At 58.4% G+C, this 53,361-nt stretch carries 55 protein-coding genes (1 of these 55 cut by a window edge); 27 read left to right on the top strand and 28 right to left on the bottom strand.

Annotation, left to right across the window (positions count from 1 at the left end; translation table 11 throughout):
- Together GOX63_RS18615 and GOX63_RS18610 are read right to left on the bottom strand one after the other, a co-directional pair.
- Positions 1–85, bottom strand: an 85-nt coding sequence (locus GOX63_RS18615; RefSeq protein ID WP_170329172.1) for a sugar phosphate nucleotidyltransferase, incomplete at its 3' end; no start/stop codon positions are given.
- A gap of 295 nt (positions 86–380) precedes the next feature.
- A complete protein-coding gene (locus tag GOX63_RS18610) occupies positions 381–1,040 on the bottom strand; it encodes a TetR family transcriptional regulator (RefSeq protein ID WP_170327593.1) in 660 nt (219 codons plus the stop codon).
- Positions 1,041–1,292: 252 nt separating this feature from the next.
- On the opposite strand from GOX63_RS18610, the gene GOX63_RS18605 reads away from it, so the two are divergent.
- The 8 genes from GOX63_RS18605 to GOX63_RS18570 all read left to right on the top strand — a co-directional run bounded on the left by GOX63_RS18605 (position 1,293) and on the right by GOX63_RS18570 (position 10,669).
- Positions 1,293–2,396, top strand: a complete 1,104-nt coding sequence (locus GOX63_RS18605; protein WP_170327594.1) for a sugar ABC transporter substrate-binding protein — start codon at positions 1,293–1,295, stop codon at positions 2,394–2,396.
- Between the two features lie 93 nt (positions 2,397–2,489).
- Positions 2,490–3,455, top strand: a complete 966-nt coding sequence (locus GOX63_RS18600) for an ABC transporter permease (RefSeq protein ID WP_170327595.1) — start codon at positions 2,490–2,492, stop codon at positions 3,453–3,455.
- Between the two features lie 10 nt (positions 3,456–3,465).
- Positions 3,466–4,974, top strand: coding sequence for a sugar ABC transporter ATP-binding protein (locus tag GOX63_RS18595; RefSeq protein ID WP_170327596.1), 1,509 nt, complete (start codon positions 3,466–3,468; stop codon positions 4,972–4,974).
- Positions 4,975–4,983: 9 nt separating this feature from the next.
- Positions 4,984–5,925 (top strand): ABC transporter permease, encoded by a 942-nt coding sequence (locus GOX63_RS18590; protein WP_170327597.1) that lies wholly within the window; start codon positions 4,984–4,986, stop codon positions 5,923–5,925.
- Positions 5,922–6,959 carry a zinc-dependent alcohol dehydrogenase gene (locus tag GOX63_RS18585; RefSeq protein WP_217356224.1) on the top strand — a complete coding sequence of 346 codons (1,038 nt, stop codon included), beginning with the start codon at positions 5,922–5,924 and terminating at the stop codon, positions 6,957–6,959. Before GOX63_RS18590 ends, GOX63_RS18585 begins: the two co-directional genes overlap by 4 nt.
- Positions 6,960–6,980: 21 nt before the next feature.
- Positions 6,981–7,538, top strand: coding sequence for a hypothetical protein (locus GOX63_RS18580; RefSeq protein ID WP_170546769.1), 558 nt, complete (start codon positions 6,981–6,983; stop codon positions 7,536–7,538).
- A 27-nt stretch (positions 7,539–7,565) separates the two neighbouring features.
- Positions 7,566–9,068 (top strand): aldehyde dehydrogenase family protein, encoded by a 1,503-nt coding sequence (locus tag GOX63_RS18575; RefSeq protein WP_170327599.1) that lies wholly within the window; start codon positions 7,566–7,568, stop codon positions 9,066–9,068.
- Complete coding sequence (locus tag GOX63_RS18570; RefSeq protein ID WP_170546766.1) at positions 9,068–10,669, top strand: GMC family oxidoreductase; 1,602 nt, start codon at positions 9,068–9,070, stop codon at positions 10,667–10,669. The genes GOX63_RS18575 and GOX63_RS18570 overlap by 1 nt, the downstream gene beginning before the upstream one ends.
- A gap of 74 nt (positions 10,670–10,743) precedes the next feature.
- Here GOX63_RS18570 and GOX63_RS18565 read toward each other — a convergent pair whose 3' ends face one another.
- The gene (locus GOX63_RS18565) at positions 10,744–11,562 is read right to left on the bottom strand and encodes an aldo/keto reductase (protein WP_170546763.1); all 819 of its coding nucleotides are present in this window, start codon (positions 11,560–11,562) and stop codon (positions 10,744–10,746) included.
- A 142-nt stretch (positions 11,563–11,704) separates the two neighbouring features.
- Here GOX63_RS18565 and GOX63_RS18560 point away from each other — a divergent pair, with 142 nt between their 5' ends.
- The 3 genes from GOX63_RS18560 to GOX63_RS18550 are packed head-to-tail and all read left to right on the top strand — an operon-like array spanning position 11,705 to position 14,385.
- A complete protein-coding gene (locus GOX63_RS18560) occupies positions 11,705–13,285 on the top strand; it encodes an acyl CoA:acetate/3-ketoacid CoA transferase (protein ID WP_170546760.1) in 1,581 nt (526 codons plus the stop codon).
- Entirely contained in the window at positions 13,285–14,049 is a 765-nt protein-coding gene (locus GOX63_RS18555; protein WP_170546759.1) for an enoyl-CoA hydratase/isomerase family protein, read from the top strand. The genes GOX63_RS18560 and GOX63_RS18555 overlap by 1 nt, the downstream gene beginning before the upstream one ends.
- Before the next feature lie 24 nt (positions 14,050–14,073).
- Entirely contained in the window at positions 14,074–14,385 is a 312-nt protein-coding gene (locus GOX63_RS18550) for a Dabb family protein (RefSeq protein ID WP_170546756.1), read from the top strand.
- A gap of 9 nt (positions 14,386–14,394) precedes the next feature.
- Here the strand turns inward: GOX63_RS18550 and GOX63_RS18545 are convergent, their stop codons facing one another.
- From GOX63_RS18545 to GOX63_RS18530, 4 genes are read right to left on the bottom strand one after another with little or no spacing between them, the layout of a single operon-like run.
- Positions 14,395–15,255: a sugar phosphate isomerase/epimerase family protein gene (locus tag GOX63_RS18545; RefSeq protein ID WP_170327605.1), complete on the bottom strand. Its 861-nt coding sequence runs from the start codon at positions 15,253–15,255 to the stop codon at positions 14,395–14,397.
- Between the two features lie 5 nt (positions 15,256–15,260).
- Positions 15,261–16,409, bottom strand: coding sequence for a dihydrodipicolinate synthase family protein (locus GOX63_RS18540; protein WP_170327606.1), 1,149 nt, complete (start codon positions 16,407–16,409; stop codon positions 15,261–15,263).
- Between the two features lie 9 nt (positions 16,410–16,418).
- Positions 16,419–17,189, bottom strand: a complete 771-nt coding sequence (locus tag GOX63_RS18535) for a 3-ketoacyl-ACP reductase (RefSeq protein ID WP_170327607.1) — start codon at positions 17,187–17,189, stop codon at positions 16,419–16,421.
- Positions 17,186–18,331, bottom strand: a complete 1,146-nt coding sequence (locus GOX63_RS18530; RefSeq protein ID WP_170327608.1) for an acyl-CoA dehydrogenase family protein — start codon at positions 18,329–18,331, stop codon at positions 17,186–17,188. The genes GOX63_RS18535 and GOX63_RS18530 overlap by 4 nt, the downstream gene beginning before the upstream one ends.
- Positions 18,332–18,489: 158 nt before the next feature.
- On the opposite strand from GOX63_RS18530, the gene GOX63_RS18525 reads away from it, so the two are divergent.
- From GOX63_RS18525 to GOX63_RS18515, 3 genes are read left to right on the top strand one after another with little or no spacing between them, the layout of a single operon-like run.
- A complete protein-coding gene (locus GOX63_RS18525; RefSeq protein WP_170327609.1) occupies positions 18,490–19,506 on the top strand; it encodes an aldo/keto reductase in 1,017 nt (338 codons plus the stop codon).
- Positions 19,503–19,958, top strand: a complete 456-nt coding sequence (locus GOX63_RS18520; protein WP_170327610.1) for a MaoC family dehydratase — start codon at positions 19,503–19,505, stop codon at positions 19,956–19,958. Before GOX63_RS18525 ends, GOX63_RS18520 begins: the two co-directional genes overlap by 4 nt.
- A gap of 35 nt (positions 19,959–19,993) precedes the next feature.
- Positions 19,994–20,419 (top strand): GlcG/HbpS family heme-binding protein, encoded by a 426-nt coding sequence (locus GOX63_RS18515; protein ID WP_170327611.1) that lies wholly within the window; start codon positions 19,994–19,996, stop codon positions 20,417–20,419.
- Between the two features lie 12 nt (positions 20,420–20,431).
- Here the strand turns inward: GOX63_RS18515 and GOX63_RS18510 are convergent, their stop codons facing one another.
- The 9 genes from GOX63_RS18510 to GOX63_RS18470 all read right to left on the bottom strand — a co-directional run bounded on the left by GOX63_RS18510 (position 20,432) and on the right by GOX63_RS18470 (position 27,850).
- On the bottom strand, positions 20,432–21,982 hold the full coding sequence (locus GOX63_RS18510; protein ID WP_170327612.1) for a polyamine aminopropyltransferase: 1,551 nt from the start codon (positions 21,980–21,982) through the stop codon (positions 20,432–20,434).
- Between the two features lie 77 nt (positions 21,983–22,059).
- The gene (locus tag GOX63_RS18505) at positions 22,060–22,647 is read right to left on the bottom strand and encodes a hypothetical protein (RefSeq protein WP_170327613.1); all 588 of its coding nucleotides are present in this window, start codon (positions 22,645–22,647) and stop codon (positions 22,060–22,062) included.
- Positions 22,648–22,656: 9 nt separating this feature from the next.
- Positions 22,657–23,958 carry a rhomboid family intramembrane serine protease gene (locus GOX63_RS18500; RefSeq protein ID WP_170327614.1) on the bottom strand — a complete coding sequence of 434 codons (1,302 nt, stop codon included), beginning with the start codon at positions 23,956–23,958 and terminating at the stop codon, positions 22,657–22,659.
- A gap of 7 nt (positions 23,959–23,965) precedes the next feature.
- Positions 23,966–24,355 (bottom strand): adenosylmethionine decarboxylase, encoded by a 390-nt coding sequence (speD, locus tag GOX63_RS18495; protein WP_170327615.1) that lies wholly within the window; start codon positions 24,353–24,355, stop codon positions 23,966–23,968.
- Positions 24,356–24,640: 285 nt separating this feature from the next.
- A complete protein-coding gene (queF, locus tag GOX63_RS18490; RefSeq protein WP_170327616.1) occupies positions 24,641–25,105 on the bottom strand; it encodes a preQ(1) synthase in 465 nt (154 codons plus the stop codon).
- Positions 25,106–25,120: 15 nt separating this feature from the next.
- A complete protein-coding gene (queE, locus tag GOX63_RS18485) occupies positions 25,121–25,831 on the bottom strand; it encodes a 7-carboxy-7-deazaguanine synthase QueE (RefSeq protein ID WP_170327617.1) in 711 nt (236 codons plus the stop codon).
- Positions 25,828–26,181, bottom strand: a complete 354-nt coding sequence (queD, locus tag GOX63_RS18480; RefSeq protein ID WP_170327618.1) for a 6-carboxytetrahydropterin synthase QueD — start codon at positions 26,179–26,181, stop codon at positions 25,828–25,830. Before queD ends, queE begins: the two co-directional genes overlap by 4 nt.
- Positions 26,181–26,882 (bottom strand): 7-cyano-7-deazaguanine synthase QueC, encoded by a 702-nt coding sequence (queC, locus tag GOX63_RS18475; RefSeq protein WP_170327619.1) that lies wholly within the window; start codon positions 26,880–26,882, stop codon positions 26,181–26,183. Before queC ends, queD begins: the two co-directional genes overlap by 1 nt.
- Positions 26,883–27,013: 131 nt before the next feature.
- Complete coding sequence (locus GOX63_RS18470) at positions 27,014–27,850, bottom strand: DUF1868 domain-containing protein (protein ID WP_367647215.1); 837 nt, start codon at positions 27,848–27,850, stop codon at positions 27,014–27,016.
- A 58-nt stretch (positions 27,851–27,908) separates the two neighbouring features.
- On the opposite strand from GOX63_RS18470, the gene GOX63_RS18465 reads away from it, so the two are divergent.
- Positions 27,909–28,787: a DMT family transporter gene (locus tag GOX63_RS18465; protein WP_170327620.1), complete on the top strand. Its 879-nt coding sequence runs from the start codon at positions 27,909–27,911 to the stop codon at positions 28,785–28,787.
- Positions 28,788–28,826: 39 nt separating this feature from the next.
- On the opposite strand, the gene GOX63_RS18460 is transcribed toward GOX63_RS18465, so the two are convergent.
- The 5 genes from GOX63_RS18460 to GOX63_RS18440 are packed head-to-tail and all read right to left on the bottom strand — an operon-like array spanning position 28,827 to position 34,600.
- Positions 28,827–29,837 carry an Ldh family oxidoreductase gene (locus GOX63_RS18460; protein ID WP_170327621.1) on the bottom strand — a complete coding sequence of 337 codons (1,011 nt, stop codon included), beginning with the start codon at positions 29,835–29,837 and terminating at the stop codon, positions 28,827–28,829.
- A gap of 12 nt (positions 29,838–29,849) precedes the next feature.
- Complete coding sequence (locus tag GOX63_RS18455) at positions 29,850–30,479, bottom strand: DUF3726 domain-containing protein (protein ID WP_170546753.1); 630 nt, start codon at positions 30,477–30,479, stop codon at positions 29,850–29,852.
- Entirely contained in the window at positions 30,476–32,164 is a 1,689-nt protein-coding gene (locus tag GOX63_RS18450; protein WP_170327623.1) for a hypothetical protein, read from the bottom strand. The genes GOX63_RS18455 and GOX63_RS18450 overlap by 4 nt, the downstream gene beginning before the upstream one ends.
- 4 nt (positions 32,165–32,168) lie before the next feature.
- Positions 32,169–33,143 (bottom strand): membrane dipeptidase, encoded by a 975-nt coding sequence (locus tag GOX63_RS18445; protein WP_174826838.1) that lies wholly within the window; start codon positions 33,141–33,143, stop codon positions 32,169–32,171.
- Positions 33,143–34,600, bottom strand: a complete 1,458-nt coding sequence (locus GOX63_RS18440; protein ID WP_174826833.1) for an aldehyde dehydrogenase family protein — start codon at positions 34,598–34,600, stop codon at positions 33,143–33,145. The genes GOX63_RS18445 and GOX63_RS18440 overlap by 1 nt, the downstream gene beginning before the upstream one ends.
- Before the next feature lie 87 nt (positions 34,601–34,687).
- Between GOX63_RS18440 and GOX63_RS18435 the strand changes: the two genes are divergently transcribed.
- The 8 genes from GOX63_RS18435 to GOX63_RS18405 all read left to right on the top strand — a co-directional run bounded on the left by GOX63_RS18435 (position 34,688) and on the right by GOX63_RS18405 (position 40,905).
- Positions 34,688–35,560 carry a LysR family transcriptional regulator gene (locus tag GOX63_RS18435; protein ID WP_170546748.1) on the top strand — a complete coding sequence of 291 codons (873 nt, stop codon included), beginning with the start codon at positions 34,688–34,690 and terminating at the stop codon, positions 35,558–35,560.
- A gap of 254 nt (positions 35,561–35,814) precedes the next feature.
- Complete coding sequence (locus tag GOX63_RS18430; RefSeq protein WP_170546745.1) at positions 35,815–36,393, top strand: sigma-70 family RNA polymerase sigma factor; 579 nt, start codon at positions 35,815–35,817, stop codon at positions 36,391–36,393.
- A complete protein-coding gene (locus GOX63_RS18425) occupies positions 36,390–36,692 on the top strand; it encodes an anti-sigma factor family protein (protein ID WP_170327628.1) in 303 nt (100 codons plus the stop codon). Before GOX63_RS18430 ends, GOX63_RS18425 begins: the two co-directional genes overlap by 4 nt.
- Positions 36,693–36,951: 259 nt before the next feature.
- Positions 36,952–37,275, top strand: coding sequence for a hypothetical protein (locus tag GOX63_RS23855; RefSeq protein ID WP_254436010.1), 324 nt, complete (start codon positions 36,952–36,954; stop codon positions 37,273–37,275).
- Positions 37,188–37,610, top strand: a complete 423-nt coding sequence (locus GOX63_RS24155; RefSeq protein WP_367647217.1) for an alpha/beta hydrolase — start codon at positions 37,188–37,190, stop codon at positions 37,608–37,610. Before GOX63_RS23855 ends, GOX63_RS24155 begins: the two co-directional genes overlap by 88 nt.
- Complete coding sequence (locus GOX63_RS18415; RefSeq protein WP_254436009.1) at positions 37,576–37,872, top strand: hypothetical protein; 297 nt, start codon at positions 37,576–37,578, stop codon at positions 37,870–37,872. The genes GOX63_RS24155 and GOX63_RS18415 overlap by 35 nt, the downstream gene beginning before the upstream one ends.
- A 133-nt stretch (positions 37,873–38,005) precedes the next feature.
- Positions 38,006–39,247 (top strand): cation:proton antiporter, encoded by a 1,242-nt coding sequence (locus GOX63_RS18410; protein ID WP_170546742.1) that lies wholly within the window; start codon positions 38,006–38,008, stop codon positions 39,245–39,247.
- A gap of 47 nt (positions 39,248–39,294) precedes the next feature.
- Positions 39,295–40,905 (top strand): glutamate synthase-related protein, encoded by a 1,611-nt coding sequence (locus tag GOX63_RS18405; protein ID WP_170546739.1) that lies wholly within the window; start codon positions 39,295–39,297, stop codon positions 40,903–40,905.
- A 397-nt stretch (positions 40,906–41,302) separates the two neighbouring features.
- Here GOX63_RS18405 and GOX63_RS18400 read toward each other — a convergent pair whose 3' ends face one another.
- Together GOX63_RS18400 and GOX63_RS18395 are read right to left on the bottom strand one after the other, a co-directional pair.
- Entirely contained in the window at positions 41,303–41,800 is a 498-nt protein-coding gene (locus GOX63_RS18400; RefSeq protein WP_367647216.1) for a macro domain-containing protein, read from the bottom strand.
- Positions 41,801–42,223: 423 nt separating this feature from the next.
- Positions 42,224–42,964 (bottom strand): SDR family oxidoreductase, encoded by a 741-nt coding sequence (locus GOX63_RS18395; RefSeq protein ID WP_170546733.1) that lies wholly within the window; start codon positions 42,962–42,964, stop codon positions 42,224–42,226.
- 238 nt (positions 42,965–43,202) lie between these two features.
- Between GOX63_RS18395 and GOX63_RS18390 the strand changes: the two genes are divergently transcribed.
- Both GOX63_RS18390 and GOX63_RS18385 read left to right on the top strand, forming a co-directional pair.
- Positions 43,203–44,144: a LysR family transcriptional regulator gene (locus tag GOX63_RS18390; RefSeq protein WP_170546731.1), complete on the top strand. Its 942-nt coding sequence runs from the start codon at positions 43,203–43,205 to the stop codon at positions 44,142–44,144.
- Positions 44,145–44,936: 792 nt separating this feature from the next.
- Positions 44,937–45,194 (top strand): hypothetical protein, encoded by a 258-nt coding sequence (locus GOX63_RS18385; protein WP_170327634.1) that lies wholly within the window; start codon positions 44,937–44,939, stop codon positions 45,192–45,194.
- Positions 45,195–45,629: 435 nt separating this feature from the next.
- On the opposite strand, the gene GOX63_RS18380 is transcribed toward GOX63_RS18385, so the two are convergent.
- From GOX63_RS18380 to GOX63_RS18360, 5 genes are all read right to left on the bottom strand, one after another.
- Positions 45,630–46,745 (bottom strand): ABC transporter ATP-binding protein, encoded by a 1,116-nt coding sequence (locus tag GOX63_RS18380; protein ID WP_170327635.1) that lies wholly within the window; start codon positions 46,743–46,745, stop codon positions 45,630–45,632.
- A gap of 3 nt (positions 46,746–46,748) precedes the next feature.
- Positions 46,749–47,630, bottom strand: a complete 882-nt coding sequence (locus tag GOX63_RS18375) for a carbohydrate ABC transporter permease (protein WP_170546728.1) — start codon at positions 47,628–47,630, stop codon at positions 46,749–46,751.
- Positions 47,630–48,547, bottom strand: coding sequence for a carbohydrate ABC transporter permease (locus tag GOX63_RS18370; RefSeq protein ID WP_170327637.1), 918 nt, complete (start codon positions 48,545–48,547; stop codon positions 47,630–47,632). Before GOX63_RS18370 ends, GOX63_RS18375 begins: the two co-directional genes overlap by 1 nt.
- A 78-nt stretch (positions 48,548–48,625) precedes the next feature.
- The gene (locus GOX63_RS18365; protein ID WP_170546725.1) at positions 48,626–49,876 is read right to left on the bottom strand and encodes an ABC transporter substrate-binding protein; all 1,251 of its coding nucleotides are present in this window, start codon (positions 49,874–49,876) and stop codon (positions 48,626–48,628) included.
- A gap of 971 nt (positions 49,877–50,847) precedes the next feature.
- The gene (locus tag GOX63_RS18360) at positions 50,848–51,912 is read right to left on the bottom strand and encodes an AbrB family transcriptional regulator (protein WP_170546722.1); all 1,065 of its coding nucleotides are present in this window, start codon (positions 51,910–51,912) and stop codon (positions 50,848–50,850) included.
- A 78-nt stretch (positions 51,913–51,990) separates the two neighbouring features.
- Here GOX63_RS18360 and GOX63_RS18355 point away from each other — a divergent pair, with 78 nt between their 5' ends.
- Positions 51,991–52,671 (top strand): GntR family transcriptional regulator, encoded by a 681-nt coding sequence (locus GOX63_RS18355; RefSeq protein ID WP_170327640.1) that lies wholly within the window; start codon positions 51,991–51,993, stop codon positions 52,669–52,671.
- 11 nt (positions 52,672–52,682) lie between these two features.
- On the top strand, positions 52,683–53,361 hold the 5' portion of the coding sequence (tcuA, locus tag GOX63_RS18350; protein WP_170327641.1) for an FAD-dependent tricarballylate dehydrogenase TcuA. Its footprint extends 716 nt past the window's final position; 679 of the gene's 1,395 nt are visible here — the first part of the coding sequence; its start codon is at positions 52,683–52,685; its stop codon lies off the right edge, out of view.

Raw genomic sequence — 53,361 nt, 5'->3', positions numbered from 1 at the left:
CAAATTGCTTGGGGTAGCTTTTCCGCGACAAGGGCCACAAACGGGTTCCAGAACCTCCGCAAAGGAGGACGGGCGTAATCAACATAACTGAACCATTCGATTAGAGCTAATTCCCGCTCGGTCCTAGAGAATGGCTATTCCTTTGACAAGCCTAGGGGCTTTTTTTTGGTGTTGTTTTCACAAAACTGCAAAAAACGTGGCCCTTCGGGCCTATTTGCCCAGAGAATACGCTTAACAGATAGGCCAAGGGTTCCGGCGCAGCACCGGGCTTTGAAAGTCGCAGGACGGATGGCCCGTTGTGGCGGTGCCCATATCATCGTGCTGTGCTGCGTCACGGCTATTGCGGCAGCTCTGGCTTAGAGACGCAGTTTGGACCGCGCCTAATCCTTGCGGACAATTCGCATGATGCTTTCGACGTTGAAATCCAGACGTTCATTCAACGCCTGTTCGTCCATCATGTCGCGTTGAAACAGGTAGGACCCGGTAAACCGGTTGGTCAGATAGTAATAGCCGATCGCGGCGATTGTGATATTCAATTGGGTCGCATCTATGCCGGGGCGGAATTCACCGCATTCCTCGCCGCGTTTCAGGATGTCCTGGACCATCTCGACCAACCCTCGGGTCGTTTCCGGCAGGCTGGGCAGTGATTTGATGTGGCGGGCGCGGTGCAGGTTCTCGCTGTTGACCAGAGTGATGAATTCGGGGTTCTTGAGATAGTATTTCCAGGTGAACCGCACGAGGGATTCCAACGCGTCAGAGGGTGACAAGGCCTCGAGGTTCAGTTTGCGTTCAGCGCTTCGAATATCAAGGTATGCCGCTTCCAGTACCGTTTGGAACAGCCCCTCTTTGCTGCCGAAATAGTGATACAGCATTCGTTTGTTGGCATTAGCGCGTTCGGCGATTTCGTCTACCCGCGCGCCGCCCAGCCCGTGTTTGGCGAATTCCTTTTTCGCCGCCTGCAGGATGCGGGCTTTGGTCGCTTCGGCATCTCTTTTCTTTTTAGTTGTCGTCTTTTCGACCACAGCCACCTCCTTTGTCATGCAGCTGTCCCGGCGCAGCAAATCTGGTCAGAGCATTTCGCACAAATGGCCGAGCTTCTTCAACTGTTGCGTGCCAGCCGCCAATTCAGACCGTTCTTATTTCCAGTCTTAGCGCTTGACACATCGTTTCGTAAAGAAGTAACTAGTTAGTGCATTAATGGCGTAGAGTGCCGCTGTGCGGGATCGTCGCCGGGGAGGGGTCGACACAGGAACGCCTTTGATCCCACGTGCTGATGGAAAAGGGAGGACGTCATGTCATTCATCAAGAAATACATCGAACAAGAGACGATAACCCGTCGTAACCTGCTGCTGGCATCTGCCTATGGGGTAGGGGGTGCTGCGATCTCAACTATGTTGGGCGGCATGGCGCGCGCGGCGATCACTGACCCGACCATTGCCTGGTCGTATCGCAACCGGACAAACCCCTATTGGAATGAAATCGTGTCGGGCGGCGAGGCGTTTGTTGAAAGCCTCGGCAAGCCCAAGGATTTCCTGACCCACCTGATCAACGAAGGCTCGTCGGAAAAATCGCTGGCGGACGTCAAGGCGCTGCTGTCCAAGACCAATGGTGAACTGGCACTGGCGATCGACACCAACGACGCACCAAATGCGCGCCCGGTTGTCGAATCCTGCGTGGAGGCAGGCGCCTATGTGTCGACTTTGTGGAACAAGACCGACGACCTGCACCCCTGGGACTTCGGCGATAACTATGTCAGCCACATGAGCTGGTCCGACGAAGGCCCGGCGGAACAGACCGCGCGCATTCTGTTGGACGCCATGGGTGGCTCTGGCGGTGTCGTTCATTTGGGCGGTATCGCATCGAACAATCCGGCCATCGAGCGTCTGGCCGGTCTGAAAACCGCCTTGCTGGATTACCCTGACGCGGAACTGCTGGCTGCAGAACCTGCGGATTGGGATACGCAAAAGGCGAACCAGGTCATGAGCGCCTTCCTCACCCGCTATGGTGATGAGATCAAGGGCGTGCACTGCGCCAACGACACCATCGCCTACGGTGTGCTTGAGGCGTTGCGTGCCGAAGGTATCGAAGACATGCCGATCGTATCCTATGACGGCAACCCGCAAGCGGTTGAGCTGGTCGGCGAAGGCAAGATCCTGGCGACCGTCTTTACCAACCCGCATTGGGGCGGCGGTATCACTGCGGCGCTGGCTTATTACGCGGCCACCGGCCACTTCAAACCGTCCGAAGAGCCTAATGAGCACCGCGAGTTCTACGGTCCGACCATCATGGTCCGTCCCGAAGACGCGCTGGCGTTCAAGGCCCAGTATCTGGACAGCGCTCCGGCGTATGACTGGAAAGATTTCTGGTCCACGTCGAACGGCCAGATCCAATACTAACAAACGTGTCTGCGGGCTGGTCCTGACGCCAGCCCGCTCACTCGGGTCGGTGCTGATCCCGACCCCGCCAATTCACTCAGTGGGAGGAAGCACGTGAGCAATGTGCTGACACGGGATGTTCTGATCAAATGGGCGCCCCTGATCGTCCTTTTGGTTCTGGTCCTGTTTTTCACAGCGATGGAACCGCGTTTCTTTTCGCTGCGCAATTTTGCCCGCATCGGGATCTCGTCTGCGCCAGCGCTGATGGTCGCCATCGGTGTCACGTTCATCATCATCATGGGGTCGATTGACCTGTCGATGGAGGGCACCGTTTCGGTCTGCGCCGTGGTGTTCGCCTTTGCCTTTATCGGCATGGGTGGAACACTGGCGTCGTGGGCCTGGCTGGCCATTCCGTTGGCGTTGCTGGTGGGCGCGGCCATCGGGCTTGTGAACGGTCTAGTTCATGTCTTGCTGAAAATCCCCTCATTTATGGCGTCGCTGGCGATGGGCTTTGTGGGCACCGGCTTTGCCCTGCTATTGACCGGTGGTGATCGGATCAGGGTCGAGGATGACTTGTTCCGGTCGCTGTTGACCGAGCGTTGGTTTGGGTTCCCGATCATGTGCTATGTCGCGCTGCTGTTCCTGCTGATCGCCTGGTTCATCCAGTCGCGCACCACCCTGGGGCGGAACTTCTATGCTGTCGGTGGTGGTGAGGAACTGGCCCATGCCTCGGGCCTGAACGTCAACCGTGTGCGCATCATGGGGTTTGCGCTGGCCGGTGTCTTCTATGCGGTCGGCGCGTTGTTGGCGGTTGGGCGGATCGGGATTGCCGAAACCGCGACGGGGTCGAACTTTATGTTCGTGTCGATCACCTCGGTTGTGGTTGGTGGCACCGCGCTGTGGGGCGGGATCGGTGGTGTCTGGAACACGCTGATCGGGGTGCTGATCGTGAACGTCATAAACAACGGCATGGTTGTGATCGGGTTGCCCGGCTACGTGCAGGACGGTGTTCTGGGCGTGTTGGTCATCGCCGCGGTGGTTCTGTCGACCGACCGCAAATCCGTAACCTTCGTGAAATAGGGGCGGACTGATGTACGAACTGATCAATGTCGACAAGAAATTTCCCGGCGTCCACGCGCTGAAATCCGTGGACTTCCAGATCGGGCGGGGTGAGATCGTGGGTCTGGTCGGCGAGAACGGCGCTGGCAAATCCACCCTGATGAAGGTGATTTATGGCGCCTATCAGCCTGATGGTGGGGACATCACCATCGACGGTACCAAGGTCCGGTTTCAGAACCCCCGCCAAGCGATGGATCACGGCATCGGCATGGTGTTTCAGGAACAATCCCTGATCACCAACCTCACCGTGATGGAGAATATCTTTCTGGGCTTCGAACAGCAATTCGTCAGCTATGGCGTGATCAACTGGAAAGCCATGGCCGAGGCTGCGCGCAAGCAGTTGGCCAAGGTCAAGCTGGATATCGATCCGGCCATGACCACCTCGAAACTGTCCTTTGCACAGCGCCAGCTGGTCGAACTGGCCAAGGTGCTGACGCTGGAGGAGCGGATCGACGGCGATCTGGTGATCCTGTTGGACGAGCCGACCAGCGTTTTGGCCAAGGAAGAGGTCGAGCTGCTGTTCAGCCTTGTGCGCGAGCTGACCAACCGCGCTTCGTTCATCTTTGTCAGCCACCGCATGGACGAGGTTCTGGACCTGTCCGACCGCATCTATGTGATGAAGGACGGTGAGATTGTCGACGTCGTCACCCATGACGATGCCGAGGTGGATGCCATCCAGCACAAGATGGTCGGCCGCGACGTGGACAAGGAATATTACCGCGAGCAGAAGCAGAAACCCTATCAGCCCGGGGCGCAGCCGCTGGTTGCCTTCAACGACGTGTCCGTGACCGGAAAGTACTCGAATGTCTCGTTCGAACTGCGTCCTGGTGAGGTTCTGTGTCTGGTCGGCACCGAAGGGTCTGGGCGCGAGGCAATCCTGCGCACGATTTTCGGCCTGGATACCCCGTCCGCTGGCAGTGTCGCGCTCAAGGGGCAAACCGTCGGAAAGTTCAACGCGCAGTCCGGTGTGGCAAGCGGCGTGGGGTACATCCCGCGCGAACGCAAGGTTGAAGGCATCGTGGCCGGGATGAATGTCTATGAGAACATGACGCTCAGCCAGATGGGGAATTATGCCAACTCGGGCGTGCTGCGCATTGGCGAGGAAAAGTCGCTGGCAAAACAGTGGATCGACCGTTTGGCGATCAAGACCCCAGATGTCTACAAGGATTGCGGCGGGCTGTCCGGCGGCAACCAGCAAAAAGTGGTGCTGGCCAAATGGCGGTCGGCCGGGTCCGACATCATCCTGCTGGATCACCCGACGCGGGGTCTGGATATCGGCGCCAAGGAAGATGTCTACGACATGGTGCGCGAGATGTCGGATGACGGCGTGGGCATCATTCTGGTCGCCGACACGCTGGAAGAGGCCATCGGCCTCAGCCACACGATCATCGTTCTGAAGGACGGTGTCGAACAGAAACGTTTCGATTGCAGCCCGGGGGACAAGCCGTCGCTTTATGACCTTGTCCACCACATGATCTGAGGCCACCCCATGAGTTTTGAACGTATCAAACCCCATCTGCCCTGGATCACCTTACTGGTGCTGGTACTGGTCGTCGGTGCGGCGGATTCCAACTTTCTTCGTCCGGCGAACCTGATCTCGATGATGGCCGACATCGTGCCGCTGTTCATCATGGCACTGGGGATGACCTTTGCGATCTATATCGGCGGTATCGATCTGTCGGCGCAGTCCATCGCCAACATGACCACCGTGGTTGCGACCATCGCTCTGCCGACCTTTGGCATCGGCGCGGCGCTGCTGTGCATCCTGTCAGGCGTGGTGCTGGGCAGTATCTCGGGCTATGTGACGACGCGGCTTTACGTGCCGTCCTTCATCTCGACGCTGGCGGTGGGTGGCATCGCGTTTTCGGCGGCGCAATACATGTCGGGCCAACGCGCTCTGTTCATGGATGCGACGCTGCGGGATTCGACCTTTGGCTGGATGACCGGATCAGTCGCCGGGCTGCCAAGCGAGTTGATCATCGCTGCCGTTCTGGTTCTAGGCGCGTGGTTCCTGCAATCGCGGACGACCTTCGGGCGCGCGCTCAAGGCGGTTGGGGCGGGGGAACCTGCGGCCGTCGCCTCGGGGCTGAACGTCAATCGGATCAAGATCATGGCATTTGCGTTGTCCGGCGGACTGGCGGCGATTGCAGGCTTGTTGTTCTCGGTAAAACTCTCTGGTGGTTCTCCCACACTGGCGAACGGGTTCCTGCTGCCTGCAATCGTCGCGGTTCTGGTCGGAGGTACCCCGCTGACCGGTGGCGTGGGCGGGGTCATCAACACGCTGATCGGCACGCTGATCGTGGCGGTGATCCGGTCCTCAATGCTGTATTTCGAGGTAGATGCAACCCAGCAGCAGATGGTGTTCGGCCTGATCCTGATCGCGGCGATTGCCCTGACCATCGACCGGACCAAGCTGAGGGTCGTGAAATGACCGACACCATGAAAGCCGCCGTCCTCGTGAAGCCCGGACAGTTCGAGGTGCGGGATGTTCCCCGCCCCGAGCCCGGCCGGGACGAGGTTCTGGTGCGCATTTCACGGGTCGGCATTTGCGGCACCGATATCCACATCTTCAACGGTCACTATGCGGTGGAAAACCTGCCGATGATCCCGGGGCACGAATTCACCGGGACCATCGCCGAGCTGGGCACCGGAGTATCGGGTCTGACCGTCGGTGCGCCGGTGGTCGTCGATATGAATATCGGCTGTGGCACCTGTTTCTGGTGCCGCCGTAACGAAATCCTGAACTGCCCCGAGATGCAGCAGATGGGCATCACCATGGATGGGGCCTTTGCCGAGTACATTTCGGTGCCCGCGCGGCTGGTGATCTCGACCCCTCAGGACGTGCCGGCTGAGGTGCTGGCTCTGACCGAGCCTCTGGCCTGTGTGGTCCGCTGTGCCCGCAAGGCCAATATCACCTTTGGTCAGTCCGTCGTGGTTCTTGGAGCCGGGCCCATCGGCAACCTGCACGTCCAGCTTTTGCGCACCATCGGGGCGGCGCCGATCATCGTGGCGGATTTGTCCGAAGACCGGGTGCAGATGGCGTTGGAGGCTGGCGCGGATGTGGGTGTCACGGACCCGTCAGAGCTGGAGGAAACCGTCTTGCGCCACACCGAGGTGCGCGGCGCGGATGTGGTGATCGAAAGCGTCGGGCTGCCCGCGCTATACGAGCAGGCAACGCGCCTGATCCGCAAAGGTGGGCATATCGCGGCCTTTGGTATCACCGGTGCGGGAGAGATTCTGCCCGTCGATATTCTGCAGACGATCCTGCAGGAAAATTCGATCAAAGGGTCGGTTGCGGGCATGGGGCAGGACATGCACGACGCTCTGACCTTGCTGACTCATGGCCGGATCAAGACCGACCGTTTCACCGGTGCCTCTTACGCGCTGGATCACATTCAGCAGGCGTTTGACAGCTTTGCTGACAGGCCCGGTGATCTGAAAACCCAGATCGTCCTGACGCATTAGCCATAGTGGGAGAAAAGACCAATGAACGTCGAAGCTTACACGTCCAAACCCGAAGGCATGATCCCCAACAGCCGGTTTCCGTTGTTGATCCACCGGGGCGCAATTCCCGGCGGTGGAGTCGATGCGGTCAAGGCGCGGTTCCGTGAAAACAGTTGGGGCAACAACTGGGAATATCCCGGGGTATATGAATACCCTCACTTCCATTCGACCTCGCACGAATGCCTCGGCTGCGCCAAGGGCTGGATGGAGTTCAACCTGTCGGTCGACGGATGGACCCGTGTCCGGATCGAGACTGGTGACGTGATCGTCATGCCCGCCGGGGTCAGCCATGAGATGGTTGGCCATTCCGAAGACATCATGATGTGCGGCGGCTATGCCGGTGGCCGCGACTGGGACAACATCCAGGAAGCCTTCCTGACACCCGAGATGTTTCAGGCTGCGGTCAAGCGGATCATGATGCTGCCGATCCCCGACAAGGACCCCGCGACCGGGGACATTCTGCATCAATGGCATGATGCGCCGTCATCCGTGGATGGCGGCTGGAACGATTTCCGCGACGGGCTGGACGCTTCTGCCTAGCCTGCGCCCCAATTCGGAGCCTTTCTGATGGACCAAAACAGCCAGATACTGACACCCCCCTCTGAACCCCGCGAATTCGGGTTCTTCCTGGACGGCGATTGGGTGCCCGCCGGGGATCGCGACGTGTTCGAGCGGTCTTCGCCCGGGCATGGCGTGCCTGTTACGCGCATCCCGCGCTGCACCGAAGAGGATCTGAACGCCGTGGTCGCCTCGGCCCGGGCGGCGTTTGATGACCGCCGGTGGTGTGGCCTGTCCGGTGCCGACCGCGCGGCGGTGCTGCTGAAGGCGGCCGAGCTGATCCGCCAGCGCACAGATGAGATCGCTTATTGGGAGACGCTGGAAAACGGCAAGCCGATCAGTCAGGCGCGGGCCGAAGTATCGGGCTGCATCGGCATGTTCGAATTTGCGGCCGGTCTGGCGCGGGCGCTGCACGGGGACAGTTTCAACAACAGCGGTGATGGCGCGATGGGCATCGTCACGCGTGAACCGGTCGGCGTGGTCGGCCTGATCACCCCGTGGAACTTCCCGTTCCTGATCCTGTGCGAGCGGGTTCCCTATATTCTGGCGTCGGGCTGCACGATTGTCGCCAAGCCTTCCGAGGTCACCAGCGCGACCACCCTGATGCTGGCCGAAATCCTGTCTGAGGCCGGGCTACCGGATGGGGTGTTCAACGTGGTCACCGGATCGGGCAGCGTGATTGGTCAGAAACTGGCAGAACACATGGACGTGGATATGCTGTCCTTCACCGGTTCGACCGGTGTGGGCAGCTCTGTGGTTGCGGCGGCGGGTCAGAGCAACTTCAAGAAACTCGGGCTGGAGCTGGGTGGCAAGAACCCGCAGATTGTGTTCGCCGATGCCGATCTTGAAGACGCCGCCGATGGTGTTGCCTTTGGCATCGCGTTCAACACCGGCCAGTGCTGCGTGTCCGGTGCGCGGCTTCTGGTGGAGCGTTCGGTTGCGGATAAGTTTGCCGAAATGGTCGCCGACAAGCTGCGCAAGGTGCGCGTCGGCGATCCGCTGGACGAACGCACGCAGGCCGGAGCCATAACCACCGATGCGCAGAACCGCACGATCCTGTCCTACATCGCCAAGGGTCAGGAAGAAGGCGCAACCCTGCTGACCGGCGGCACCACGCCTGAAATCTCGGGCGGGCAATATATTGATCCGGTCGTCTTTACCGGCGTGACCAATGACATGGTGATCGCCCGCGAAGAGATTTTCGGCCCGGTTCTGGTCGTGATCCCGTTTGACACGATTGACGAGGCAATCTCGATTGCCAACGATACCGAATACGGTCTGGCGGCCAGTGTCTGGAGCAAGAATATTGACAAGGCGCTGACAATCTCCCGCCGCGTTCAGGCCGGGCGGTTCTGGGTCAATACCACTCTGGCCGGTGGGCCCGAGTTGCCGATCGGCGGGTTCAAGGCCTCGGGCTGGGGTCGTGAGGCCGGGATGCACGGGGTCGAGGAATATACGCAGATCAAGTCGATCCATGTCGAGATTGGCAAGCGGTCGCATTGGGTGGAGTGATGGCTGAAACCGGATATGACTATATCATCGTCGGCGGCGGCTCGGCCGGATGCGTTCTGGCCAACCGCCTGACCGAGGATAGCGCGGTCAGGGTGCTGCTGCTTGAGGCAGGTGGCAAGGACAGTCATCCCTTGATCCACATGCCGGTGGGCTTTGCCAAGATGACCGACGGTCCTCATACGTGGGGCTTTACCACGGTGCCGCAGGTCAACGCCAACAATCGCGAGATCCCTTATGCGCAAGGTCGGGTGATCGGCGGCGGCAGTTCGATCAATGCCGAGGTGTTCACGCGCGGCAATCCCATCGATTATGACCGCTGGGCCAATGAGGAAGGCTGCGAGGGTTGGGCGTTCAAGGACATCCAGAAGTACTTTCTCCGGTCCGAGCGCAACGCCATCCTGTCCGGCGACTGGCACGGAACCGAAGGTCCGCTGGGTGTGTCGAACCTCGACGCTCCGCAGAAGATGACTCGGGCCTTCGTGCGCTCGTGTCAGGAAGCGGGCATCCCTTATAACCCGGATTTCAACGGCCCGGTTCAGGAGGGCGCCGGGGTCTATCAGACGACCACGTGGAACTCCAAGCGCTGTTCGGCGGCGGTTGGATATCTGAAGCCGGCCCTATCGCGCCCGAACCTGACCCTGGAAACAGGATGCCAGGTGCATCGCGTGGTGATCGAGGGCGGCCGGGCCACAGGTGTCGAATACGATCAGGGCGGGCAGATGCGCAAGGCGAGCGCCGATCACGAGGTTCTGGTGACCTCAGGCGCGATCGGGACACCCAAGCTTATGCTGCTGTCCGGCGTCGGACCGGCCGCGCATCTGCGCGAGCATGGGATCGAGGTCAAACAGGACCTGCCGGGCGTTGGCGAAAACCTGAATGACCATTTTGGTATCGACATCGTGGCCGAACTGAACGGCCATCACAGTCTGGACAAGTACAACAAGCCGCATTGGGCGGTCTGGGCCGGGATGCAATATTACCTGTTCGGTACGGGGCCAGTGGCGTCGAATGTCGTCGAAGGCGGCGCATTCTGGTACGGGGACAAGTCCGCCCCGGTTCCGGACCTGCAGTTCCATTTCCTGGCCGGCGCGGGTGCCGAGGCAGGTGTGCCAAGCGTGCCCAAAGGCAGTTCCGGGATCACGCTGAACTCTTATACTGTTCGTCCCAAGGCGCGGGGCACGGTGCGATTGCGGTCAAACCGGGTTGAGGACATGCCTCTGGTTGATCCCAACTTTCTTGGACATCCGGATGATCTGAAAACCTCGGTCGAAGGGGTAAAGCACAGCGTGGAAATCTTCCGGCAGAAAAGCCTGCGGAAATACATCCGCCAGATTCGTTTCCCGGATGACAGCGTTAAGACACAAGCCGAATACGAGGCTTATGCGCGGCAATACGGCCGGACTTCCTATCACCCGACCTGTACCTGCAAGATGGGTGTGGATGAGATGGCGGTGGTCGATCCGCAGATGCGTGTGCGCGGGATCGACGGGCTGCGGATCTGTGACAGCTCGGCCATGCCAAGCCTGATCGGGTCAAACACCAACGCACCGACGATCATGATGGCGGAAAAAGCGTCGGACATGATCCGGGGTAATCACTGAGTCACAAGGCTCTCAACGGCTTAGGGTATCTCCCCGAAACTGGCGGTGCCGCGATCCGGCACCGCCTTTTTTGTTCAGTCCCACTTGGGTGCCCAGGGCACCAGGTCTTCGCCGACGATCCGATAGCCTGTGTGGGTTTTGGCATCGATCCGGTCCATGTCGCTGCTGGACAGAGTGAAATCCATGACATCGAAATTGGCGTCGATATTGGCGCGTTTGGTCGACATGGTGTTGATCGAAACGCCCTTCTGCAAAATCCAGCGCAGAACGACCTGCCCAGGGGTCTTGCCATAGGTCTTGCCGATCTCGTCAAAGATCGAGTGTTTGAAGACCTCACCGCGCGCAACCGAGCAGTAGGACGACAGGGGAATGCCGGTTTCCGTGGCCGCCGCCAGCAGGGTGTCCTGATTGAGCAGAGGGTGGAATTCGACCTGATTGGTAACCAGCGGCGTATCAATGATCTTGACCGCATCGCGCATCATCTGGGCCGTGTAGTTCGACACGCCGATATTCTTGGCCAGCCCCTTGGCATGGGCCTGTTCCAGCAGTTTCAGCGACGGGGCGATATCCTCGCCAATCGGCGGCCAATGCAACAGCAGGACGTCGACGTAATCCAGCCGAAGCTTCTTCAGGCTTTCTTCGACCGAAGGCAGAAAGGCCTCGTCGGTGAAATTGTCGGGGTGAACTTTCGTAGTCACGCAAATCTCATCCCGGTCGAAACCAAGTTCGGCCAGAGCATCGCCGGTATCTTTCTCATTCTCATACATTTGCGCGGTGTCGAACGAGCGATACCCGACCTCGGCGGCAATTTTCATCGCGTCGCGAAGCTCGTCCCCGGTCAGGGGATACGTGCCGAAAGTACGCTGATTGGTTTTTTGAAAGTAGATGTTCACGGTGGTCCTCCCAAAGCAAGTCCAAAAGTAACCTAATAGTTACTTAGTGTCAGGTCAATTCCTGCGTTCTGCTAATTCCTGTTGCTTTTCGCTGACCCTCGCGCCATACATATAACCAGTTAGTTACTTTGGCGAGGTTCGCATGACAAAGCAAATGACGGCGCGCGAAGCAGCACATCTTGTGCCTGACGGGGCGACTGTGGCGGTGAACTCGTCCAGCGGCCTGTGTTGTCCGGATGCGGTTCTCAAAGGTCTTGGCGAACGCTTTGATGATGAAGGCGCACCGAGGAACCTGACGACGATTCATCCCATTGCGGCCGGTGACATGTTCGGCACCAAAGGGGTGGACCATATCGCCAAGCCGGGGCTTCTGACCCGGATCATCGGGGGGTCGTACCCTTCGGGGCCCAGCAAGGCCGAACCGCCGTTGGTGTGGCAGATGATCACCGCCGAACAGGTGCGTGCCTATAACGTGCCGTCGGGCATCATTTTCGACATGCTGCGCGAAGCGGCGGCCAAGCGCCCGGGAGTTCTGACCAAGGTAGGCATGGATACGTTTGTCGACCCCGAAATCGAAGGCTGTGCCATGAATGACGCGGCACGTGCCGAACCCATCGTCAAGCGCATGGAGTTCGAAGGCGAGGACTGGCTGTATTTCAAATCCATGGCCCCCAATGTTGCAATCATCCGCGCGACCACGGCCGACGAAAAGGGCAACCTGAGCTTCGAACACGAAGGTGCCTATCTTGGCGCGATGGAAATGGCTCTGGCCGCCCGCAACAACGGCGGTGTGGTCATTGCGCAGGCCAAGCGCGTTGCCGCCGCCGGCAGTATCCGCCCGCATGATGTGCATGTTCCGGGCATTCTGGTCGATGCCATTGTTGAGGCCCCGGACCAGCTGCAAACCACGGCCACCGAATATGACCCCGCGATTTCTGGTGAGCTGACGCGCCCGATTGAAAGCTTTCGCGCGGCGGAGTTCAATGTCGGCAAGGTGATTGCGCGCCGTGTCGCGATGGAGTTGAAAGACGGCTGGGCGGTCAATATCGGCTTTGGCATTTCGGCCAATGTCCCCCGCATTCTGGTCGAGGAAGGGTTGCATGGTTCGGTCACCTGGATGATCGAGCAGGGGGCTGTGGGCGGCGTGCCGCTGCTGGATTTCAAGTTCGGCTGTTCCGCCAATGCCGAGGCCTTTGTCCCCTCGCCACATCAATTCTGCTACTTTCAGGCAGGCGGGTTTGACGCGTCGCTCTTGTCCTTCCTGGAGGTGGACAAACACGGATCGGTCAATGTTTCGCGCTTGTCGGCAATTCCACACCGGACTGCAGGGGCTGGCGGGTTCGTCGATATCACGGCGCGCGCCCGCAAGATCGTGTTTTCGGGCAATTTCAATGCCGGGGCCAAGATGACGGTCGAAAACGGGCAGGTGGAAATCCTGCAAGAGGGCAAGGTCGCCAAATTCGTCGATGAGGTCGACCAGATTTCCTTCTCGGGCAAGCGCGCCAAGGCGCAGGGGCAGGACGTGACCTATGTAACCGAACGCTGTGTCATCAAGCTGACTGAGCAGGGGCTGATGGTTACCGAGATCGCGCCCGGTCTGGATGTGCAGCGGGATGTTCTGGATCAGGCGGCAACGCCTTTGCTGGTGTCGGATGATCTGAAAACCATGGATGCGGCTCTGTTCGATCCGGCCCTGATGGGGCTAGACCTGCCTGCGGCGTGATGGAACACTTTCTGCTGGATATCCGCGACGGTATTGCCCGTCTGACGCTCAACCGGCCCGAGCGGCTGAACGCGCTGACCGAGACGATGATGGATGATTTGATGGCACTGTGCCGTCGGATCGAACATGCAGAAGATGCGCATGTGGTGATCCTGACCGGGGCGGGCAAAGCCTTTTGTGCGGGCGGTGATATCGACGCCTGGGCAGCACGGTCGGCGGACGGGTTCGGGCGCCACTGGCTGCGCGATGGGCACCAGGCGTTGGACGCCCTGACCCGACTTCGCCAACCGGTGATCGCGGTCCTGAATGGTCACGTACTGGGCGGCGGTCTGGAGCTGGCAGCCTGTGCCGATTACCGTATTGCGGAAGCGCATATTCGCATCGGGCAGCCGGAACCCGCGCTTGGGATTATCCCCGGTTGGTCCGGGACGCAGCGCACCGTGCGCCGTTTCGGATCGCAACTGGTGCGGCGCATGGCAATCTTTGGCGAAGAGTTTTCGGCAAGCGACGCCCAGATGGTTGGACTGGTCGATCAGGTCGTTGAAAAAGGGCAGGGAATTGACGCCGCAACAGAACTGGCCAACCGGATGCGTCATCGTGGGCCGGTCGCGACCGAGCTGGTGAAAATGCTGATCAATGCCGCCGAAGGCGAAGAGCGGGAGAGGGTGTTCGAGGCTCTGGCTGGCCGGGTCGCTGCTGCGCAGCCTGAATTGCAGGTCGGGCTGGCCGCATTCAAAAACCGCAAAAAGGCGGATTTCTGGTAATCGTTTCTAGGAAGGAAGAACGAAATGATACGTCATCTGGTGCATCTGCGCTTTGACAACGGTGTTTCCGAGGCTGAGAAGTCCGCGCTCTACAAGGAGCTGGAGGGTCTGAAGGACCATATCGACGGTATACTCGATTTCCAGAGCCGCAGGAATGTGTCCGTCGAAACCGACCTGGTGCGAGATTTCAACGATATGTTCTGGTTTGATTTTCGGGATGCGGATGTGCGGGATGTCTATCTTGTCGATCCGACGCATCAGGAGATCGGCGGTCGCATCGTTGCAAAAACCGTCGGCGGGCCGGACGGCGTGTTTGTCTGCGATATCGAGGTATGATCGCGGTCCCTAGCAGCAGGCTCTGAAACGGTCGACGATCACGTCCAGAACCTCGTTCGGGTCCCGCTTCCACCAGTTCTCGGCCGAGAAGATCTCTACCTCGCACAGGCCATCATAGCCCGCATCTTCCACGGCGGCGCGCAGGGCAAACAGATCGGCAACGCCGTCGCCCATCATGCCCCTGTCCAATAGCACGTCCGAGGTATCGGCCAGCCAGTCGCACAGGTGATAGCCGAGAATTCGGCCTTTGGCGCGGGTCGCCAGCGTGTCGGCCAGCGTCGTGTCCCACCAGACGTGATAAACGTCGATGGCAACACCCACATTGTCGGCGCCAACCGCATCGCACACATTCAGCGCATCCGCGGCCGTCATCAGGCAGGTGCGGTTGCCGGCGGTTGCCGGGTTCAACGGCTCAAGGGCCAGTTTGACCCCGCGTTGCGCTGCATAAGGCGCGGCGCGCGCCACACGGTCCGCGAGGATTTTCTGGCTTTCCAGAACGCCTTTGGTCCCCGGTTCGGGGCCGCCGGTCACGATGGTCAAAACCTCGGTTTCCAGCGCGGCGGTCTGATCGATCGACAGATAGAAATCGTCCATGATCGCTTGATCGGATGGCAACGCAAGCGGCCCGGTCAGGAACGGTGTGCGGCATAAGCCAACCACCTGCATGCCTGCGTCGCGGACGCGCTGGCCGATCTGCGCTGCTCTCCCGTCCAGTTCGCGCCGCCAGAAGGTGATCCCCCCATATCCCCTTGCCGCGCAGGCATCAATCACCTGCTCGGGGCTCCATCCGGCACCGTAACCATCCAGATTGTGACCCAGAGTGGCCGTGTTCAGTGCAAGGGCAGAGTGGTCCTGGGTGAAATCGCGCATCGCACTCAGACTCCGTAGAGTTTCAGCATGTTCCCCATCCGCTCAACCGCCAGATCGGGGTCGCGCAGCAGACCGTACTCATCGGCCATTTTGAAACAGTCGGTGAAATAGGGCAGGGACCGGGTCGCCTGAGCCCCGTTCAGCATTATGAAATGGTCCTGAAACCCGTTCAGCCAGGCCAGAAACACAACCCCGGTCTTGTAGTATTGCGTCGGTGCCCGGAAGATGTGCCGCGCCAGCGGCACGGTCGGGTCCAGTGTCGCGCGGAAGGTTTTGGCGTCTCCTTCGCTCAGCTTGCTGACCGCATAGGCCGCTGCCGGGGCGAGGGGGTCAAAAATACCCAGCAACGCGTGCGAGTGGCCCTGATCGTCACCTTCGATCAGTTCGGGGTAGTTGAAGTCGTCACCCGTATACATGCGGACGCCTTCGGGCAGGCGGCGGCGCATGATGATCTCTTTCTCGGCGTCCAGAAGCGAGATCTTGATCCCGTCCACCTTGTCTACATTGGCGCCGATGATCGACAGCACGGTTTCCAACGCGTCTTCGAAATTGTCCGATCCCCAGTACCCGGCAAGCTGCGGGTCAAACATCTCCCCCAGCCAGTGCAGGATGACGGGCTCGTCACAGGCGGCCAGAACATTGTTGTAGACCGCGATATAGTCGTCCGGTCCGGTCGCCACCTTTGCCAAAGCGCGTGAGGCCATCAGGATGATCCGCCCACCCAGTTTCTGGATCGCCTCGACCTGTTCCAGATAGGCGCGACGCACGCCGTCCAGCGATTTTGCGTCAGCCGGGTCCAGATGATCCGTGCCGCAGCCATTGCCGACCAGCGCGTCGGGTAGCTCTTCCTTGGTGCGCCGGATCAGTTCCAGTGCGCCGTTCCAGTCCAGCCCCATGCCACGTTGCGCGGTGTCCATTGCCTCGGCAATGCCCATCCCCATCCCGGCCAGATAGTGGCGGAATTCCATGGTCTTGGCCCAGTCCACATGGGCTGGGCCGGTCGGGTCATGGTCTCCGAAAGGGTCAGCAACAACATGAGCGGCCGAATAGAGAACCCGCGCCGAGTTCGGCGTCAGTTTCGACGGCGCGACCGGGGTGCCGACCAGCGCATAGTCATACAGTTTTCCGGTGGTATCGGGCAGCTGAATTTTCATCGAAATACCTCAGAAACGGGGAACAAGCATACCGGCATCGGCCGAGATGGCCTGACCGGTTGTGTAGGGAAGTTTGCCACTGGCCAGTGATGCGATGATCTTGCCCATATCCTCGGGCTGGCCAACGCGGGGGAATAGGGTCAACCCGTCCTTGGCGCGTTGGTCATACATCTCGATCACCGGGGCGGTCATGTCGGTTGCGATCAGACCGGGCTGAACGTCATAGACAGCGATGTTTTCCTGCCCCAATCGCACGGCGAAGGTTTTTGAAATCATCGCGGCTGCTGCCTTGGATGCGCAATACTCGGCACGGGGAACGGCGACTGCCACTGCGTTCGAGGATGTCACGTTAACGATGCTGTGAAACAGCCTTTGGTCGCGGTCGCGCGCAACGAGGCGTTTGGCAAAGGCCTGCGACAGAAAGAACATCGCCTTGGTGTTGATGGCCATGCAGCGGTCGAAACTGGCTTCGCTGACCTCCAGCAGATCGCCGCGCTGTATCACGCCGACGCCCGCGTTGTTCACCAGTGTTGTCAGGGGGCCGATTTCGGCTTCGATGGTGGCCAATTGGTCGTCATGCGCGTCGATTTCGGACACATCGAAGGCCGCTGCAACCGCAGGCACGCCGAGGGCGCGGATCGTGTCCAATGCGCCTTGCAGTTCGTCATCCATTTGCGGGCCGTTTACGGCGATGGCAAACCCTTCGCGCGCCAAGGCAACGGCTGCCGCCAATCCGATTCCACGAGAAGACCCGGTCACAAGTGCTGCGTGGCGGCTCATGCTGCGGCCCCCTTCGACAGCAACTCGCGGGCGATGATCATGCGCTGAATCTGGTTGGTCCCTTCGTAGATCTGGGTGATCTTTGCGTCGCGATACAGGCGTTCGACCTCGAACCCGCGAATGTAGCCCGACCCGCCAAAGACCTGCACCGCATCGGAGGACCGCTGCACTGCCATGTCGCCCGCAAAGCACTTGGCCATCGAGCACGCCTTGGTGGCGTCCTGCCCGGTGTCGATCTTGTAGGCAGCCGAGTGGACCAGAAGACGGGCAGCTTCGACATCCTTGGCAATGTCGGCCAGCAGCCACTGGACCCCCTGAAAGTCAGCGATGGGCTTGCTGAACTGTTTGCGTTGCTGGGCGTAATCGGTCGCAGCCTCAAGCCCCGCCTGACCGATCCCGACCGCCAGTGCGGCGATACCAACACGGCCCTTGTCCAGAACGCTCATCATCATGTGGAACCCGCGCCCTTCGGTGCCCAGAAGGGCATCAGAGGGCAGGCGAACATCGTCAAAGGATAGCGGACCAACCTGACTGGCGCGCTGACCCATCTTGATCTCTTTGGGGCCGCGGGTGACGCCGTCGGTGTGCAGATCGACGATGAAGATCGACATGCCACGGTGTCCGGCCTCGGGGTCGGTCCGGGCCAGTACAAAGCCGACATCCGCAACCGGGGCGTTATGAATCCAGATCTTGCCGCCGTTCAACACCCAGCCGTCGCCGTCGCGCACCGCAGTGGTGCGGATGCCGGACACATCGGTGCCAGCTTCGGGTTCGGTGATGCAATAGGCGGGGCGCAGCTTGGCGGCCAGCAGATCCCCCAGCCACTTGCCTTGCTGTCCCGGCGTTCCATGGCGCACCAACAGAGTCGAGACCAGTTCCAGCAACCCGCATTGATCGGCAATCGACGCGTAGCCGCGCGACAGTTCCTCCATCACCAGTGCATAAGTCACCGTGTCGAAGCCGGGTCCGCCAAGCTCTTCCGGCACGCCGATGCCAAACAGGCCCAACTCGGCCATTTGGTCGTAGATTTCCGCGGGAAAACGCGAGTCGCGGTCCAGTTCTTCGGCAGCAGGACGAAGGACATCCTCGGCAAACTGTCGGGTCATATCGCGAACCTGAAGGTGGGTTTCGGTCAGAAACATCTTAGCGCCCCGTAATGTAACTAATCAGTTACTAATACGCGTGCTCGGGGTGGTTCGTCAAGTGGGTTGATCGGTTTCGTCACTTGAGGTAAATAACCAAACAGTTACTTAATAACTGCGCAAATATCGGCGATCCGGTTTGCATTTGGGAGGCTTGCATGAATCCGAACACACTGAACAAGTTTGGCCGGGTGGATCTGAACGTATCCGCCTTTGGCTTTGGCACTGCGCCGATCGGCAACATCTTTCGCGAGATTGACGAGGCAACGTCGGACGCGATGATCCAGCACGCCTGGGACAAGGGCGTTCGGTATTTCGACACCGCTCCGATGTACGGGCACGGCCTGTCCGAAATGCGGACGGGGCACAGCCTGCGCTGGAAGGACCGCGGGGATTTTATCCTGTCGTCCAAGGTAGGCCGGGTGCTGAAGCCCGCGCGCCGTCAGGACATCAATTTCGAGCCTTGGACGAACGCTGCGCCATTCACCATGCATTTCGACTATAGCTATGACGGGATCATGCGGTCGTTCGAGGACAGCCTGCAGCGCATGGCGCTGGAGCATATGGATATCTGCTTTATCCACGATATCGACGTCTTTACGCGCGGCAGCGAACAGCCCGAAGTGTTCAAACAGGCCATGGATGAGGCCTGGAAAGCGTTGGAAAGCCTGCGTGATCAGGGCGTTGTCAAAGCCATCGGCGTCGGCGTCAACGAATGGGAGGTGTGCCACGCCGCGCTTGAACAGCGCGACTTTGACTGCTTCCTGCTGGCCGGGCGCTATACCCTGCTGGAACAGGACGCTTTGGACAAGTTCCTGCCGCTTTGTGAAGAGCGCGGCGCCGCTGTGGTCGTGGGTGGCGGCTTCAACTCGGGCATTCTGGCGACGGGTGCGAAGGAAGGGGCCAAGTATAACTACGCTCCGGCCCCTGCCGACATTAAGGACAAGGTCAGCAAGATCGAAGCCGTCTGCGCCGAATACAACGTGCCCCTGCCAGCTGCCGCGCTGCAATTCGTGGTCGCGCACCCGGCGGTGCCAACCTTCATGGCGGGCACCCGCACGGTCGAGCAGCTGGATCAAAACCTGAACTGGTTCAGCCATGACATCCCGACCGAGTTCTGGGCAGACCTGAAAACCAAGGGATTGCTGCGCGAAGATGCTCCGGTTCCGGAATGACCGCCGAGCCACTGACTGCAGGGACCTACGGCTATCACGATCTGCAGGTCGGGGACGTGATGAAAACCGGGTCTGCCGAGATAACGGCAGACCTGATAACGGCTTTTGCTGAACTCACCGGCGACAAATACACGCTGCATCTGGATGACGACGTGGCCCGCAAGCTTGGCTACAAGGCGCGGGTGGCGCATGGGCTACTGGTCCTGTCGGTTGTCGACGGGTTGAAGTTCCAGTCCGATGCGCGGCCTGACGGATTGGCCTCGCTGGGGTGGGACTGGCGGTTCGAACAACCGGTCTTTGCCGGGGATACGATCCGAGCCGAACTGAATGTGGTGTCAAAACGCGAAACCTCTTCCGGTCGGCGCGGGATCGTGGCCTTCAGGTTCGATGTTTTCAATCAGGAGGGTCAACGGGTTCAGCAGGGCACGAATGAGTTGATCTTCGACCTGTGATCAAAGCCGCAACACTCCAGGATCAAGGGAAAAACATGTCTGTTTCATTCACCAAGCGCTTCATCTCGCAAAGTGCTGCAAACGCGGCGGTGCAGGAGGCCCTGGCTCATGCCGCTGAAAACGGGTGGCAGGTTGCGGCCGTTGTTGTTGACCCCAGCGGTCACATGGTTGCTGCGGGGCGCATGGATGGTACCCCGGCAGCAGTGGCCGATTTCGCCTCGGACAAAGCCAGAACCGCCGTTTTGGGCAAAACCACACGCGCCTTTGCTGAACGCATGTTGTCGGCGCCTGCGTTGCAATTGGGCCTGGCAAACCGCCCCAATCTGTGCGCCTGGGATGGTGGAATGCCCATTCTGGAAGATGGCCAGCTGATCGGTGCGATTGGAGTGTCAGGTGCCGCTGGTCCTGACGACATCCTGTGTGCCGAGGCCGGGGTGAGGGCAATTGGCCTGACCACGTGACGCGGTTCTACCTCAATAGCCGGACACGTCGCGCGAATATTCGTGGTAGATGCCGGGATCAAAGATCGAGTTGACGGCCAGTTCACGCTTGGGCCGCAGGTCCTCGGAAAACACTTGGGCGGCCGCAAAAACCTCAGGGGTGACAAACCTCAGACCCTCGGGCAGATCGCCCAGCGTTGAACTCGGATCATTGGCCGCAAGGTTATACCCCCAAATCCCGAACGAGGGGATCGACATCTGATAGTTCACGACCTGCGGGAAAATCTCGGACAAGGTTTCGGAAACCGTCCAGTAGGTATGGGGCGAGAAGAAGGGTGAGCTGCTTTGTGTGACCAGCACACCATCCTCAGAAAGGATGCTCTGGACCATCGCGTAGAACTCGATCGAATAGAGCTTGGACAGCGCCTCGTTATGTGGATCAGGGAAATCGATGATGATCCGGTCGTAGGTCTGATCCGTGGATTTTACATAGTTGAATGCATCGGTGTTGTGGATGATCAGCGACGACGCCTCCATGCTGTTTTGGTTCAGACGGGTGATGGGAGCCAGATTGCGCCCCAAGTCGGTCATCGCCGGATCCAGATCGACCAGATCGATGCGTGTCACGCTGGGGTATTTCAGGATCTCGCGCACTGCGAGCCCGTCACCACCGCCCAGCACCAAAACGGACTTGGGATCATTATCACCCCAAGACAGAACCGGGTGAACCAGCGCTTCGTGATAGCGATACTCATCCGCTTCAGCAAATTGCAGATGGCCATCGATATAGAGCCGCACGTCGTTTTTTTGCCAGGTATTGGTGACCACAAGTGACTGGTATTGCGACTGTTTGCGCCAGACGATGCGGTCAAAATACAGATGGTCCTGCGCAAAGGCGGTGATACGCCCGGCCAGCAAGGTCAGCGCGAACAGCAAAACAATGGTGCCGATCGCGCAGGCCAGCATCCGCTTGGGTGCGTCCAACTGGTCGCGCAGGCACAGAACGCTTAGCAACGCGACCATGGCGTTAGTCAAGCCGATGGCGAACGAGGATGAGATCAGCCCAAGGGAAGGCAGCAGCAGGATCGGAAACAGAACCGATCCGCCAAGCGCGCCGATATAGTCCAGCGAAAGTACATCGGCGATGGATTCCCGCGTGGTGCTGCTTTCCGACAGAACCCGCATCAGCAGAGGAATTTCCAGCCCGACCAGAAACCCGATGGACGAGATGAAGGTGAACATGCCGACGGTGTAAAACCACGGCGCATAGGGAAAGAGCATGAACAACGACACGCTGCACAGGCCGCCGATCAGCGCCAGGATCAGTTCTACCCAAATGAAGGTCTGGATCAGGTTGCCGTGGAAAAAGCGCGATACATAAGACCCTACCCCCATGGCGAACATGAAGAACCCGATGGTCAGCGAGAACTGATAGACTGAATTGCCCAGCAGATAGCTGGACACCGTCCCGATGATCAGTTCGTAGACAATGCCACACAGGGCAACGACAAGGATTGCGCCTAGCAGAACCATTGCCTGTCTGCGGGGCAGGTCCGAATAGCGCGGTGTCAGGGTGTCGGTCATGCAAATATCCGAGAAACTGGAAAGCCCGGCGCGAGTGATGCACCGGGCCCTCGTGGGGTGTGATGTCTGTACGGCGCTTATTTACCTGCGCGCAAACCGCCCGAACGGGCGCTGCGCGGGGCCGAATAGCTGGTGCGCGGTGTCACGCTCCGGTTGTTGAAGCTGGAGGCGGTGATGCCGGCCGAACGCTGGCGACCGATCAGGTTGCCAATCAGCGCACCAGCCAGGAACCCTGCACCCGAGAACCGCAGGCCAGCGGACTGACCAGTGGTATCGGTGGCGATCAGGCGGTTGTTGGCCTCGTCGATCTCGATGGTAAAGACCTCTCCCTCACCGGAATCACGAACGCCGTTTGCGTTCGGGTCGGCGTAGCCCGAGAATTTGGCGTCGGACAGAATTTCCAGACCCAGAGGCTGGTCGTAAAAACGCGGTTCCGTATTCATCACCTCGGTCAGGTAGCCGGTGAATTCATCGACCTGCTCGTCCGAGGCTTCGGCGATGCTGTTGGCGTCCAGATACTCCTGATACTGGATGATGGCGAATTCCGTACGGTCCAGAACCTGCCCGAGATCAGCGGTCTGTTCTGATTCCGGGGCCAGGAACATCGAATAGCCCACAAAGCCCAGAACGCCGATAATGACGATCGTTTTCAGATTACCAAACATTAAAAACTCCTATGGATTTTTGGTTTTTCCTGAATCACTGCTCCACCAGACCTGATGCAGGTCCTTGCCGTAGAACTCTTTGAGTTCACCGCATTTTTGCAGGCCCTGCGCTTGCAGCTCCGCTGCGTTGGCGTCGGACAGGTCGGATGGGATGGCCAGAACGGCCATGCGGTATTTCTGATTGCGCGCCAGCGACAGCTGTTGCTCCAGCCCGCTGAGCCCGGCGTCGGTTTCGCGCCAGCGCAGGCCCGCGACGTCGTCGGTTTCGGGGGCTTTGTGAATCTCGAAAATCGACAGGCCGGTATTCGGAGACGGCTCTATGCGCGTAGTCTCAGGTGCCTCAGGGTTTTCCAGCCCATAGACAATCTTGGCTTCGTTCCGGCCATGATATCCGGGCACGGTCAATTCGACGGAGGCCCCGAACTCTTCATAGAGTTTATGCGCGGCGGCATAGAGTTTCTTGCCGAACTCTTCATAGTCGCTGGTTTCGATGAAAATCTTGCGCACCTGCAGTTGCGCCAGCTTTCCCAGCAGGTCGTTCAGCATCAGCGCGCCCAGACCCTTGCCTGTATGGGCCTGATCCAGGTAGGTCCAGGACAGCCACGCGACGTCCGGCACATCTTCGTCCAGGCTATAGCCGATCAGCCCAAGCAAGTTGCCCTTTTCCAGCAGGACGAACATGTTGTCCGTTCCCTCTTCCAGAAACTTGCTTTCCGCCTCGGCCGCATCGTCCTCATCGGTTTGTGCGATGATCTGGATGGCAGGAGACACGTGCCGCCATTCCATGGGTTTAAGCTTTGGCCCACTCGAGCCGAAAAGGGCGCTAAACATGGCCAGTCCTCCGCCGATTAAGGCGCTTGTAATATGTGTGAAAACGGCGATCTGAGGGCGCAGAAACAACCACTCGGCCCCCAGAACGATACAGATCAGGGCCAGCGTCCAGCCGCGCCGTTCCGGCGGGCTTGAGGTGATCAAGCCATAGGAAACCAGACCGTAGGCGACCCCGGACAGGCCGACAAAGCCCGGTCCGGCCAGTAACAGCTCGGCGGTTGTTCCGGCCAAGGCGAACAGGGCGACAAGGCCCAGTGTGCGAAGCCAGCCCAGAACGGGTTCGGTAAAGCTGCCGCCAACAAGGATCAGCAGGCAATTGAGCGTCAGGTGACTCAGATCGCCGTGCCGAAACATGAACAGCAGATGATCGGGGAACGTTCCGATGGGCCCGGAATACCGGACCGGACCCAGCAAAGCATATCCCGCAATCGCGCTGAGTATGAGGCCTATCGTAACCGGGCATCTGCGCAGCTCTTCCATTCGCCTTTCAGAAGCCCGCAACGGCAAGCCGGGGTGTCGCGTGACCAATCAGGCCGCGGCGTATGGACTGCACGTTGACGCGTTGCGGGCGGAAATAGGATTTCAGAACGTCGAGACTGAGCTGTGGTTTGGCATCGCCACACATGAAGATATCGAGGGCGGCATATCCATGTTCCGGCCAGGTGTGGACCGAGATATGCGACTCGGCCAGCAGCGCGACCCCGGTAAACCCCGCCCGCTGCCCAAAGTCATGGGTATTTACACCCAGAACATGCGCTTTGGCGGCAACCGCGGCACGTCTCAGGGCATCTTCGGCGGGAACGGGATCATAAAGCGCACTTGCGTCGAAAAAATCTGCTATAAGGTGAATACCCAACGAAGACGAAGAACCGTCCATAAAAAACCAACGCCCCAAAACTCAAACTATTTGAGCCATGTCTAAATTGTTGTTCTGTTTCGTCAATCTCAGTTTGAGTGTATCTTCGCCTTATCTTCGTTTGGTGATGCAAACGCACAACTAACGAGAGATATGGCGACACAGCCGATTACCGGATTCGACTGGAGAATTCGGTGTTTCGATGCTGCGCAACACCATGCAGTTTAATCAAACTGTATCGGGCTAAACAGAGGTGCGCGGTGACGCGCTTTGGGCGCAGCACCGCTCTGGACTTAACGTTATTGGTTAGCCGCGACCACGATAGGGCGGCACGCCCTGATCAGGAATCCAGACGTGATCGGGTGTGGCTCCGGTTTGCCAGAATACGTCGATCGGAATGCCGCCGCGCGGATACCAGTAGCCGCCGATCCGCAGCCAGCGCGGGTCCAGGAACTCGACCAGACGGCGGGCGATGGAGACAGTGCAATCCTCGTGAAATGCGCCGTGGTTGCGGAATGATCCCAGAAACAGTTTCAGGGATTTTGATTCCACCAGCCAATCGCCCGGCACATAGTCGATCACCAGATGGGCAAAGTCCGGTTGTCCGGTCATCGGGCATAGCGAAGTGAACTCGGGCGCGGTGAACCGCACGCAATAGTCGATATCGGCCTGCGGGTTCTGCACCCGCTCAAGCTCTGCCTGCTCGGGCGATGCGGGCAGTTCGGTTTTCCCGCCCAACTGGGTCAGATCGCTGTAAATGGTTTCCATCATGTGCTCCTTTCGGGGTCAGACCCCGCGTTTGTTGCCCCATAGCAGGACGTGCAGTTGCGGCAGAACCCGGGGTGTGAACCAGCCATCACCGGTCACTTTCTCCACCAGCCACAGCAACCGGTCCGAAAGGGTTTGTGGATCGACGGGCAGGTCGGGATCGACCTCGGAATTGCCCGGTTGCAGATAAAGCGGCAGCGAGGGATAGCGGTCGGCCACGGCGCGGGCCCAGTCGTAATCGGTGTCGTCGAAGATCACGATTTTCATCACCACCTTCGGGCCACCTTGCGCGGCCTCGATACAGGCCGCGAAGGCATTCCAGTCCACGTCTTCGCCACTTGATGGCGGTTTCGGGCTGAGGACCAGCGTATCCAGATCACCGAACCACGGCTTTGCGATCGAGCCCTGAGTTTCGCATGCAAAGCGATACCCCTCGGCCCGACCCCGCGCGATCAGGGGCGCAAAATCCTGAATGGCCGGATTGCCGCCCGACAATGACACGGTCAGAGGCCGGTCGCCCGACAAGGCACGCACCCGGTCCCAAACCGCATCCGTGTCCATCGCCGCCCAATCGTGGCGATAAGCGGTATCGACCGCGTGCAGGCTGTCGCACCAGCTGCAGCGGTAATCGCAGCCGCCGGTGCGCACGAATACGGTGGGTTCCCCGATCAGCGCGCCTTCGCCCTGAATCGTGGGGCCGAAAATCTCGGCAATGCGCAGGCGGGTCATGGGCGGTACTCAGCCCAGGTCTTCGGCGTTTCGCTGACCCGTACGGCGGCAGTTTCCGGCCAGCGCGCGGTGCACCAGTCATAGAAATGGCGCGCCATGTTCTCGGCCGTGGTCAGGATGTTCATCACGTCGTTCAGGTGGCGATGATCGAAGGTCTCGTCGATATAGGCCTTGAGCGGCTTCAGTTCGCCATAGTCCCGCACGAACCCGTCGGCGTTCAGCTTGGGCGCGGCCAGTTCGACCTCGACAATATAGTTGTGCCCGTGCATCCGCGCGCATTGGTGATCATCGGGCAGATGAGTCAACTGGTGCGAGGCGGAGAAGTGGAACTCTTTGGTGATCCGGTACATCAGGCGGTTTCCTTCTGCGCCGTGGCCGCGACCCAGAAATCGGGGTCCTCATAGGTGGTCGGGTCCGCGATACCGGCCAGATGGAACGCCTCTCGCCGTTCAACGCATGTGCCGCAGCGGCCGCAATGGTGTTCGCCGCCCTTGTAGCAGGACCAGGTCTGCGCAAAGGGCGTGTCCACACGCGCCCCCTCGGTCACGATGTCAGCCTTGCTGCGATGGACGAACGGCGTGAACAGCGACACGTTGGCATAACCGTCCAGCGCGTGTTTCTGCATCGTTTCAAACGCTTGCGTGAAGGACGGTCGGCAATCGGGATAGATAAAGTGATCCCCGCCATGTACCGCCGTCGCCACCGCATCGGCCCCACGCGCAGCGGCCGCGCCAAAGGCCACGGTCAGCATGATTGCGTTGCGGTTGGGGACCACGGTGACCTTCATGCTGTCTTCGGCATAATGCCCATCGGGCACGTCCACATCATCGGTCAGCGCCGACCCGGTCAGAACTGCCCCGACCGAGCGCAGATCTATGATGTCATGAGGCACACCCAGCCGCTGCGCACAGAGCGCGGCATAGTCCAGCTCTTTGCGGTGACGCTGGCCATAGTCAAAGGAAATCAAGCCCGTCAGCTGGTGGTCGCGCGCAACTAAATGCGCCAGCGACACCGAATCCAGCCCGCCCGAGCAGATTACGATCGTTTTCATATTTTGAACCCTTGTTTTGTTACCCGGGTAGGCTGCGACCGGGATGCGCCCTGTTATACCCGAGAACCGGGCGTGCCAAGTCACATTTGCGCAATGTTTTTCCCATTGGGATGTCGATGGCGTCCGACCGCTTAGGTGCTAAGCACTCGGAGTTCTTCGAACCGCGTCATGTCGGCAAACTGACAAAAGGCAGGGGCGGCAAGTGGGATGACAGGCGCGGCCTCTGCCAGATCTGCAAGGATAGCTGCAAGTTCAGCTTCCCAGATGGGCAGGACAGCATCGGGCAGCCACGTGATTGGATAGGCAAAGGTCATGTGGTGCTGATACGCGTCATGGTCTTCGTGGCGATACGCGAAGGGCTCGGTCAGCGCCTCGCGCCAGGCCAGCATTTTCGCCTCGTCTTCGTCGGTGGCGCCTTTGAGCGCAAGACCCGTAGGGCTGCAGCCTGTAACGCGCACAGCAAAGCTAGAGGGTGCGGAAAAATCAGCGAGCCGGTCGATCATGGCGTCGGTGACGCTGCTGACCGAGGCATCCCGGTCAAGATCGCGGGGCCATGTGTCCGGCGTGCGACGGGTTTCGATAACACCTTCAAACACCGTCATGTGCAGGCTTTCAGCAGGGGTAAAAAGAAAGCGCCCGGCTTCCGGCAACGCCATCATTCTCTTGCGCGCGTCCAGCACCGCCTTGTGAGCTGAGGCATCGAAATCAAGATGGCAGACAACGGTGTTGCCGGCCTCGGGCAGGAATTTTTCAGCGTTATATCGCTGGCCAAACCGCCGCGGGACGTCCGGGTTTCTGCTGGCTGCGAAGGATGCGACGTCAACATTCAAAGGCACTGTTAAGCTCCGTTTTTTTGGCACCTTATTCGAGGTCTGTTGCAAGGTTATGACCGGAATGGGGCTTTGGCGCCAGAAAAGGTTCTGCTTCGGATTGACGGAGAGCGCGCTATAACCGGTATATAAATCCACACCTTGTCGGAAAACTCTCGGCCATGCAGTTCAGGCAATTTTCACAGGCGCATCGACAATGACATCGCCCAATCTTTTTCAACTTGCCGGGCTTGTGTTCACTGCGGTGACCTTTGTTGTGATCGGTGACACTGCGGGCAAGCTTCTGACCGGCGGCGGCGTCGATCCGATCATCGTTGCCTGGTCGCGCTTCGCTCTGGCCGCAATCCTGCTGCTGCCATTTAGCGGGCTTACAGCAAGCGAGTTGCCAAACTTCCGAGATTGGCGCGTCATGTTGCGGGCGTGTTTTATCGCCGGGGGGATTTGCTGCATCCTGACGGCACTGCGAACCGAACCGATTGCCAATGTCTTTGGGGCGTTTTTCATCGGGCCGGTGGTGTCTTATGTCCTTGCCATCCTGTTCCTTGGCGAAAAACCGTCGCGCCGCCGCAGTATCCTGCTGGCGATTGGATTTGTCGGGGTTATGTTGGTCGTAAAGCCGGGTTTCGGCGTGTCTTCCGGCATGATCTTCGCGCTGGCGGCCGGCGGATTCTATGGCGCCTATCTGGTGATGACGCGAACGCTTGCGGGCGCTTACCGGCCGCGGTTCCTGCTTATTTCCCAACTCTTGATCGGTTCGGTGCTGTTGACGCCGCTCGGTCTAACGGCGGAGTTTCCTGCGCCTGACATCTCGGTCGCGGCGTTGATACTGCTGAGCGCTTTTGCCTCTGCTGTGGGTAATTACTTGTTGGTGATCGCAAACAAGTCGGCCGAGGCAAGCCTGATTGCGCCATTGGTCTACAGCCAACTGGTTTCCGCAACGGTGCTTGGGATTCTCGTGTTCAAAGATTGGCCGGATGCCTATTCTCTGTTGGGCCTCGTGCTGATCGCGTTTTCGGGGCTTGGCTCTTTGATCCTGCATCAGTCAGACAAGTGGGCTTCGGCCGCCAAGGGGTGAACCCTAGGCAGCCGAGGGAAACCCTGCCAAACCGATCATCTAACCCAAAAGTGCTTCAATCCTGGCAAGTGTCGCCGTGCTCACTGCCACACCTTTATTTTGGGCTGCCAGACGCTTGGCCCGGCGTCCGTCACCGGGCAGATGTGCCCCGTCCTGAAGGCGGATGGCCTCGACCAGTTCTGCGACACCAGCCGCGAACGCCCCCTCGGCTGTTGCGCCCGGATCGATGGCTATGAAGAATTGGCCGGTTTTCGGGGGACCGCCTGCCGTTCCCGAAAATGGCGAGGCATTGATGCCCAACGTGGCCCCGGTCAGGGCGGCGGCCAAAACCTCGACCAGCAGCGCGACGCCGACGCCCTTGTAGCCGCCCGAAGGTGCCATTGAGCCCTTTAGACCGACCTCCGGATCGGTTGTCGGGTTGCCCTCGGCGTCCAGTGCCCAGCCAACCGGGATCGGCTTGCCTTCGCGCGCATGTTTCATGACCTCGCTTTTGGCAATCGTGCTGGCGCTTTGGTCGATCAACAAGGCGGGCTGGCCATCGGTTCCCGGGACGGCGACAGAAAACGGATTGGTGCCCACGACAGGTTTCGAGCCACCGGACGGGGCAATCGAGGCCGGCGCATTGGTGAACCCCAGCGCAACCAGCCCGGCTTGGGCAAGCCTGTAGGTGTGAAACCCAAGAACGCCGCAATTGTAGCTGTTCTTGATGGCCAGAACCGCAACGCCTTGTTCCCGCGCGGCAGGGATCAGAGCGTCAAATCCCAGATCAATGGCAGAGTGGGCAAAGCCCGTGGCGGCATCGACGGTCAAGACGCCCGGTCGGGGGCGCGTCAGCACAGGCATTGCCATCCCATCAACCTTACCGCATTGCACATGCTCGCAATAGATCGGGATGTAAGCCAGGCCGTGGCTTGCGACGCCGTCTGCCTCGGTCGCGGCGGTTGCTTGCGCCAATGGGCGGGCGTTGTCTTTGGATGTGCCCGCTGCGACCAGCGCGCGGAAAGACAGCTCTTCAATTTCGGCGAGGGTAAGGGTCCGTGTGTCGGTCACGTGGGTCTCTTTTCAGTCGTTGTCGGAAAGCCCGGCCCCTGCGCCCAGCAGGCGGGATTCCTCGGTTGCGGGGGCGTAGGTTTGGTGGGCAAAACGGTTCAGAACATCCCAATTACGCGGCGCGGGCTGCGCGCGCGTGTGCCGGTTGCGCAGGGCCTCAGGTGCAACACCCTGCGAAACGGTGACCCGTCTGGCTGCGGCGGGCAAAACATCTAGGACGGCAAGGTGATCTCCGTCTGTGACCGCCAGCGAGCCGTCGATTTCGACGCTTATCCAGCATTTCAGAACACGCGCCGCATTGGCGGCAAAGGGCAGCAGCAGCTCAGGTGCAACAACGTCCCGCATTTCGACCGGGGCGGTTTTCAGCAGATAAGCGCAGTCGGACAGAAGAGGACCTGCCGACAAAGGGCACAACCTGCCGTCGCTTTGCCACGGGCCATCGACCTGCCGGGGGCGGTGGGTAGCAAGGTCTGATGCCAGCCCGAGCGTCAGCAACCGGGCGAGAATTTCGGCGCCATCCAGACCTTGGGCGCACAGCCAGCGCACCGCTTTCGACGCTTCCTCCGCCTGTCCCCAGGAATAGCCCGCTCCGCGGGTGGCACGTTTGGCGGTTGCCTCCATCTCGTTCAGTGAGAAACTCATGCTGGCACCTCTGGATAGACCCAAAGATCGGCGTTCTCAGATGTCAGTTCCTCGGGGTAGGGCGCACCGGCATACATGCAAATGCGAACCCAGCGATCTGAACGCGGATCGAAATGTGTGGCGCCGAAGAACGACAGCTTTGCCCGCAACATGTCGAGAGGCACAACCGTTGCGCCAATCGTATTGTCCCGGATTTCGCCATAAGGTGCGGAGCGGGTCATCTGGGCGCGCCGGACGGTGTGGCGATGTTCGGGATGGCGCAGCAGGAACTCTGCTACTGGCTGGCCGTCGTCCCATTCGCTCAACATCGCGTGGGCTGCGGCGGCGTCCCGCGCCGGGGCCAGTGGCTGCTCATAGTCCGCGATGGGTTCTTCGAACCGTTCGCCCATGCGGGGTTCCAGTTTCTCTTCGGACACATACCAAGCGCGGGCGCAGTTTTCACGGGATGCCCAATCCAGATCCACCGCCCAGCCAAATGCGTCCCGGATCAGATCGCGGACCTCGCTGATCGGCATCGACCCGTCGATCACAAACGCCTCGGCATTGCCGTCGGCCATGCACGAGGCCAATCCGTCCACGAGATCTGCGTAGGGTTCAAGGATCAGCGAGGCGAGGTATTCCTGTCCTTCTTCGCTGAGCTTGGTTTGCGACCAACTCACCAGACGATCCCAGGGATGGTTGCCGGTCAAACCGACCTGATCCACATAGTCCGAGATCGCCTGTAGGTCAGCGTTCAACGCCGCCAGCTTCTCGATTTGTAGGGGATGCTCAGACCGCCACCATGTCATGGATAGCTGACTGCGTTCGAAAGTACTGCGGAAGTGATCGACCTCGGCCGCAGATGAGGTTTCCACCGATCGGACACGCGCGATCGCCTCTTCCCGGGCCATGACCCAGTTGTTGAACAGAATGGGATGGTTGACAATGAACGGCGCCATGCCAAGGCCAGTGGAATTGCCGATGCCCAGCCAATGGGCGATGTCCGGGTCCAGCTTTGCGGCCTGATCGCCGCCCTTGGCGTCGGCTATGTGTTGAACCAGATCCCGGACGAAGGCGCGGGTCAGATAAACCGACAACATTTCGGCCTGAAAGGGGGCGCAGGTTTCCGGGCGGTTCGCGATGTTCTCGCGATCTGCCGCGCCAAACTTGCCGGACCCATAGACGGCGGTCGTACGCATCAGATAGCCGACCTGATAGATCTGCTGCAGATCCGGTTGCTGCCCAGCGGCCAGAGCATCAACCACGTGCTCCCACAGCCGGACCGAGCGGTTGGCGCGGGACAAAGACAGCTCGGTTTCACTGACGCGCCCGGTTTCCTGCAGGGGGACGTTCTTGGAAAGACGCTCGATATCCGCCTGGGTTGGGATGCCGTCAAACAAGGCAAAGGTGGCGTCCCAAGCGTCGGCAATCACCCGGTCCGAGCGTTTCTCGGGCGGCAGGTCATGGGCGAAGGCAACCAGCGAATACGCCCTTTCCGGGCCGTGGGCGGTGTAGACCGCTGTTCCGACGCCGTTGGCGTCAATGTCGAAAACCGGGCGCGAAAAGGACCAGTTTTCCCGCGCCATGCGGCGGGTCAGCTGTCGCATGAAGCTTAGCCGACACTGGTGTAAGGACCCCAGCCGCGACAGCCGCATGACGGTTTCAGGGTCTCGTCGGTCGATGTGAGTGTGCGCCTGTGTTTTCATTCGGCTACCCCCGGGCAACGAAGTTCTCGGCAAAGAACCTGTACCAGTTTCCCCCCATGATCCCGGCCACTTCGTCATCGTTCAGGCCGGTCGCACGCAACCCTTGTTCAATGTTCCCAAAGTCGCGGTTGTCCCGAAACCAGGTTGGCATCGCAGGGAAGCCCGGGTTGCTGGCCGTCCCCTCGCCATAGTCGATCTGTTTGGACCAGCGTCCAACCCGCATCCATTCGACAACGCTGTCAGGCTGATCCTGACACAAATCCGTGCCGATCCCGAGGTGCTCTGCGCCGTATTTCTCGGCCGTGCGCGCGATCATCTCGCAAAAGCTGTCCAACGTGCAGTCCGACTTGTCTTTCAGGTGATGAGGATAGACCGAAAAGCCCATCATCCCACCGTTTTCGGTCACAGCCCGGATCACATCATCACGCTTGTTGCGCAGGGCGGGTGACCATTCGTGCGGGTTCGCGTGGGTGATGGCGATCGGGCGTTCGGACAGCTCGGCGGCTTCGATGGTGGAGCGGTCGGCCGAGTGGCTCATGTCCACCACAAGTCCGACCCGGTTCATTTCCTTGATCACCTGACGGCCCATGCGGGTGATGCCGGTATCTTCGGCCTCATAGCAGCCCGTGGCCAGCAGGGATTGGTTGTTATAAGTCAGCTGCATGAACCGCGCGCCCAGAGTGTGCACGATTTCGACTAATCCTATATCGTCCTCGATGGGCGAAGGGTTCTGGAAGCCAAAGAACACAGCCGTGCGCCCGGTTTCGCGCGCTTTGTCGATGTCGCTGGCCCACAACCCTTTCATGATCAGATCGGGGTATTGCTCGAACCACCTGTTCCACTTTTCAAAGTTCAGAACGGTTTCGCGGAAGTTTTCATGATAGGCGATGGTGACATGGATTGCGTCGACGCCCCCTTCGCGCAATTGCCGAAAGATCTTTTCAGACCAATTGGCGTATTGCAGCCCGTCGATCCGCATCACACCGGCTTTCCGGCGCTGATATACGCAGTTTTGACCGTCGTATAAAACTCGGCCGCGGCCTTGCCCTGTTCACGCGGGCCGTAAGAGCTGTCTCCTCGTCCGCCAAAGGGCACATGATAGTCGGTGCCGGCAGTGGGCAGGTTCACCGTCACGACCCCGGTGCGCGCGTTGCGGCGGAAATGCGTGGCGCGGGCCAGGTTTTGCGTGACGATGCCCGAGGTGAGGCCGAAATTGGTGTCGTTGACCGTTGCCAGCGCCTCGTCATAGCTGCCGACCTTGATGACCGAGGTCAGCGGTGCGAACATCTCTTCGCGATTGATGCGCATGTCGTTGGTTGTGTTCAGGAACACGCCGGGGCTCATGTAATAGCCGTCTTGGGGCATCTCCAATCGCTGGCCGCCGCAGGCCAGTTCTGCCCCTTCGGACTTGCCAAGATCGACATAAGCCAGATTTTCGGCCAACTGCTGTTCGCTGACCACTGGCCCCATCTGTGTACCGTCGGCCAGCGCGTGCCCGACTTTCATCGCCTGCGCACTGGCCACCAGTTTTTCGACAAAGGCATCGTGCACGGCGGTATGAACCACCAGCCGTGATGATGCGGTACATTTCTGACCGGTCCCCCCGAACGCACCACCCAGCGCCAGCGAAACAGCAAGGTCCAGATCGGCGTCGTCCATGACGGCCAGCGCGTTTTTCGACCCCATTTCCATCTGCACTTTTGTCAGGTTTTGAATGGCGGCCGCGGCGATGCCTTTGCCGACCGGCACCGAACCGGTGAACGAGATGGCGTTGACCTTGGGGCTTTCCACCAGCCGCTGCCCGATGGAGCGGCCCGATCCCATGACAAGGCTGAACAGGCCCTTGGGGATGTCCTGACGGCTGATGATCTCGGTCAGGGCAACAGCCGACGCCGGAGTGATGTTGGCGGGTTTCCAGACCACCGCATTGCCGTAGCACAGCGCCGGTGCAATTTTCCACGACGCCGTGGCGGTCGGGAAGTTCCAAGGGCTGATGACAGCAACAACGCCGACCGCTTCGCGGCGGACGTCGATCTCGATATCCGGGCGTACGGAGTCGGCGTTTTCGCCGATCTGGCGTAGGCACTCGGCAGCGTAATAGGTGAAAAACTGCCCGGCCCGGTAAACTTCACCTTTACCTTCGGCCAGCGGTTTGCCCTCTTCCCGGCTGAGCAGGGTGCCAAGCTCTTCGGCACGCGACATCAGTTCGGTGCCGATGTTCATCAGAACCGCCTGCTTGCGCTCAAGCCCGTATGCCGCCCATTCAGCCTGCGCCACACGCGCCTGATCCAGCGTTGCCTCAAGCTGATCCGCACTGGCCTGCGCGAAATGACCGATCAGGTCGCTCAGATCAGAAGGATTGCGGTTTTCGATTTCGGCTTCGCCAGCCAGCCATTCGCCGGCAATCAGGTTCAGGTTGGTCACAACAGGCCCCATGTCAAAATTGGTCGAGCAGAGAATGGACTTTGTGATCAGTATCAGTCAAATTCAAACAATTGAAAAAAACTTCAGAAAGATTGAAGTATGGCAATCAAGATCGAAATGCTGCGCTGCTTTTGTACTGTCGCGCAAACAGGCAACCTGACCGAGGCAGCCGACCGTCTGGGACGCACCCAATCGGCCGTTTCGATGACGCTCAAGCAACTCGAGAGCCATTTGGGTAAAAAATTGTTTGAGGGAGAAAGAAAGACCCATCTGTCCGCACTGGGAGAGCAGGTGTTCGAATTGTCCTTGAAGCAGGTTCGCCAGTTTGATCAGACGGTGCAGTCTATCGAGGCGGTTGCGGATGCCACCCACGGCCTGATGCGAATAGTGTCGGTTCCCTCAGTCGCCGCGTTGGTCTTTCCTTCGGTTCTTGAACACATGACCCACTGTTTTCCCGGGCTGAAAGTCGAATTGCGCGATACGGACACGCAGCAGGTTCTGGATTCGCTTGTCGACGGCAAGGCAGACATCGGAATTGCCTCGGGCTTTCACCCGTTGAAAGGTATCAAAGCCATTCCCCTGTTCGAGGATCAATTCGGGCTTGTTTGCGCGTCGGATCACCCGCTTATCACAAACCCCACACCGCCCACTCTGGATGATGTAATGGCCTCTGCGTTTGTTCGGAATGCCCTGTGCGATCTTATCCAAACGCCCAAGTTTGTAGAGGCGATCACCGATGCCGACGTCACTATTCACAACACGCATTCGCTTATTACAATGGTCAGAACCGGGAAGTGGGTGACCGTGCTCCCGCAAACTGTCGCGCGTTTTATTCCCGAAACCACCGCCTTTCGCGCCCTGCCGGACCTGCCCGACAAACGGCAGGTCTATTTGTACGTAAAGGAAAAACCCCGGTTTCAGGAACTGACGGACGAATGCAGCGCCTTTATCCAGAGTAGAAAACTGATCTGAAACAATTGAACAAATTGGATTTCCTTATTTCGCCAGATCCACAGCCGAACGCGTTGCGCCGATGCAGGCAGTTCACCGACGTATCAAACTCTCCGAAACCTAGACTTCGGAAACACGATACGAAAACCAACCCCGATCAAAGCCAAAGGGCATCGGTTGTCACAGAGTCGGGATTTCAATAAGCTGACAAGCAGGGTTCTTTTTGGGAAAACCCAAGGCGGCCCAACAGCTTATAGTTCGAAAAGTACCAGTACATGATCGAACCGCATTCTCGTTCGGACACAGTTTCCGATTTGGATTTTGAAGAAATCGTTCGGGGCAACACCGCCTGGATGGTTGCGGTCGCCCAGCGGATTCTGAAAGATAGATCCTTGTCCGAAGATGCGGTTCAGGTGGCGTTTTCCAAGATTTACCGAAGTCTGGACGGGTTTGAGGGCAGGTCCAACCTCAGGACATGGATGCACCGGTTCGTGGTGAACGAGGCGCTGATGCTGCTGCGAAAGCAAAAGCGCGTCAATGAGCGGCCGATAGACCCGCTGTTGCCCGAATTTGATCGCAACGGATGCCGGGTGGACGATCCTTTCACCTTGCCGATAACGTCCGAGGATCATCTGCACTCGCGTCAGGTGCGGGACATCATGAAAGAGAAAATCGAAGAGTTGCCCGATCCATACCGCATCGTTCTTGTCCTTCGGGACATCGAAGAAATGTCGACAATTGAAGTTGCAGAGGCGCTTGGTTTGAGCGAGGCAAATGTGAAAGTGCGGCTGCATCGTGCACGGGCGGCATTGAAAAAACTCCTGGAGCCGATGATGCGAGGAGGTGCGCTATGAAAAAGGCCGCGCAAACGCTGAAACGCCGGATGCACGGTGTGATGTTCAGGTTCCCCGGCATGATCACTTGCAACGAGTTCGAGGATTTTATCCTCGCCTATCTTGAAGACGAGTTGCCACCGGCGCGAAAACGCGTTTTCGAACTGCATCTGCGGGTCTGCCGGTCATGCCGCCTCTACCTTGCTGCCTACAAACGCACGCTGGCCGCGGCAAAGGCCACACGGAAAGACTATGACGAGCTTGAAGCATCGGTTCCCGAAGATCTGATTGCCGCGATACTGGCGGCCAAGGACAGTTGACCTTCAGAAGTTTGTAACCCCTCGGCTGCTATCGAATTCTATCTCCAAGCAAATGTGTTGAAGGAGAGTAGATTAGATGCGGAACTGTGGACCGAAAGGTGGAAAGGTCTGTGCCGCTGCACTGATTTTGATGCTGTTTGCTGCTTGTACCGGGCCCAATACGCTGGTCGAGACACCAAATATCTACACCAAGCCGGCATCCTAACCGGCCAATAATGTGCCGGACGCAAACTGAAAGCCGGCGGCTGATTTGCTTCACGTGACCGGTTGGTCTCGTGCGGATGACGTGACTTACGGATCAGATCGGTCTCAAGCCATGGTCGCCGGGACCGTTCGCATCGGGTTCGGTGACCGCACAAGCTTGCAAAGCCTTGCCGCCGCCAGCAGCACGCAAGACCGTGCGAAACCGATCCGTCTGGAGCTGGCCGGGATTCAGGAACAGGCGCGGTATCTCTGGCCGATGTTTGGCATTTTACCGGCCCGCGCAGCGTTCCCATCCTGTATTCATGGCCATCGCGCCGTGGCAGTCTGTTCGGCTATTTCACCGACCGGGAATCCGGAGAATGCACGATTTTCCATCTGAAAGAGACATTGCGGATGCTGTGCGCAATGTCCAAAGTGAAGCGGCTACACATCATCGCCCACAGTCGCGGAACGGATGTCACCACAACCGCTCTGCGCGAATTGATGATCGAGGCTCGGGCATACGGTTGCGACCCGCGCAGGGTTCTCAAGGTTGAGAACCTGATACTCCCAGCTCAGGATCTGGATTTCGGCGTGGTAAGTCAGCGATTGATCGAGGAACAGTTCGGCCCTGCCATTGGGCAAATAACGAATCTATTCAAACCGGAACGACCTTGCGCTTGGCCTGTCGCAGAACCTGATGGCGGGGGTTCAGTTTGGATGCCAGGAAGGTGAGGTGGTCGGCCAAACGGAAAGCGAGATATTCGCCAATGTGCGCAATGTGCATTTTATTGATGTGAAAGGGGCCTCGGACCTGTTCGGGCACACCTATTATCGCGACAATCCTGTGGTCCTGTCGGATATCGCCCTGTTGATTGGCACCGGGGCCGCTCCGGGCAGCGAGACGCGTCCGCTGGCTTCCCGGCAAAAGAACTTCCGGGAAATCCCCGAAGGCTACTCTGCGGTACAGGCGGAACAGATCCCGGCGGAACGTTGACCACAGCCGCAGGGCATGTGGCCGGACAAAAAATGATCCGATTGCTGTAACGTTGTAGACAGCAGCGGCATCAAAGACGTTAACCGGGTGCGGGTTTGAAACTCCAGCGCCTACACCTTGGGAGGGGCAGAGCTTGTCAGGATTGATCATCGTCAGCTTCGTCACCGCGGCCTATTGCCTGCTGGCTGTCCGGTTGTCGCGCACGATTCTGACCGCGCCGATGCTGTTTCTTGCGCTGGGTGCGGGTCTTTCGAAAACCGGGCTGCTGTCGGCGCAAGGGATCGAGGACCTGCTGCATCCGGTTGCCGAAGTTGCCCTAGTCATCCTGTTGTTTCTGGACGCAGCGCAGACCGATCTGAATTCTCTGAAACGCCGCCATATCTGGCCGCAACGGATGCTGCTTGTGGGCCTTCCGCTGGCGATCCTCTTCGGGACCCTTGCGGGATGGGTACTTATGCCGGAATGGTCACTATTGACCGCAGCTCTGGCGGCTTCGATTTTGGTGCCGACAGATGCAGCGCTGGGGCAGCCAGTGGTCACCAACCCGGATGTTCCGCTGCGCCCGCGCCGTGCGTTGATCGTGGAAAGCGGCTTGAATGATGGGCTGGCGCTGCCTGCGATCCTGCTGCTGGCGGCATTGGTGGCTCAGGACATGTCCAACAGTTCGACCGATTGGATTTTGTTTGGTCTGAAACAGGTTGTGCTGGGTCCGCTTGCCGGGGCGCTTGTAGGATTCGCCGGTGGCTGGGCGCTTTTGCGGGCCAAAAGCCTGGCCACCACCTCGGACGCCTACGAGGGGATTGGCGCGGTCGCCATGGCGGGCGGGGCCTATCTTTTGGCCGGGATTGTGGGTGGCAATGGGTTTATCTCAGCTTTCGTTGCCGGGCTTTGCTTTGGCAATGTCGTCAAAGGCCAGTGCCGGTTTGTATACGAATTCACCGAAGGCGAAGGGCAAATTCTGGCCTGGGCCGCCTTCCTGCTGATCGGTGCGGGGCTTGTGCCCGAAGCGCTGGCGCATCTGACCTGGCCCATGCTTTCGCTGATCCTTGCCAGTCTTTTCCTCGTGCGGCCGCTGGCTATCTGGCTGTCCTTGATTGGAACCGACGCATCCCCGCTCACGCGTGTGTTTTTTGGATGGTTCGGGCCGCGGGGACTGGCGACCGCGCTGTTTGCGCTGCTGGTGCTGGATACGCTGCCGCATGAGTTCGAAGACCATATTCTGCATCTGGCGATCAATACGGTCTGGATCAGCGCCGTGCTCCACGGGGTTACGGCGGCCCCGGCGGCACGCTGGTACGGCCGGATGATTGCGAGATGGGGAGCCTGCCCGGAAAGCCAGCCCGAGGCCGAAAAACCGATTGGAACCGAAACCTGACGCCACTCACTCAACGCCAGCCAAGCAGCAAGAACAGGGAGACTCTCATGAACAAAGTATCAGTCGCCAAACTGGACGACCTGCCGGACCGAAAGCCGAAATACGCCTTGGTGGGCGAGGTTGATCTGGTTGTCGTCCGCTTTGACGAGGAGGTGTCGGTGTTCTACGGGCGCTGCCTGCATCGTGGCGCGTTGATGGCGGACGGGTTCGTGCGCGGCAACAACCTGATCTGTGGAGTACATTACTGGGATTATCGGGTCGACAGCGGGGTGTCGGAATATGCCAATGACGAGGCCTTGCCAAAGTTCCAATCCTGGATCGAAAATGGAGAGGTCTGGGTTGACGAGGATGAAATCAACGCTTGGGCGCTAAAAAATCCGCAGCCGTTCAAGCGGGATCAGTATCTGGGTCTCTATGCCGATACCAGCCACGGCACCGAGGAAGAGCCTTACAACGGGCTGATCCAGCAATATGCCAAACAGGGGCTCACCAAGACCGGCCATCATGGGGCGGTGGAATCCATGGGGGTGCCGCGCACGCAGCTGCCCGACTGGGACGATATCCAGATCCTGACTGCGCAGCTGCACAAGGCGCCATTGCTGGATGACGATCCGGTCGGCACCGACGTGGTGATCGGCCCCAACGCCAAAAAACCGCTGCGGCTGAAAATCCCGCTTTTCGTCTCGGACATGAGCTTTGGCGCTTTGTCGGAAACCGCCAAAGTCTCGTTGGCCATGGGGGCGGAAATGGCCGGGACGGGAATCTGTTCCGGTGAGGGGGGCATGTTGCCCGACGAGCAGGCTGCCAACAGCCGCTATTTCTATGAACTTGCCTCGGCCCGGTTCGGGTTTTCCTGGGACAAGCTGGCAAATGTGCAGGCGTTCCACTTCAAAGGCGGGCAAGGGGCCAAAACCGGTACGGGCGGCCATCTTCCCGGCAACAAGGTAAAAGGAAAAATTGCCGAAGTGCGCGGTCTGGAACCCGGTCAGAGCGCAATCTCGCCGCCGCGTTTTCCCGAATGGACGGAACCGGCCCAGATCCGGGAGTTCGCCGATGAGGTGCGCGAGCGCACCGGAGGCATTCCGATCGGCTACAAGCTGTCGGCCCAGCATATCGAAAAAGATATCGAGGCCGCGCTTGAGGTGGGTGTCGACTATATCATCCTCGATGGTCGGGGCGGCGGCACCGGGGCGGCACCGATCATCTTCCGTGACAACATTTCGGTCCCCACCATCCCAGCGCTGGCCCGCGCACGTGCACATCTCGACTGGATGGATCGCGGTGACGTGACGCTTGTCATCACCGGGGGGCTGCGGAAACCGGCGGATTTCATCAAGGCCTTGGCGCTGGGGGCTGATGCGATTGCGGTATCCAACGCGGCCATGCAATCGATTGGCTGCATTGCCATGCGCGCCTGCCATACCAACAATTGTCCCGTCGGCATCGCCACCCAGAAGCCACATCTTGTCAGCCGGCTGGTGGCTGAGAAGTCGGCCAGGCAGCTGGCGAACTTTTTCGAAGCCTCGGTCGAGCTGATGCAGGTGATGGCCCGCGCCTGCGGCCACAATCACCTGTCGGGTTTCAATATCGACGATCTGACCACCTGGAAGCGCGACATGGCTGACCTGTCAGGCGTGACCTTCGGAGGGATGAAGTGACCGCCGCGGATGCCATCGTTACGGCCGTGCGCAAGAAACGGCACGTTTTCGCGTCGTCCGCGCAACTCACGGAAAGGTTGCTGTTGCCCTTGGGTCTCGATTGTGCTGATCGTCGCGCTGGGTTTGATCATGCGTCAAAGCTGGCCTGCCGATTTTGTGCCCGTACGTGTTTCACAATCCGGAAAGGTGGGGCAATGAGCGTCAAGTATATCCCCGTTTAATTGAACCGGAACAAATGGATCTACGACGGCATCATGCTGACCGGCGATGCAGCCTTTCTGTGGCTGTTTCTGAATGTCAGCCCTAATTTGCAGAACCATGAATGCCCGAACAATCCGCAGGTTCACAACGCCCGTGCCTTTGGTGCCTGTTCAAAGTTTGATGCCATGTCAGGTTCTCAGTTTCGAGGAAGTTCCAAGTAATGAGAGGTGGATACGACGTCGAAGGCGTTGAACATCACATGGTCCATCTTGCCGGCATTTTGGCGCAGCCACTCAAGCATCGTCGCGACCGCAGTGCGTGCAGCCGGCTCTTTTGGAAAGCCGAAAACCCCGGTTGAGATGCCGCAAAAGGCGACTGATCTGACCAATCCGGTTTCGGCAGCCAGGTTCAGGCAGGATGTGTAGCCACGGGCCAAGGCAGAGTGATCGTTTTGGTTTGGTGCAGCGCCGCGCGGGACGATTGGTCCAACGGTATGCAGCACAAATTTAGAACGCAGCCGGTAGCCACGTGTGATCTTGGCGCTTCCGGTTTCCTCGTCATGTCCCTGTAGGTCCATGATTGTCTGAAAGTGTGCTCGCAATCTCGGCCCGGCAGCGATGTGGATGGCATTGTCGAAACACCGGTGAAAGGGCATGAAACACCCCAACATCTGAGCGTTGGCCGCGTTCGCAATGGCATCTATTTCCAGATGGGTGATGTCGCCCTGCCATACAGAAATTTGCGTGCCGCCCGTTTCGCCGACGGCTAAACCGGGTAGGTCTGCAGATGGGTTAGGGGCGTTGTTTCAGATCCAATCCAAGCTTCGACGGTACCAAAAAGGACGGTGTTCACCAGGTGTGCCGGACGAATTGTCAGCAATCCCTGAACCCACTGCCGCAACAAGTCAGGGCTTGCTGGTCGGGGTGTGTGGCGGATCTGCGCAGCCAAAACTTCATTAGCCTCAAGCAGATCGGCGGCATTGCCAAGAGTCGTCGGTGGGTCTGTGAAGACAACCGTCTACTTCAAAGCAATTTCTGCGAAATAGGCGGAATCTAACAAAGTCGGCTTCACGAGGGCCAAGAGAGGAAAGGGGCCCCTTAAGACCCCTTTTTGCTTCTTAGTCCCGGACGAGATGACCGCCGTCGATATCCAGCACAGAACCTGTCAGGAAATCGTTGGTCATTGCCATGACGACCGCCTGAGCAATTTCGTTAGCCTTGCCGACGCGGCCAACGGGCAGAGAGTTGCCAACCTGCGCATACATGCCTTCGCGAGCCTCTTCTGGCATGCCTGCATAGGCTTCGGTCGCAACCATCCCGGGGCTGATGCAGTTGACGCGGGCCTTGCCCGCCAGTTCTTGCGCGAGACCCATGGTCAAAGCCTCAACAGCTGCATTCACCGCACCCAGACCGGTTGCGCCAACCGAGGGGCGTCGGCTCAGCACACCGGAAAACAGCGTGATCGATGCACCGTCGGCCAGATACGGCAGAACCTCGCGCGCGGTTACGTATGGGCCAATGAATTTGGCTTCAAGCATGCCGCGCAGATCGTCAGTCGGCAGTTCAGCAAACGCGCCATGAGCAGCGCTGGAAGCCGAGATGACGAGATGATCGACTTTGCCGAGATTGGCAGCCCAGGTTTTGACACCGGCTTCATCAGTGGTGTCCACTGTAGCGACCGAAATGTCGCCCTTTATTTCCGATGCAACTGCCTTCAGTTTCTCTTCGTTGCGGCTTGCGATTGTAACCCTGGCACCCAGGCTGGCCGCCAGTTCGGCTGTCGCCTTGCCCATACCGCTGCCACCGCCAACGATGACGACATGTTTGCCTTTTAGCGCGGTTTCAAAAACGTTTGTCACAGTTGAAGTCCTTTTTCACTCAGTGGCATTCGCCCCGTATCGCAGCTCTGGACTGGTTCGGTTGGTTGAGGATCACTCTTCCAGGCCCAACTCCGTTGTCAGATGCCTCAAGCAATCACAGTGTCCTTTGAAGCTTCGGCGCGCCGCAATCTGAGCGTCTTTTTTGTTTCTGACCGGATATGTAATGCGCATCGGGAAGTTGTTGAAATGGATAGATGGAATGTAATAAATTCTCCAAATGAATATTAATACTCTCGACCTCAACCTCCTCAAAGCCTTCGATGCGATGTATCGTGAACGACATGTCGGACGCGCGGGAGAGTCTATTGGTCTTGCCCAACCCTCCATGAGTAACGCGCTGAACCGGCTTCGTGTCAGGTTCGAGGATCCGCTATTTCAAAGGGGACCGGGAGGAATGGTGCCAACCAGCCGTGCCGAAGAACTGGCACCAAAAGTGCAAGGCGCGCTGTCGATCGTTTCCGAAATGCTGGAGCAAAGCGAGTTTGATCCCAAACACGCCCAAGGCCAAATCACTGTTGCAGCTTCGGATTTGGCAATTCTGCGTTTGGCACCTGCGATGGTCACCTACTATTCAGTACACGCGCCAAATCTTGGCCTGCGCTTTGTACCGATGAACAAGGCGGATCTGATTGATCAATTGGATTCCGAAACAGTGACGCTGGCCATTGGCACATTTGGTCAGCTTCCCGCGCGGTTTCATCGGCGAACAATCATGCCGGACAGCTTTGTGTGCATTGCTCGCCGCGATCACCCTTTGACCCGAGATGGATTGACGCTTGAGCCATTCTTAAAGGCCCGCCACGCCTTGATGACGCTGAACAATGACAAAATCGGCTCGGTGGATAAAGCTTTAAAAAAGCTGGGGAAATCCCGGCAAGTTGTTTTGACCTGTGCGCAATTTGCTTTGCTGCCCGATTTAGTCGCTCAATCCGACTTAATTGCAACGGTGCCGACGTCGTTGACTCCGGTTGCACGGCGCGCTGGGTGCGACGTCTTTCCCACACCGCTGGATTTGCCGAAATGGGAGAGCGAAATGGTTTGGACCCAAAAAACGGCACATGAACCCTTGGGGCGTTACATTGTAGGCTCATTCACTGAAATGAGCCGTTCGGCTGAACTAGATCTGGGAAACGAGTTTCCCGGCGGCGATATCATCTAATTCGGCACGCATCGTGATAATCTGCGCCTTGCGAGAATACATGAGCAGGCATCCAGCTGGCTAAGACAGGCAATCTTTCAACTGCCAAACGTTTGGAACAAAGCCCATCTTTTTCACAATGGCCTGTCGTCGCGGCAACGATCATTTACCAGAAGACTGCTCAACCAGAGCTGAGAAGCTATGCAAGCGATACAACTCTGTCAGACGCTCGTCATGCGAGCCCTTTAACTTAACTGGCTCTGAAGGCGCGACCCCCAGTTGGCCTTTCAGCTTGTGCAAGGCACCATTGAAGGGCCAACGCATTGCCTGCGCTGAACCAAATATCAGATAATTCCACTATGCGGGGCGTTGCTGATCAGCCGGCAATTGTGCGGCGGTCAAAGGTAAAGAACTCTCCTTGACCGTCGCAGCATGGCTGCGTGTAGGCATATGTCAGGGAGGGAAACATAGCGAAAATCCCAATTATCTACGACAGCGAAAGCGACCGAAAGTTCACCTCAACCACCGTCCCTTATGTCGAGGAAGGCGTTGAATATGTTCAGGCATGGAACTTCGCGTGCGCCATGTCGATGAGGCCAAAACTGAGGACGTGTTTTGGGCGGACGGAATTGCAGTTGGCTGCCCGACTCATTTGGGAGGGGTCTCGTGGAAGGTGAAGCAATTGTAGGATGAGCGCACACCTGACATTTGGTTCAAAACCGATGGGAAGTTTGCCGTGCTGTTCACCTCGGCCGGCAGTCTGGGCGGCGGCGGTGTACTGGCCTGTATGGGGATGTCGATCAGATGATGTATATGGGCTATTTTGTCTTCGGAATTACCGGCTATGTCGCCAAGAAAGAAAACCTGCACTACGGCGCCGTAGTCGTAGGAGAGCCTCGTGCCGAACATGCAAAGGAAGCCAGTCGCCGGGCAGGGCGTCGGTTGGCCGAGTGGGTTGTCTATTTCATGGAGGGGCGGAAAGACCTGCACCCGCTTGAAGCAAATATGAACGTTTCTGGGAGCTTGCGGACTGGGCGCCCAAAATGGAAGCAGCGCAAGCCACGCCGCTGATCGTGCGCCAATTGATTTCGGACGAAGACTGATAAAAATCACGCGTTGGTCCAAGAGCCGATCTTGGCTGCCAAAAAAGTGCGGAGTTTCGTTGTTGATGCGCCGTGATGGGTCAATCGATTAGGGCCTCTCGGCCGCCGGCGGGTTTGGGTTATGCCGATTGGTGGAATAGGCCAAGCGCAGATTTGGCCTGTTCTAACATCGAGCAAACAAGCTAACTTCCCGACTTGCGATGATTTCTTACGGGATTGTCAGGAATATGGTCCGTCGTTCAACCTAGGCTTCAGTGGCAGAGAGCAGGTTGGGGTGGAGTATGATCAACGGATACAGCGCAACGTCCGGCGCAATCGGATCGGCACGCCTCATGCTGCTGCCCGGACAGGTCATCCTGTGGAGTTGGTCCCAATAAAGGTTTGCTTGAGTTTTCTGCGGCGTTCATAGGATTCTGTTCTCGGATTCCGGGTCGAACACAACGGCCTTTTCCATGTTGAAGGCAAACTCGGCCTGTTGGCCGGGTAACACCTCTGCATCCGCGCGCATTCGGGCAACGCATTCGGCGCCTCCGATGGTTGTGGCCACGAACGTGTCCGAGCCTGCGGGCTCGGTCACTGTCACTGTGTTTCGGATCGACTCGATATGCGATGACCGGTGATCCGCGCCTTCTACATCGGTCAGCGCTTCGGGGCGGATTCCCAATATCACGTCTTTGCCGTCATACGACTTTATCGCGTCTAAAGGCGCGCAGAGGGCAAGCCGCACTTCCTCACCGCGATCATTCTGTGTGACCGCGTAAACCGCAACGCCTTCGATCCGGATGGTTGTCCGGATAAGGTTCATCGACGGGGATCCCATGAACGTGGCCACGAACAAGTTCGAAGGTGTGTCGTAGATTTCCTTCGGGGTACCCAGTTGCTGAACATAGCCGCCATTCATGACGGCGATCCGGGTTGAAAGGGTCATCGCCTCGATCTGGTCGTGGGTCACGTAGACGATTGTTGTACCAAGATTCTGGTGCAGCTTTTTGATTTCGGTGCGCATATCGACCCGCAGCTTGGCGTCGAGATTGGACAATGGTTCGTCGAACAGAAACACGTCGGGATTGCGCACCAAAGCCCGACCCATGGCGACACGCTGACGCTGACCGCCGGACAGTTGACCCGGTTTGCGATCAAGAAGCTGTTCGATCTGCAGTAGCTTGGCGACATCGGCCATGGCCTTTTCCCGCTCGGCTTTGGGGACACCGTGCATTTCAAGGCCGAAAGTAATATTCTGGCCAACCGTCATGTTCGGGTAAAGCGCATAGGACTGGAACACCATCGCGATATTGCGGTTGGACGGATGCACCCCATTCATGCGCGCGTCCTTGATCCGGATTTCCCCCGAAGTGATATCCTCCAGTCCGGCAATCATGTTCAACAGTGTGGACTTGCCGCATCCCGAGGGCCCCACAAGCACCAGAAACTCACCTTCCTCCACAGCAATGTTGACCTTATGCAGCACCTCGACGGAGCCGTAGGATTTGGTGACGTTATTGATATCGAGAAAACCCATCGGTTACCCCTTAACAGAGCCCGCCATCAGGCCGCGCACGAAATAGCGTCCGGCCACGATGTAGACGAGCAAGGTTGGCATTGCGGCAAGGATCGCACCGGCAAAATGGACGTTGTATTCCTTTACGCCGGTCGAGCTTTGCACAAGGTTGTTCAGGGCGACTGTCATTGGCGCGCCATTGCCCGAGGCGAAGGAGGCACCGAACAGGAAGTCGTTCCATATGTTGGTGAACTGCCAGATCACGCAGACCACGATGATCGGGCCCGAGGATGGCAGAAGGATGCGCCAGAAGATCTGGAAGAAACCGGCGCCATCGATTTGTGCGGCCCGAACCAGCTCGGTTGGGAACGCTGCATAGTAGTTTCGGAAGTACAGGGTCGAAAAGCCCACGCCATAAACCACGTGAACCAGAACCAGCCCCGCAGTTGTGCCGGAAAGACCCAGAACGCCGAGGATTGCAGCCATGGGTATCAGGACGATTTGGAACGGGATGAAGCACGAAAACAACATCAGCCCAAACAGGATGGTGTCGCCGCGGAACCTCCATTTGGTCAGAATGTAACCGTTCAACGCCCCAAGCACCGTGGAAATGGCAACGGCCGGAACAACCATCGAAATCGAATTCCAGAAATAGGGGCGAAGCCCTGTCGGTTCGACCCCGACTTGGGCGGTGGACCAGGCTTTTGCCCAAGGCTCAATCGTGAAGGCGCTTGGAAGAGACATCATGCCACCGCCGGTGATTTCAGAAAGCGGTTTCACTGAATTCACGATCATGATGTACAGTGGCAGTATGTAGAACAGCACGAATAGGAGCAGCACCACGTAGATTAGTGTGCGGGTGAAGCGACCGGTGCGGATGGCGGTATCAGAGCTTGCAACAGCCATCACTTCTTCTCCTTCAACTCGGCGTACAGGTAGGGGATCATGATCGCCGCAATCGTGATCAGCATAATCACGGCCGAAGACGCACCGATCCCCATTTGGTTGCGGCTGAACGTGTAGGAATACATGAACGTGGCAGGCAGTTCGGTCGCCCTGCCGGGACCGCCCCCGGTCATTGCAATGACCAGGTCGAATGTCTTGATTGCCAGATGAGCAAGGATCACGAACGCCGAAAGAAAGGCGGGCCTGAGTTGCGGGATGATGATACGGCGGTAGAGGTTCCAGTTTGACGCCCCATCCATTTGTGCGGCCTTCAGGATTTCATTGTCGATCCCGCGCAGCCCCGCCAGAAACATGGCCATGACAAAGCCCGAGGTCTGCCAGACGGCCGCAAGAACAACGGTGTAGATCGCGAAGTCTCGGTTCTTGATCCAGTCGAATTCGAAATTTTCCCACCCCCAGGCCTGCACGATGTTTTCAAGCCCGATGCCTGGGTCCAGAAACCATTTCCACGCTGTGCCGGTCACGATAAAGCTCAACGCCATGGGATAGAGGTAAAGCGGCCGTAAAAACCCTTCGCCTCTGATCTTCTGATCCAGCAGGATGGCCAGTGTCAGGCCGATGAGCGTGCAGACAACGATGTACAGGCCGGCAAAAACGGCCATGTTGGTCAACGCGATTTCCCAATGGGACAGTTTGAATAGTTTCTCGTAGTTCGCCAGTCCGATCAGATCGAAGGTCCGCTGCCCGTCCTTGTCGACGAACGGCAGGATACGGCTGTCCGTGAACGACACATAGACCGTGAACAGTATGAATCCGTAGACAAATATCAGGACCATTGCCAGAGATGGCGACAGGACTAGCTTGGGAATCCAGTTCTGTAGACGGGTTTTGAAGTCCGCCTCGGCAGCCGTGGACATGGCAACTCTCCTGAGAGCAGGTTACTTGAATTTCAAAGCAGTGCGGGGCGACAGGAATCGACCGCCCCGCGCAATGGATCACTTGGCGATCGACACCGCGTCGACCAGTTCCAGCACAGCTGTTTCGCTGTCATATTCGCCGTTGAAATGCGCCGTGACCACGTCATAGACCGCATTTTTCACCGATGCCGGAGCCGCATGACCATGCGCCATCGAGCCAAACAGGTTGCCCGAAGATGCCGCCGCCGCGAGATCCTTCATGCCCTGCTGTCCACATGCGTCCAGTTCGCTTCCGTCCACGTCCGTACGGGCAGGGACCGATCCCTTCACCTTGTTGAACGCGATTTGGAAGGACGGTGACAGGATCGCGCTGGCCAGTGCGGCCTGCTCTTGCGAAACGGTGCCACCCTGATCGAACATCATGAACTGGTCCGCATTAAATGTGACCTGATCCTGAGTACCCGGGAAACGGAAGCACAGGAAGTCTTCGCCCGGGACCTTGCCAGCATTCAGAAATTCACCCTTCGCCCAGTCACCCATCATCTGGAAACCGGCTTCTCCATTGATGACCATCGCCGTCGCCAGGTTCCAGTCGCGGCCCGAGAAGTTGTCATCAACGTTGTCGCGAATGAATGCCATCCGGTCAAAGGCCTCTTTCATGGTGTCCGAGCCCAGCGTCTCTTCATCAAGGTCGATGAAGGCAGCTTTGTAGAATTCTGGCCCGCCTGCGGACATGGCGACTGCATCGAACACGGTCGCATCCTGCCAGGCTTGGCCACCATGTGCGATCGGCGTGATGCCTGCCGCTTTGAGGGTTTCAACTGCGGCTACAAAATCTTCCCAGGTTTCAGGCACTGCAATTCCGTTGGCGTCAAGCACGGATTTGTTGGCCCAGACCCAGTTGGTCGAATGCACATTGACGGGTGCTGAAATCCATTTGCCATCGACTTTGGCAAAAAATTGCAGTGCTTCGGGCACAACCTCATCCCAACCTTCCTGGGCAGCCAGATCGTTGAGATTTGCCAACGCGCCTTGGTTGCCCCAGTCCAGAATGTCGAAACCCAGCGCCTGAACCGCTGTGGGCGGATCACCAGCCGTGACCCTGGCACGCAGAACGGTCATGGCTTCGGTGCCGCCGCCACCTGCAACCGGCATGTCCTGCCAACCAATTCCTTGGGTTTCCAAATCTTGTTTTAGCACATTCAGCGCTGCTGCCTCGCCGCCCGAAGTCCACCAGTGCAGCACTTCCACATCTTCGGCGTACGCAGCCGAAACGGAAAACGCAGCGGCCGCTGTCGTGAGTTTTAATGTCCGGATTACTTTGTTCATGCCTTCCTCCCTAATGGCATTGTTGTAACCGAGTGGTTACTTGATAATATCGATGCAAGGTTTAATTGAGTCAAGAAAACATATCTCATGAGGCACTCACCTGCCAAATTTCTCAAACCTATGTGGTGAGCAGGTTTCGGGAGATAAGAAAACTTATTTCTAAATATTATCAAAGCATTAGATTTGATTTCCTGCTAAATTTGATCCGCAAAATACTATCGAGATTGATATCCAGACGTTCAGCGTCTCCTCATCAAATATGACTGGTTGAACCAGGAATGAGTCGGCAAATCTGTTGGTTTTGCAGTTCTATCCGATGGGATCGATGGTAATGTTCAACCGTTTGGCTTCGATGCCAGAGTAAAATTTCTCACTTTCTTGCGGACGCTTCAGAACTCCGTCGATCGATCAAACAAGCCCATTTTTATGTCTGTGAGACTGGAGAGGGATTTTAACCGCTGTACACGATGAAGGCGCCCACAGTTGAGAAGCGTAGTGAACGCGGAATTTTTGAAGAAGCATTTCCGGGTGAAACGCACGAGCGATTTTGGCGTTTCGGAAGCTGGTAGGCCTTCTCGGTTAAGCTTGTGTTCTACGTTACTGTTATTAAGCAAGCAGCTTTCAGAATGTTAGGAAACACATCTTCTCTGCCGTCTATGTAGCTGTAAGGGCGGTAAGGATCGGTACTGCTTGGAAGTTAATCTGCCAGACCCCCAAAAGACCTATACCGCGACCGCAATTCCGTGCGCGCAACGCGGCGGAGAGACATTCAAAAGCTGAGAAAATTCACGCACCAATTGGCGTTTGGGGTCTTGCCGGCAATCAGGTCCACTCGGGGTAATTTCAGTATTCAGAATTTGAGGCGAGACAACAGTAAGTGGCCATACGGGTAGGGACGGGTTCTACATATCGCTTGTTGTGATTTCTGGTCAGATGGAATGCTTACAATGGCGCCGCCCCGATCCACATGATCAGTCCCGGGATCTGGACCACCTGACAATAAGGTTGGCAACGATGGGTGCGCCGATGATTACCAGAACGATCCGCGTCAGGTGGTGGGTGATAACAAAGCCAAGATCCGCGCCCGAAACGATGGCCAAAACCGTCATTTCGGCCTGCCCGCCGGGGGCGAAAGCAAGGAAAGCCTCGATCGGCTGACCAAAGCCCAACGTGGTGACAACGGCGGTGAAGGCGGCTGCCAGCAGGGCGAGGACAATGACGTAGGCGAAACCCGCAGCTACAACCCGGCGCAATTCGACCCACGTGACGCCAACAAATTTCACACCGATTCCGCAACCAATGAAAAATTGTGCCGCCAATATCGCTTCGCGCGGTGGGCGGGTGTGAATGAAATCGCCCAGTGACAGCGCCGCCGTCAGGATCATCGGGCCAAGGATAGACGCCCCGAATAATCCGATCCGCTCGCCGCCTTTCCAGCCGATAAAGGCGGCCAGAACCATCAGTGCCAATTCATGTATCGGTAGGTCTCGCGCGGGTTCTCCGATCGGGTTGGTGAGCTGGGCGTCGTAAAACACGGTCAAAAACAGCGGGGCCAGCGTCACGATGATCAGAACACGCGTGCCGTGGATCAGAGACAAGGTTCGCGGATTGGCGCCAGCCTCAGTGCCGAAGATGATCATATCCTGTAATCCTCCGGGCATGGCTGCGTAGAAGGCCGTTGTGGCGTCAAAGCCCCAGACCTTGCGGAAGAATGGCACTCCGACCAGCGCGATTAGCAGAATAAAAAATGGGATCAGCGCAATCGACGCCGCCATTTTTGGCAATTCTACAAACAGGGCCGGGGTAATCGACGCCCCCACCGCCACGCCCAGTATGGTGCGTGCCGCAACCGAGACCTGACCAAGCCCTTCCATAGGGGCATGAGCTAAGGCTGCAATCAAACATGCGCTCATCGGGCCGAACAGAAAGGGCAGCGGCAGACCCAATGCCCAGAACACCCCGGTGCCCAGAAGTGCGAGGCCCAGTGTGACGGCCCGCTTGGTCAGTGATGAGAGTGTATTGGTCCGGGTGGGCAAGGCACGTATTCCAGCGTTGTTGACTCGCTATGTATCCAAGTGTATGCAATTGGATGCAAGAAGACAAGCGAGTGTGTGATGACGGTTCAGGACGACCCCTTACAGCCCGGCCCGCAAGGCCAATCCGCGTATCAACGCCTTTTGGATGAGATTCGCGAAGGTACCCTTCTGCCTGGTGAACGCCTGCGCGAGACTGAGCTCTCCGAGCGGCTGAGTGTCAGCCGGACTCCTATCCGCGAGGCGATACGGCAGTTGGAGGCTGACGGGTTGGTCACCCACATTCCGCGGCAGGGCGCGACCGTTCGCAGTTTGGATTATGCGGAGATCATGGAGCTTTATGAGATGCGTGCTGTTCTTGAGGGGACCGCTGCGCGGCTGGCGGCGCGTGCGGCGTCGGATGTGGAACTGGATGAGTTGGACATATTGAATGACCGCCTGGCCGAGGCCGGTACCGGCCCCGATGCGGCCCAAATCAACAGGGTTTTTCATGCAACGCTTCTGGATGCCGCCAAGAACCGGTTTCTGGCGAAATCCATGTTGTCCCTGCAAAAGGCACTGTTGATCCTTGGACCTTCGCAACTGCTAGACAGCGAGCGATCCGAGGCCGCAGTGGCAGAGCATCGGCGCATCATGGCCGCTTTGAAAGCCCGTGACGGTTCTGCGGCCGAGACGGAAATGCGCGCGCATATTCAAGCTGCACAAAGGATGCGAATTCGCGCCTTGCAGGAACGCGACCGCTCAATCGACGAACACCAATAGGTAGACAGGTTATGGCCACCCAAAAGGAAGCTTGCGATATCGTTGTCATTGGCGGCGGCAATGCTGCGCTCTGTGCCGCGATGACCGCCGCCAAGGCAGGCGCCCGCGTTCTGATCCTCGAAACGGCACCGAAACCTTACCGTGGTGGAAACTCGCGCCACACGCGCAACTTTCGGTGCATGCACGCATCTCCTCTGGGCCCGTTGATCGAGGAATATAGCGAAGACGAGTACCTGTCGGACCTGCTCAAGGTCACCGGCGGCAAAACCGACGAGCATTTGGCGCGCCTGGCGATCCGCACGTCAGAGGAATGCCTGCCGTGGATGGAAGAACACGGAGTTCGGTTCCAGCCATCGCTTTCAGGGACATTGTCGCTGGCGCGGACCAATGCCTTTTTCATGGGGGGCGGCAAGTCGTTGGTGAACGCGTATTACAGAACTGCGGCGGCCCTGGGCGTTGATGTGCTGTATGAGGCCGCGGTTACGCATCTGGAATTGAACGGCGACCAGATCGAGTGGGTTGATTACACCTTTGAAGGTCAGTCTCATCGCATCACTCCGAAAGCGGTCATTGTCGCCTCGGGCGGGTTTCAGGCCGATACGGACTGGCTGACCCGGGCATGGGGTGAGCCTGCAAAGAACTTCCTGATCCGGGGTACGCCTTACAACCGGGGTGTGGTCCTGGCCGACC

Source organism: Ruegeria arenilitoris, assembly GCF_013031355.1.
Lineage (GTDB): Bacteria > Pseudomonadota > Alphaproteobacteria > Rhodobacterales > Rhodobacteraceae > Ruegeria > Ruegeria arenilitoris_C.
The sequence above is the reverse complement of the archived record's forward strand: the minus strand, read 5'-3'. Positions and strand labels throughout refer to the sequence as shown.

Excerpts from the sequence above, each read along its gene's own strand:
- GOX63_RS18555 (WP_170546759.1), top strand. The coding sequence starts at position 13,285 with ATGGAACACTTTCTGCTGGATATCCGCGACGGTATTGCCCGTCTGACG.
- GOX63_RS18610 (WP_170327593.1), bottom strand. The coding sequence starts at position 1,040 with ATGACAAAGGAGGTGGCTGTGGTCGAAAAGACGACAACTAAAAAGAAA.
- GOX63_RS18535 (WP_170327607.1), bottom strand. The coding sequence starts at position 17,189 with ATGAGCCGCCACGCAGCACTTGTGACCGGGTCTTCTCGTGGAATCGGA.
- GOX63_RS18580 (WP_170546769.1), top strand. The coding sequence starts at position 6,981 with ATGAACGTCGAAGCTTACACGTCCAAACCCGAAGGCATGATCCCCAAC.
- GOX63_RS18390 (WP_170546731.1), top strand. The coding sequence starts at position 43,203 with ATGAATATTAATACTCTCGACCTCAACCTCCTCAAAGCCTTCGATGCG.
- GOX63_RS18570 (WP_170546766.1), top strand. The coding sequence starts at position 9,068 with ATGGCTGAAACCGGATATGACTATATCATCGTCGGCGGCGGCTCGGCC.
- GOX63_RS18450 (WP_170327623.1), bottom strand. The coding sequence starts at position 32,164 with ATGAAAACACAGGCGCACACTCACATCGACCGACGAGACCCTGAAACC.
- GOX63_RS18500 (WP_170327614.1), bottom strand. The coding sequence starts at position 23,958 with ATGGAAGAGCTGCGCAGATGCCCGGTTACGATAGGCCTCATACTCAGC.
- GOX63_RS18545 (WP_170327605.1), bottom strand. The coding sequence starts at position 15,255 with ATGCGCGATTTCACCCAGGACCACTCTGCCCTTGCACTGAACACGGCC.
- GOX63_RS18525 (WP_170327609.1), top strand. The coding sequence starts at position 18,490 with ATGAATCCGAACACACTGAACAAGTTTGGCCGGGTGGATCTGAACGTA.
- GOX63_RS18520 (WP_170327610.1), top strand. The coding sequence starts at position 19,503 with ATGACCGCCGAGCCACTGACTGCAGGGACCTACGGCTATCACGATCTG.
- GOX63_RS18585 (WP_217356224.1), top strand. The coding sequence starts at position 5,922 with ATGACCGACACCATGAAAGCCGCCGTCCTCGTGAAGCCCGGACAGTTC.
- GOX63_RS18370 (WP_170327637.1), bottom strand. The coding sequence starts at position 48,547 with ATGTCCACGGCTGCCGAGGCGGACTTCAAAACCCGTCTACAGAACTGG.
- GOX63_RS18550 (WP_170546756.1), top strand. The coding sequence starts at position 14,074 with ATGATACGTCATCTGGTGCATCTGCGCTTTGACAACGGTGTTTCCGAG.
- GOX63_RS18425 (WP_170327628.1), top strand. The coding sequence starts at position 36,390 with ATGAAAAAGGCCGCGCAAACGCTGAAACGCCGGATGCACGGTGTGATG.
- queD (WP_170327618.1), bottom strand. The coding sequence starts at position 26,181 with ATGTACCGGATCACCAAAGAGTTCCACTTCTCCGCCTCGCACCAGTTG.
- GOX63_RS18375 (WP_170546728.1), bottom strand. The coding sequence starts at position 47,630 with ATGGCTGTTGCAAGCTCTGATACCGCCATCCGCACCGGTCGCTTCACC.
- speD (WP_170327615.1), bottom strand. The coding sequence starts at position 24,355 with ATGGACGGTTCTTCGTCTTCGTTGGGTATTCACCTTATAGCAGATTTT.
- GOX63_RS18595 (WP_170327596.1), top strand. The coding sequence starts at position 3,466 with ATGTACGAACTGATCAATGTCGACAAGAAATTTCCCGGCGTCCACGCG.
- GOX63_RS18510 (WP_170327612.1), bottom strand. The coding sequence starts at position 21,982 with ATGACCGACACCCTGACACCGCGCTATTCGGACCTGCCCCGCAGACAG.
- GOX63_RS18540 (WP_170327606.1), bottom strand. The coding sequence starts at position 16,409 with ATGAAAATTCAGCTGCCCGATACCACCGGAAAACTGTATGACTATGCG.
- GOX63_RS18415 (WP_254436009.1), top strand. The coding sequence starts at position 37,576 with ATGGCGGGGGTTCAGTTTGGATGCCAGGAAGGTGAGGTGGTCGGCCAA.
- queC (WP_170327619.1), bottom strand. The coding sequence starts at position 26,882 with ATGAAAACGATCGTAATCTGCTCGGGCGGGCTGGATTCGGTGTCGCTG.
- GOX63_RS18560 (WP_170546760.1), top strand. The coding sequence starts at position 11,705 with ATGACAAAGCAAATGACGGCGCGCGAAGCAGCACATCTTGTGCCTGAC.
- GOX63_RS18380 (WP_170327635.1), bottom strand. The coding sequence starts at position 46,745 with ATGGGTTTTCTCGATATCAATAACGTCACCAAATCCTACGGCTCCGTC.
- GOX63_RS18365 (WP_170546725.1), bottom strand. The coding sequence starts at position 49,876 with ATGAACAAAGTAATCCGGACATTAAAACTCACGACAGCGGCCGCTGCG.
- GOX63_RS18530 (WP_170327608.1), bottom strand. The coding sequence starts at position 18,331 with ATGTTTCTGACCGAAACCCACCTTCAGGTTCGCGATATGACCCGACAG.
- GOX63_RS18355 (WP_170327640.1), top strand. The coding sequence starts at position 51,991 with ATGACGGTTCAGGACGACCCCTTACAGCCCGGCCCGCAAGGCCAATCC.
- queF (WP_170327616.1), bottom strand. The coding sequence starts at position 25,105 with ATGATGGAAACCATTTACAGCGATCTGACCCAGTTGGGCGGGAAAACC.
- GOX63_RS18505 (WP_170327613.1), bottom strand. The coding sequence starts at position 22,647 with ATGTTTGGTAATCTGAAAACGATCGTCATTATCGGCGTTCTGGGCTTT.
- GOX63_RS18445 (WP_174826838.1), bottom strand. The coding sequence starts at position 33,143 with ATGCGGATCGACGGGCTGCAATACGCCAATTGGTCTGAAAAGATCTTT.
- GOX63_RS18385 (WP_170327634.1), top strand. The coding sequence starts at position 44,937 with ATGGGCTATTTTGTCTTCGGAATTACCGGCTATGTCGCCAAGAAAGAA.
- GOX63_RS18590 (WP_170327597.1), top strand. The coding sequence starts at position 4,984 with ATGAGTTTTGAACGTATCAAACCCCATCTGCCCTGGATCACCTTACTG.
- GOX63_RS18605 (WP_170327594.1), top strand. The coding sequence starts at position 1,293 with ATGTCATTCATCAAGAAATACATCGAACAAGAGACGATAACCCGTCGT.
- GOX63_RS18455 (WP_170546753.1), bottom strand. The coding sequence starts at position 30,479 with ATGAGTTTCTCACTGAACGAGATGGAGGCAACCGCCAAACGTGCCACC.
- GOX63_RS18435 (WP_170546748.1), top strand. The coding sequence starts at position 34,688 with ATGGCAATCAAGATCGAAATGCTGCGCTGCTTTTGTACTGTCGCGCAA.
- GOX63_RS18515 (WP_170327611.1), top strand. The coding sequence starts at position 19,994 with ATGTCTGTTTCATTCACCAAGCGCTTCATCTCGCAAAGTGCTGCAAAC.
- queE (WP_170327617.1), bottom strand. The coding sequence starts at position 25,831 with ATGACCCGCCTGCGCATTGCCGAGATTTTCGGCCCCACGATTCAGGGC.
- GOX63_RS18465 (WP_170327620.1), top strand. The coding sequence starts at position 27,909 with ATGACATCGCCCAATCTTTTTCAACTTGCCGGGCTTGTGTTCACTGCG.
- GOX63_RS18575 (WP_170327599.1), top strand. The coding sequence starts at position 7,566 with ATGGACCAAAACAGCCAGATACTGACACCCCCCTCTGAACCCCGCGAA.
- GOX63_RS18440 (WP_174826833.1), bottom strand. The coding sequence starts at position 34,600 with ATGGGGCCTGTTGTGACCAACCTGAACCTGATTGCCGGCGAATGGCTG.
- GOX63_RS18430 (WP_170546745.1), top strand. The coding sequence starts at position 35,815 with ATGATCGAACCGCATTCTCGTTCGGACACAGTTTCCGATTTGGATTTT.
- GOX63_RS18405 (WP_170546739.1), top strand. The coding sequence starts at position 39,295 with ATGAACAAAGTATCAGTCGCCAAACTGGACGACCTGCCGGACCGAAAG.